This is a genomic window from Nonomuraea terrae, assembly GCF_004348995.1.
Classification (GTDB): domain Bacteria; phylum Actinomycetota; class Actinomycetes; order Streptosporangiales; family Streptosporangiaceae; genus Nonomuraea; species Nonomuraea terrae.
This window is the reverse complement of sequence record NZ_SMKQ01000001.1, coordinates 110646-164140: the sequence shown is the minus strand read 5'-3', so window position 1 is coordinate 164140 and position 53495 is coordinate 110646. Positions and strand designations below refer to the sequence as shown.

At 71.7% G+C, this 53495-nt stretch carries 62 protein-coding genes, 2 tRNA genes and 1 pseudogene (2 of these 65 cut by a window edge); 29 read left to right on the top strand and 36 right to left on the bottom strand.

Annotation, left to right across the window (positions count from 1 at the left end; genetic code table 11):
- Nucleotides 1-2581: the 3' portion of an ATP-binding protein gene (locus E1286_RS51095; RefSeq protein WP_281282599.1), read on the top strand. It extends 275 nt beyond the left edge of the window; only the last 2581 of its 2856 coding nucleotides appear in the window; the start codon falls outside the window, past its left edge; the stop codon is at nucleotides 2579-2581.
- On the opposite strand, the gene E1286_RS00880 is transcribed toward E1286_RS51095, so the two are convergent.
- The 6 genes from E1286_RS00880 to E1286_RS00855 all read right to left on the bottom strand — a co-directional run bounded on the left by E1286_RS00880 (nucleotide 2578) and on the right by E1286_RS00855 (nucleotide 7721).
- Nucleotides 2578-3147 (bottom strand): TMEM165/GDT1 family protein, encoded by a 570-nt coding sequence (locus E1286_RS00880; protein WP_132608127.1) that lies wholly within the window; start codon nucleotides 3145-3147, stop codon nucleotides 2578-2580. The two genes, E1286_RS51095 and E1286_RS00880, sit on opposite strands and share 4 nt — an antisense overlap.
- Nucleotides 3148-3370: 223 nt before the next feature.
- Nucleotides 3371-4408, bottom strand: a complete 1038-nt coding sequence (locus tag E1286_RS00875) for a UDP-N-acetylmuramate dehydrogenase (RefSeq protein WP_132608125.1) — start codon at nucleotides 4406-4408, stop codon at nucleotides 3371-3373.
- A gap of 11 nt (nucleotides 4409-4419) precedes the next feature.
- Nucleotides 4420-5427: a hypothetical protein gene (locus tag E1286_RS47435; RefSeq protein WP_165969505.1), complete on the bottom strand. Its 1008-nt coding sequence runs from the start codon at nucleotides 5425-5427 to the stop codon at nucleotides 4420-4422.
- A gap of 79 nt (nucleotides 5428-5506) precedes the next feature.
- On the bottom strand, nucleotides 5507-5935 hold the full coding sequence (locus E1286_RS00865; protein ID WP_132608123.1) for a MaoC family dehydratase: 429 nt from the start codon (nucleotides 5933-5935) through the stop codon (nucleotides 5507-5509).
- 1 nt (nucleotide 5936) lies between these two features.
- A complete protein-coding gene (locus E1286_RS00860; RefSeq protein WP_132608121.1) occupies nucleotides 5937-6386 on the bottom strand; it encodes a MaoC family dehydratase N-terminal domain-containing protein in 450 nt (149 codons plus the stop codon).
- A gap of 117 nt (nucleotides 6387-6503) precedes the next feature.
- Nucleotides 6504-7721: an MFS transporter gene (locus E1286_RS00855; protein ID WP_223189407.1), complete on the bottom strand. Its 1218-nt coding sequence runs from the start codon at nucleotides 7719-7721 to the stop codon at nucleotides 6504-6506.
- A 113-nt stretch (nucleotides 7722-7834) separates the two neighbouring features.
- On the opposite strand from E1286_RS00855, the gene E1286_RS00850 reads away from it, so the two are divergent.
- Nucleotides 7835-8731 (top strand): LysR family transcriptional regulator, encoded by an 897-nt coding sequence (locus E1286_RS00850; RefSeq protein WP_165969504.1) that lies wholly within the window; start codon nucleotides 7835-7837, stop codon nucleotides 8729-8731.
- A gap of 106 nt (nucleotides 8732-8837) precedes the next feature.
- On the opposite strand, the gene rpmG is transcribed toward E1286_RS00850, so the two are convergent.
- The 6 genes from rpmG to E1286_RS00820 form a co-directional block, all read right to left on the bottom strand.
- On the bottom strand, nucleotides 8838-9002 hold the full coding sequence (rpmG, locus tag E1286_RS00845; RefSeq protein WP_019632658.1) for a 50S ribosomal protein L33: 165 nt from the start codon (nucleotides 9000-9002) through the stop codon (nucleotides 8838-8840).
- Between the two features lie 71 nt (nucleotides 9003-9073).
- Nucleotides 9074-9147: transfer RNA gene (locus E1286_RS00840), tRNA-Met, on the bottom strand.
- 340 nt (nucleotides 9148-9487) lie between these two features.
- A tRNA-Thr gene (locus E1286_RS00835) sits at nucleotides 9488-9563 on the bottom strand.
- A gap of 39 nt (nucleotides 9564-9602) precedes the next feature.
- Nucleotides 9603-9833: a transposase gene (locus E1286_RS00830; protein ID WP_132608117.1), complete on the bottom strand. Its 231-nt coding sequence runs from the start codon at nucleotides 9831-9833 to the stop codon at nucleotides 9603-9605.
- Between the two features lie 67 nt (nucleotides 9834-9900).
- Entirely contained in the window at nucleotides 9901-10422 is a 522-nt protein-coding gene (locus E1286_RS00825) for a C40 family peptidase (RefSeq protein WP_132608115.1), read from the bottom strand.
- A 43-nt stretch (nucleotides 10423-10465) separates the two neighbouring features.
- Nucleotides 10466-11428 (bottom strand): GH25 family lysozyme, encoded by a 963-nt coding sequence (locus E1286_RS00820; protein ID WP_165969503.1) that lies wholly within the window; start codon nucleotides 11426-11428, stop codon nucleotides 10466-10468.
- A 525-nt stretch (nucleotides 11429-11953) separates the two neighbouring features.
- Here E1286_RS00820 and E1286_RS00815 point away from each other — a divergent pair.
- From E1286_RS00815 to E1286_RS00805, 3 genes are read left to right on the top strand one after another with little or no spacing between them, the layout of a single operon-like run.
- On the top strand, nucleotides 11954-12898 hold the full coding sequence (locus E1286_RS00815) for an ATP-binding cassette domain-containing protein (protein ID WP_132608111.1): 945 nt from the start codon (nucleotides 11954-11956) through the stop codon (nucleotides 12896-12898).
- Nucleotides 12879-13622 carry an ABC transporter permease gene (locus E1286_RS00810; protein WP_132608109.1) on the top strand — a complete coding sequence of 248 codons (744 nt, stop codon included), beginning with the start codon at nucleotides 12879-12881 and terminating at the stop codon, nucleotides 13620-13622. The genes E1286_RS00815 and E1286_RS00810 overlap by 20 nt, the downstream gene beginning before the upstream one ends.
- Before the next feature lie 16 nt (nucleotides 13623-13638).
- Entirely contained in the window at nucleotides 13639-14172 is a 534-nt protein-coding gene (locus E1286_RS00805; protein ID WP_132608107.1) for an NUDIX hydrolase, read from the top strand.
- Here the strand turns inward: E1286_RS00805 and E1286_RS00800 are convergent.
- From E1286_RS00800 to E1286_RS00790, 3 genes are all read right to left on the bottom strand, one after another.
- Nucleotides 14109-14810, bottom strand: coding sequence for a flavin reductase family protein (locus E1286_RS00800; RefSeq protein WP_132608105.1), 702 nt, complete (start codon nucleotides 14808-14810; stop codon nucleotides 14109-14111). The genes E1286_RS00805 and E1286_RS00800 overlap by 64 nt on opposite strands.
- 62 nt (nucleotides 14811-14872) lie before the next feature.
- Nucleotides 14873-15250, bottom strand: coding sequence for a DUF2255 family protein (locus E1286_RS00795; protein ID WP_132608103.1), 378 nt, complete (start codon nucleotides 15248-15250; stop codon nucleotides 14873-14875).
- A gap of 61 nt (nucleotides 15251-15311) precedes the next feature.
- A complete protein-coding gene (locus E1286_RS00790; RefSeq protein ID WP_132608101.1) occupies nucleotides 15312-15914 on the bottom strand; it encodes an NUDIX domain-containing protein in 603 nt (200 codons plus the stop codon).
- On the opposite strand from E1286_RS00790, the gene E1286_RS00785 reads away from it, so the two are divergent.
- Nucleotides 15913-16374 (top strand): GNAT family N-acetyltransferase, encoded by a 462-nt coding sequence (locus E1286_RS00785; protein WP_132608099.1) that lies wholly within the window; start codon nucleotides 15913-15915, stop codon nucleotides 16372-16374. The genes E1286_RS00790 and E1286_RS00785 overlap by 2 nt on opposite strands.
- A 7-nt stretch (nucleotides 16375-16381) precedes the next feature.
- On the opposite strand, the gene E1286_RS00780 is transcribed toward E1286_RS00785, so the two are convergent.
- From E1286_RS00780 to E1286_RS00770, 3 genes are read right to left on the bottom strand one after another with little or no spacing between them, the layout of a single operon-like run.
- Nucleotides 16382-16699, bottom strand: coding sequence for a hypothetical protein (locus tag E1286_RS00780; protein WP_246074281.1), 318 nt, complete (start codon nucleotides 16697-16699; stop codon nucleotides 16382-16384).
- 41 nt (nucleotides 16700-16740) lie between these two features.
- Nucleotides 16741-16965 carry a hypothetical protein gene (locus tag E1286_RS00775; RefSeq protein WP_132608095.1) on the bottom strand — a complete coding sequence of 75 codons (225 nt, stop codon included), beginning with the start codon at nucleotides 16963-16965 and terminating at the stop codon, nucleotides 16741-16743.
- Between the two features lie 35 nt (nucleotides 16966-17000).
- The gene (locus tag E1286_RS00770; RefSeq protein ID WP_223189405.1) at nucleotides 17001-18026 is read right to left on the bottom strand and encodes a methyltransferase; all 1026 of its coding nucleotides are present in this window, start codon (nucleotides 18024-18026) and stop codon (nucleotides 17001-17003) included.
- A 96-nt stretch (nucleotides 18027-18122) separates the two neighbouring features.
- Here E1286_RS00770 and E1286_RS00765 point away from each other — a divergent pair, with 96 nt between their 5' ends.
- The 3 genes from E1286_RS00765 to E1286_RS00755 all read left to right on the top strand — a co-directional run bounded on the left by E1286_RS00765 (nucleotide 18123) and on the right by E1286_RS00755 (nucleotide 20368).
- Complete coding sequence (locus tag E1286_RS00765; RefSeq protein ID WP_165969502.1) at nucleotides 18123-18824, top strand: TetR/AcrR family transcriptional regulator; 702 nt, start codon at nucleotides 18123-18125, stop codon at nucleotides 18822-18824.
- A 69-nt stretch (nucleotides 18825-18893) separates the two neighbouring features.
- On the top strand, nucleotides 18894-19619 hold the full coding sequence (locus E1286_RS00760) for an SDR family oxidoreductase (RefSeq protein ID WP_132608089.1): 726 nt from the start codon (nucleotides 18894-18896) through the stop codon (nucleotides 19617-19619).
- 107 nt (nucleotides 19620-19726) lie between these two features.
- Nucleotides 19727-20368: a class I SAM-dependent methyltransferase gene (locus E1286_RS00755; RefSeq protein WP_132608087.1), complete on the top strand. Its 642-nt coding sequence runs from the start codon at nucleotides 19727-19729 to the stop codon at nucleotides 20366-20368.
- 96 nt (nucleotides 20369-20464) lie between these two features.
- On the opposite strand, the gene E1286_RS00750 is transcribed toward E1286_RS00755, so the two are convergent.
- The gene (locus tag E1286_RS00750) at nucleotides 20465-20917 is read right to left on the bottom strand and encodes a hypothetical protein (RefSeq protein WP_132608085.1); all 453 of its coding nucleotides are present in this window, start codon (nucleotides 20915-20917) and stop codon (nucleotides 20465-20467) included.
- Between the two features lie 140 nt (nucleotides 20918-21057).
- Nucleotides 21058-21420: an ArsR/SmtB family transcription factor gene (locus tag E1286_RS00745; protein ID WP_132608083.1), complete on the bottom strand. Its 363-nt coding sequence runs from the start codon at nucleotides 21418-21420 to the stop codon at nucleotides 21058-21060.
- Nucleotides 21421-21766: 346 nt separating this feature from the next.
- On the opposite strand from E1286_RS00745, the gene E1286_RS00740 reads away from it, so the two are divergent.
- The 8 genes from E1286_RS00740 to E1286_RS00705 are packed head-to-tail and all read left to right on the top strand — an operon-like array spanning nucleotide 21767 to nucleotide 30618.
- Complete coding sequence (locus E1286_RS00740) at nucleotides 21767-23107, top strand: sugar transferase (RefSeq protein WP_132608081.1); 1341 nt, start codon at nucleotides 21767-21769, stop codon at nucleotides 23105-23107.
- 2 nt (nucleotides 23108-23109) lie between these two features.
- Nucleotides 23110-24432 carry an O-antigen ligase family protein gene (locus tag E1286_RS00735; RefSeq protein ID WP_132608079.1) on the top strand — a complete coding sequence of 441 codons (1323 nt, stop codon included), beginning with the start codon at nucleotides 23110-23112 and terminating at the stop codon, nucleotides 24430-24432.
- Nucleotides 24429-25931 carry a lipid II flippase MurJ gene (locus tag E1286_RS00730; RefSeq protein ID WP_132608077.1) on the top strand — a complete coding sequence of 501 codons (1503 nt, stop codon included), beginning with the start codon at nucleotides 24429-24431 and terminating at the stop codon, nucleotides 25929-25931. The genes E1286_RS00735 and E1286_RS00730 overlap by 4 nt, the downstream gene beginning before the upstream one ends.
- Nucleotides 25932-25936: 5 nt before the next feature.
- Nucleotides 25937-26629, top strand: coding sequence for a polysaccharide deacetylase family protein (locus E1286_RS00725; RefSeq protein ID WP_132608173.1), 693 nt, complete (start codon nucleotides 25937-25939; stop codon nucleotides 26627-26629).
- A complete protein-coding gene (locus E1286_RS00720; protein ID WP_132608075.1) occupies nucleotides 26626-27726 on the top strand; it encodes a glycosyltransferase in 1101 nt (366 codons plus the stop codon). The genes E1286_RS00725 and E1286_RS00720 overlap by 4 nt, the downstream gene beginning before the upstream one ends.
- Entirely contained in the window at nucleotides 27723-28277 is a 555-nt protein-coding gene (locus tag E1286_RS00715; protein WP_132608073.1) for a YveK family protein, read from the top strand. The genes E1286_RS00720 and E1286_RS00715 overlap by 4 nt, the downstream gene beginning before the upstream one ends.
- Entirely contained in the window at nucleotides 28274-29404 is a 1131-nt protein-coding gene (locus E1286_RS00710) for a GNAT family N-acetyltransferase (RefSeq protein WP_132608071.1), read from the top strand. Before E1286_RS00715 ends, E1286_RS00710 begins: the two co-directional genes overlap by 4 nt.
- Nucleotides 29395-30618 (top strand): glycosyltransferase, encoded by a 1224-nt coding sequence (locus E1286_RS00705; RefSeq protein WP_132608069.1) that lies wholly within the window; start codon nucleotides 29395-29397, stop codon nucleotides 30616-30618. Before E1286_RS00710 ends, E1286_RS00705 begins: the two co-directional genes overlap by 10 nt.
- Nucleotides 30619-30815: 197 nt before the next feature.
- On the opposite strand, the pseudogene E1286_RS51090 reads toward E1286_RS00705, so the two are convergent.
- A pseudogene (locus E1286_RS51090) lies at nucleotides 30816-31028 on the bottom strand (glycosyl hydrolase); the annotation flags it as partial.
- Between the two features lie 621 nt (nucleotides 31029-31649).
- On the opposite strand from E1286_RS51090, the gene E1286_RS00695 reads away from it, so the two are divergent.
- The 5 genes from E1286_RS00695 (at nucleotide 31650) to E1286_RS00675 (ending at nucleotide 36224) form a co-directional block, all read left to right on the top strand.
- On the top strand, nucleotides 31650-32810 hold the full coding sequence (locus E1286_RS00695) for a carboxylate--amine ligase (protein ID WP_132608067.1): 1161 nt from the start codon (nucleotides 31650-31652) through the stop codon (nucleotides 32808-32810).
- Between the two features lie 36 nt (nucleotides 32811-32846).
- A complete protein-coding gene (locus tag E1286_RS00690; RefSeq protein WP_342776145.1) occupies nucleotides 32847-34022 on the top strand; it encodes an NAD(P)-binding domain-containing protein in 1176 nt (391 codons plus the stop codon).
- 86 nt (nucleotides 34023-34108) lie between these two features.
- Nucleotides 34109-35260: a GEVED domain-containing protein gene (locus E1286_RS00685; RefSeq protein WP_132608063.1), complete on the top strand. Its 1152-nt coding sequence runs from the start codon at nucleotides 34109-34111 to the stop codon at nucleotides 35258-35260.
- A 96-nt stretch (nucleotides 35261-35356) separates the two neighbouring features.
- Nucleotides 35357-35803, top strand: a complete 447-nt coding sequence (locus E1286_RS00680; RefSeq protein WP_132608171.1) for a helix-turn-helix transcriptional regulator — start codon at nucleotides 35357-35359, stop codon at nucleotides 35801-35803.
- A 10-nt stretch (nucleotides 35804-35813) separates the two neighbouring features.
- Nucleotides 35814-36224 (top strand): VOC family protein, encoded by a 411-nt coding sequence (locus E1286_RS00675; protein WP_132608061.1) that lies wholly within the window; start codon nucleotides 35814-35816, stop codon nucleotides 36222-36224.
- Between the two features lie 4 nt (nucleotides 36225-36228).
- On the opposite strand, the gene E1286_RS00670 is transcribed toward E1286_RS00675, so the two are convergent.
- The 10 genes from E1286_RS00670 to E1286_RS00625 form a co-directional block, all read right to left on the bottom strand.
- Nucleotides 36229-37131 carry a TIGR03619 family F420-dependent LLM class oxidoreductase gene (locus tag E1286_RS00670; RefSeq protein WP_132608059.1) on the bottom strand — a complete coding sequence of 301 codons (903 nt, stop codon included), beginning with the start codon at nucleotides 37129-37131 and terminating at the stop codon, nucleotides 36229-36231.
- Nucleotides 37132-37165: 34 nt separating this feature from the next.
- Nucleotides 37166-38284, bottom strand: a complete 1119-nt coding sequence (locus E1286_RS00665; protein ID WP_132608057.1) for a VanZ family protein — start codon at nucleotides 38282-38284, stop codon at nucleotides 37166-37168.
- Between the two features lie 187 nt (nucleotides 38285-38471).
- Nucleotides 38472-39467, bottom strand: a complete 996-nt coding sequence (locus tag E1286_RS00660) for an acetamidase/formamidase family protein (RefSeq protein WP_132608055.1) — start codon at nucleotides 39465-39467, stop codon at nucleotides 38472-38474.
- Between the two features lie 254 nt (nucleotides 39468-39721).
- Nucleotides 39722-39922 carry a hypothetical protein gene (locus E1286_RS47430; protein ID WP_165969501.1) on the bottom strand — a complete coding sequence of 67 codons (201 nt, stop codon included), beginning with the start codon at nucleotides 39920-39922 and terminating at the stop codon, nucleotides 39722-39724.
- Between the two features lie 155 nt (nucleotides 39923-40077).
- Nucleotides 40078-40452, bottom strand: a complete 375-nt coding sequence (gene crcB / locus E1286_RS00650; protein ID WP_132608053.1) for a fluoride efflux transporter CrcB — start codon at nucleotides 40450-40452, stop codon at nucleotides 40078-40080.
- Complete coding sequence (locus E1286_RS00645; protein ID WP_132608051.1) at nucleotides 40449-40793, bottom strand: DUF190 domain-containing protein; 345 nt, start codon at nucleotides 40791-40793, stop codon at nucleotides 40449-40451. The genes crcB (E1286_RS00650) and E1286_RS00645 overlap by 4 nt, the downstream gene beginning before the upstream one ends.
- Nucleotides 40790-41254 carry a fluoride efflux transporter CrcB gene (gene crcB, locus E1286_RS00640; protein WP_132608049.1) on the bottom strand — a complete coding sequence of 155 codons (465 nt, stop codon included), beginning with the start codon at nucleotides 41252-41254 and terminating at the stop codon, nucleotides 40790-40792. Before crcB (E1286_RS00640) ends, E1286_RS00645 begins: the two co-directional genes overlap by 4 nt.
- Before the next feature lie 157 nt (nucleotides 41255-41411).
- Nucleotides 41412-42317 (bottom strand): cation diffusion facilitator family transporter, encoded by a 906-nt coding sequence (locus tag E1286_RS00635; protein WP_132608047.1) that lies wholly within the window; start codon nucleotides 42315-42317, stop codon nucleotides 41412-41414.
- A complete protein-coding gene (locus E1286_RS00630; RefSeq protein ID WP_132608045.1) occupies nucleotides 42317-42721 on the bottom strand; it encodes an ArsR/SmtB family transcription factor in 405 nt (134 codons plus the stop codon). The genes E1286_RS00635 and E1286_RS00630 overlap by 1 nt, the downstream gene beginning before the upstream one ends.
- Nucleotides 42722-42755: 34 nt before the next feature.
- Nucleotides 42756-43751, bottom strand: coding sequence for an ArsR/SmtB family transcription factor (locus E1286_RS00625; RefSeq protein ID WP_187368092.1), 996 nt, complete (start codon nucleotides 43749-43751; stop codon nucleotides 42756-42758).
- Between the two features lie 90 nt (nucleotides 43752-43841).
- Here E1286_RS00625 and E1286_RS00620 point away from each other — a divergent pair, with 90 nt between their 5' ends.
- Nucleotides 43842-45047 (top strand): MFS transporter, encoded by a 1206-nt coding sequence (locus E1286_RS00620; RefSeq protein WP_132608043.1) that lies wholly within the window; start codon nucleotides 43842-43844, stop codon nucleotides 45045-45047.
- A 293-nt stretch (nucleotides 45048-45340) separates the two neighbouring features.
- On the opposite strand, the gene E1286_RS00615 is transcribed toward E1286_RS00620, so the two are convergent.
- Nucleotides 45341-45757 (bottom strand): hypothetical protein, encoded by a 417-nt coding sequence (locus E1286_RS00615; RefSeq protein ID WP_132608041.1) that lies wholly within the window; start codon nucleotides 45755-45757, stop codon nucleotides 45341-45343.
- Nucleotides 45758-46297: 540 nt separating this feature from the next.
- Here E1286_RS00615 and E1286_RS00610 point away from each other — a divergent pair.
- Nucleotides 46298-47287: a glycoside hydrolase family 11 protein gene (locus E1286_RS00610; protein WP_132608039.1), complete on the top strand. Its 990-nt coding sequence runs from the start codon at nucleotides 46298-46300 to the stop codon at nucleotides 47285-47287.
- Between the two features lie 197 nt (nucleotides 47288-47484).
- Complete coding sequence (locus E1286_RS00605; RefSeq protein ID WP_132608037.1) at nucleotides 47485-47739, top strand: hypothetical protein; 255 nt, start codon at nucleotides 47485-47487, stop codon at nucleotides 47737-47739.
- A 264-nt stretch (nucleotides 47740-48003) separates the two neighbouring features.
- Here the strand turns inward: E1286_RS00605 and E1286_RS00595 are convergent, their stop codons facing one another.
- The 3 genes from E1286_RS00595 to E1286_RS00585 form a co-directional block, all read right to left on the bottom strand.
- The gene (locus E1286_RS00595; protein ID WP_223189403.1) at nucleotides 48004-49236 is read right to left on the bottom strand and encodes a M14 family zinc carboxypeptidase; all 1233 of its coding nucleotides are present in this window, start codon (nucleotides 49234-49236) and stop codon (nucleotides 48004-48006) included.
- Nucleotides 49237-49364: 128 nt separating this feature from the next.
- Nucleotides 49365-49916, bottom strand: a complete 552-nt coding sequence (locus E1286_RS00590) for a YceI family protein (protein WP_132608035.1) — start codon at nucleotides 49914-49916, stop codon at nucleotides 49365-49367.
- On the bottom strand, nucleotides 49913-50344 hold the full coding sequence (locus E1286_RS00585) for a nuclear transport factor 2 family protein (RefSeq protein WP_223189401.1): 432 nt from the start codon (nucleotides 50342-50344) through the stop codon (nucleotides 49913-49915). Before E1286_RS00585 ends, E1286_RS00590 begins: the two co-directional genes overlap by 4 nt.
- Before the next feature lie 99 nt (nucleotides 50345-50443).
- Here E1286_RS00585 and sigJ point away from each other — a divergent pair, with 99 nt between their 5' ends.
- The 3 genes from sigJ to E1286_RS00570 all read left to right on the top strand — a co-directional run bounded on the left by sigJ (nucleotide 50444) and on the right by E1286_RS00570 (nucleotide 52915).
- On the top strand, nucleotides 50444-51331 hold the full coding sequence (sigJ, locus tag E1286_RS00580; protein ID WP_132608031.1) for an RNA polymerase sigma factor SigJ: 888 nt from the start codon (nucleotides 50444-50446) through the stop codon (nucleotides 51329-51331).
- Nucleotides 51332-51433: 102 nt separating this feature from the next.
- Nucleotides 51434-52363 carry an NAD-dependent epimerase/dehydratase family protein gene (locus E1286_RS00575; protein ID WP_223189399.1) on the top strand — a complete coding sequence of 310 codons (930 nt, stop codon included), beginning with the start codon at nucleotides 51434-51436 and terminating at the stop codon, nucleotides 52361-52363.
- 51 nt (nucleotides 52364-52414) lie between these two features.
- A complete protein-coding gene (locus E1286_RS00570; protein WP_132608163.1) occupies nucleotides 52415-52915 on the top strand; it encodes a nucleotidyltransferase domain-containing protein in 501 nt (166 codons plus the stop codon).
- Between the two features lie 106 nt (nucleotides 52916-53021).
- On the opposite strand, the gene E1286_RS00565 is transcribed toward E1286_RS00570, so the two are convergent.
- A complete protein-coding gene (locus E1286_RS00565) occupies nucleotides 53022-53414 on the bottom strand; it encodes a RidA family protein (protein WP_132608029.1) in 393 nt (130 codons plus the stop codon).
- Between the two features lie 74 nt (nucleotides 53415-53488).
- Between E1286_RS00565 and E1286_RS00560 the strand changes: the two genes are divergently transcribed.
- A protein-coding gene (locus tag E1286_RS00560) for a LysR family transcriptional regulator (protein ID WP_132608027.1) crosses the window boundary here: on the top strand, nucleotides 53489-53495 show its start. 893 nt of this gene lie beyond the right edge of the window; the window shows 7 of its 900 coding nt (coding positions 1-7); its start codon is at nucleotides 53489-53491; the stop codon falls past the right edge of the window.

Here is a 53495-nt window from a genome sequence, read left to right as displayed (position 1 = left end):
GGGCCCGGCGGCGGTCACGAAGCTGCTGCCCGACGGCGCCGAGCGCGACCTCGCCCGGCTGCTGCCCGAGTTCGGCGAGCCCAGCGGCGACGGCGAGACCGACACCGGCCGCGCCCGCCTCTTCGAGCAGTTCCTCACCCTGCTCGAACGCCTCTCCGAGTGCCGCCCGACTGTCCTCGTCATCGAGGACATCCACTGGGCCGACCGCTCCAGCCGCGACCTCATCGCGTTCCTCAGCCGCAACCTGTACATCCCGCGGGCCCTGATCGTCATGACGTACCGCTCCGACGACCTGCACCGCCAGCACCCGCTGCGGCCGGTGCTGGCCGAGCTGGGCCGGGTCCAGGGCGTGCACCGGCTCGACCTGCCGCGCCTGTCGCGTGACGAGGTCGGCCAGCAGATGACCGCGATCCTCGGCAGCACCCCCGAGTACGCCAAGGTCCAGAAGGTCTACGAACGCAGCGAGGGCATCCCGCTGTTCGTGGAGGCCATGCTGGAGAGCGGCGACGAGTGCACGTTCCCCGACTCCATGAACGACCTCATCCTCGGCTCCGTCGAGCGCCTGCCGGAGGAGACCCAGCGTGTGCTGCGCGTCGCCGCCGCGGGCGGCATCCGGGTCGGCCACGCGCTGCTGGCGGCCGTGAGCGGCCTGTCCGACGTCGAGCTGGAGACCGCCCTGCGCCCGGCCATCGCCGGCAACGTCCTGCAGATCGCCGACGGCCGCGCGTACGTCTTCCGGCACGCCCTCATCCGCGAGGCCGTCCACGACGAGCTGCTGCCGGGCGAGCACCAGCGCCTGCACCGCAGGTTCGCCGAGGAGATCTCGAAGGACCGCGGGCTCGTCCCGCCGGGCCGCGCCGCCGTCGAGCTGGCCCACCACTGGTTCGGCGCCCGCGACGACCGCTGGGCCCTGATCTCGGCCTGGGATGCGGCGCTGGAGTCGTTCAAGTCGTTCGCCTACACCGAGGCCATCCCGCTGCTCGAACGCGTCCTCATGCTGTGGGACCGGGTGGACGACGCGGCCGGGCTCATCGGCGCCGACCACACCGCCGTCCTGGAACGCGCCGCCGAGGCCGGCGGCGCGGGCGGCGACGTGGACAAGGGCGCGAAGTTCGTGAAGGCCGCCCTGGCGGAGCTGGACGAGACCCGCGAGCCGGAGCGGGTGGCCCAGCTCATCGTGCGCCGCACGCCGTTCATCGACTCCAAGGGCAAGCCCGGCGTCATCGAGGACCTCCGCCACGCGCTGCGCCTCGTCTCCGGCTCCAGCCGCGACCGCGCCGAGGTCCTCACGCCGCTGAGCCGCCACCTGATGCTGCGCGGCGAGATCGACGAGGCGAACGAGCTCATCGACGAGGGCCTGCGCCTGGCCAGGAAGTACGGCGACGCCTGCCTGGAGGCCGACCTGCTGCTGAACATGGGGCTCGGCCACTCGCTCAACGGCGACATGGAGTCGACCATCCGGGTCAACGAGCAGGCGCTGCGCATCGGCCGGGAGGCCGACTCCGGCCGCGTGATCCTGCGGGCGATCGGCAACAGCATCGACGCCCTGCTCGACATGGGCCGCCACGACGAGGCCCTGCGCATGTCGGAGGACGGCTGGCGGATCGCCAAGAAGTACGGCCGGCTGCGCGCCAGCGGCCTGTTCATCAAGAACAACTGGGCCGAGTCGCTGGAGGCGCTCGGCCGCTGGGACGAGGCCGTCGAGATCGTCGAAGGCGCGCTCAGCCACGGCCCCGTGCTGCGCACCCGGCACTCGCTGCTGCGGGTGCGCGCCGACATCGCCCTGGCCAGGGGCGAGCTGACGCTCGTCGAGAGCATCCTGTCGGAGATCGGCGTCTTCAAGGGCCGCCGCGAGGAGTACATCCAGGACGTCATCAGCAACGCGCGGATGCGCATCGGCTGGTTCCTGAGCCGGGGAGAGCGCGGCGCCGCGCTGGAGGAGGCCGAGCGGGTGCTCGCGCATCCCCGGCAGTCGAGCAAGGCCGTGCTCAGCTGGCGGCTGCTCTCGCTGCTGCGCACCGTCTGCGACGCCGCCCACGAGATCGAGCCGCAGCGTACGGCGGCTCTGCGCGAACACGCCGCCGGGGTGGCCACCGAGCTGTCGGTCATCGGACCGGTCGTGGAGGCGTACCGGCTGTCGTACAGCGGGGACTTCGACGCCGCGGCGGCGGCCTGGGAGCGGCTCCAGCGCCCGCACAACGCGGCCATGGCCCTGCACCGGGCCGCCGGGGCCGCCGCGCACGGCGGCGACCGGGAGGGGGCGGCGGCCCGGCTGAAGAAGGCGCTGCCGCTGGCGCAGGCGCTGCGCGCGACCCCGCTGACCGAGCGGATCGAGACGCTCCTGCGGCGGGTGGGCGGCGGCCCGGCGGCGCCGGAGCAGTCCGAGCTGCTGACGCCGCGCGAACGCGAGGTGCTGCGCCTGGTGGCCCAGGGCCGCACCAACCGGGACATCGCCGCCGAGCTGTTCATCTCGGCGAAGACGGTGAGCGTGCACGTGTCCAACATCCTGGCCAAGCTCGGCGTCACCACCCGCGGCGAGGCCGCCGCGGCGGGCCACCGCCTGTCGCTGCTGTCCCGCTAACGAGCGAGCGCCTGCACCAGCAGGACGACGCCGAAGATCGCGAACGCGGCTGCGGCGCCGTACCGGACGGCCTTCTCCGGCAGGTGGCGGCCCATCAGCCGGCCGACCAGGATGGCGAGCGCGTCGGCCGCGACCATGCCCACCGTGGAGCCGATCCACGTGCCCACCCAGCCGTGCTGCGTGGCCAGCGTGACCGTGGCCAGCATGGTCTTGTCACCCAGCTCGCTGAGGAAGAACGCCACGGTGACCGCGATGAGCGCGTTCCTGGTGACCCGCTGGGCCTTGCGCGACTCCTCCTCGGTCAGCTCGTCGCCGCGCAACGTCCACAGCGCGAACCCGAGGAAGGCCACCCCCGCCACCACCTCGATGGCGGTGGTCGGCAGCGCGTCCCCGATCAGGCCGCCCACGGCGACGCTCAGCAGGTGCACGACGGTCGTGGCGATCGTGATGCCCAGGAGCACAGGGCCGATCTTGAAACGGGTGGCGAACGTCATCGCCATCAGCTGGCTCTTGTCCCCCAGCTCGGCCACGAAAATGGCGACGAGACTGATCCAGAACGCTTCCAACGGTCCCCTTCCGCGCGACCGGGCCGGAAGCGAAACCCGGGGAGTTGTCGGGCACGGCTTCGGCCCGGCAGCATCGTGTCGAATGGCTGCCAGGCCGAAGGTCTCGTCCGCCCGCATGAGGCCCGCGTGACCGGGCGCGCGAACGCGCCAGTGTGTCGATCACACGATTGGGACTACTCCCCTTCGGAAATTCTCAGACACCTTAACAGGAGCGGCGGCTCGCCTATTCCCCGAGGGAGCAGCAGACCAGCACCGGCTCGTTGACCAGCGTCACCCCGAACTTCTCGCGCACCCCGTCACGCACCTCCCTGGCCAGCGCCAGCAGGTCGTTCGTGGTGCCGCTCCCGTCGGGGTTGGTGAGCGCGAGCGTGTGCTTGGTGGAGATGCGTACGGGCCCGCGTTCGTAGCCCTTCGGGTAGCCGGCCTGCTCGATCAGCCACGCGGCAGGCACCTTGACCAGGTCGTCGGGCATCTCCCAGCGCGGATGCCCGGGAGCGCGCACCGCCAGCTCCGCGGCCTGCTCGGCCGGCAGCAGCGGATTGGTGAAGAACGAGCCCGCGCTGCGGCTGTCGGGATCGGCCGGGTCGAGCACCATGCCCTTGCCGCGGCGCAGCTCCAGCACCGTCTCACGCGCCGCCGCGAGCGGCACCCGGCCGCCGATCCCGGTCTGCAGCCTGGCGGCCAGCTCCGCGTAGGCCACCGGCCCGGACAGCTCGGAGACCTCCAGCGCGTACGTGACCGCCAGCACGACGTAACGCGCTGGGTCACGCTTGAAGACGCTGTCGCGGTAGGAGAAGCCGCACTGCCGCGCCTCCAGGTCGACGACGTGCCGCGTCAGCCGGTCGTAGGCGCGGACGCACCGGATGGTCTGGGAGACCTCCTGGCCGTACGCCCCGACGTTCTGGATGGGGGTCGAGCCGACCAGGCCGGGCACGCCGGACAGGCACTCGATGCCCGACCAGCCCTCGCCCGCCGCGCGGACCACGAGCGCGTCCCAGTCTTCGCCCGCCTCGGCGGTGACGACCACCTGCTCGCCGTCGCGCGAGACCGACACGCCCCGGGTGACCACCCTGATGACCAGCCCGTCGAAGCCCTCGTCGGCCACCACGACGTTGCTGCCGCCACCGAGCACCAGCGTCGGCACGCCGTTCCTGTCGGCCTCGGCGACCAGCGACACGAGCTCCTCCGCCGTCGTGGCCTCGGCGAACTCGCGGGCCGGCCCTCCCAGGCGCAGCGTGGTGTACGGCGCGATCATCTCCATGAGCACCTAGCTTAGGAGGCGCGCAGCATGCGCAACACCTCGCCGTAGTTGCGCCGGGCCTCCCGGTCACGGTAGTCGGGCGCGACGGCGTGCGGCTCCAGCGCGACCACCGGCAGCGGCTCTTCCGGCACCACCAGGTCGCCCGGCAGCGCCAGCGACAGCTCCAGGTCGGCGTTGCCGGCATAGCGGGCCTCCGCCGGCAGCGCGCGGAACGCCTGCGCCCTGCGCACCGCCATGAGCTCCCCGGTCAGCGCCCGCACCTTGCCCGGCCCGGCCGGCCGCGGCTCGCCGTCCCCCGGCTCCGCGCCCTTCCAGCCGGCCGCCACCGCGCCCTCCGCGACCGCCGCGATCAGCGGGGTCAGCGCGTCGCCGCGCAGCAGGACGTACGTCTCCATCAGCACGTGCACCTCGGACTCGTCCAGCTGCAGCAGCTTCATCCGGCTCTCGCCCCACGTCGCGGTGCCGCCGCGCCAGTGCGGCGTCTCGGCGACGTGCCAGGCGGTGATCCGTTCCGGATACCGCTCGGCCAGCTCGCGCAGCACGTCGCCGGCACCGTCCACGTTGCCGAGGTCGAGTGCGAGCACCCGGGCGCGCGTGTGGTCCATCACCGACAACACGCTCTTCATGACGTCGTCGGGCCAGCCGTCGACCAGCAGGCTCACCGTGGCGGTGACCTCCTGGATCTCCATGCGCTGCCGCTCGACGTTGACGCCGAGGGTGTCGAGGCGGTTGGTGGCCAGCGTGCCGTCCCAGGTGCGCTGGGCGTGCAGCATGCCGTCGCCGCGGTCGCCGTGCTGCTCGGGGTCGCCGGAGAAGCCGAGCTCGGCGGCCGGGTTCATCCGGGCGTGCTCTCCCGCCGGTCTGGCACCCGCCGTGCCCACGCCGGTCGCCGCGCCAGGCCGCCTCCCCCGGGCGGGGGCCGTCGCGCCGCCCGCCGTGTCACGCCCGGTGCTGACCGTCCCGGCGATCTGCTCGACCCGCGCGGGGCGCAGGTGTCCAGGACTCCGGGCGTCGGTCACAGCGGAGACGGGGATCGATCGAACCGTGGGCCAGACATCACTCATAGCTGAACCCGCTACCCGGCAGAGGGCCGCCCTATCAGGTGAGCTGCACCACGGCACGCGCCTTCGACAACACCCGCACGTCGCCCGACTTCGCGGTCAGCGCGATCACCACCCGCTTGTCCTCGAGCTTCTCCTCCACCACGCCGCTGACCGTGATCACGGCCCCCATGTCGTCGTCGGGCACCACCACCATCGAGGAGAACCGCACCCCGAAGTCGACCACCGCGCCCGGATCACCCGCCCAGTCCGTGACGAATCGTCCGGCCTGCGCCATCGTGTACATCCCGTGCGCGATCACGTCCGGCAACCCGACCATCCTGGCGAAACGCTCGTTCCAGTGGATCTGGTTGAAGTCGCCGGACGCGCCCGCGTACATCACGAGGTCCAGCCGGCGCACGTTGTAGTCGACGGGCGGCAGCTCCTGACCGACCTCGACCTCGTCGTACCTCACCGCGGCGGTCATCTCAGGCGGCCCCTCCGCGCTCGACGATCGTGTTGTACGTCACGCAGACCGGCTCGCCCTCGACCGTCGTCACGTCGCTCCTGATCGTCAGCAGCTCGTTCTGCCCGGCCGTGCGGATGTCGGTGATCGTGGAGGTCAGGACCAGTTGGTCGCCGGCGTGGATGGGGCGGACGTACTCGAAGCGCTGCTCGCCGTGGACGACCATGGCGACGTTCACCCCCAGGCCGGGGTCCACCAGCGCCTCGCCGCCGCTCTGCAGGCTGAACACGATGGGGAACGTGGGTGGCGCGACCACGTCGGGGTGACCTGCGGCCCGGGCGGCCTCCTGGTCGCGGTAGAGCGGGTTGCTGTCGCCGATCGCCGCCGCGAACTCCCTGATCTTCACCCGGCTGACCTCGTAGGGGGCAGTGGGCCCGTACGATTTGCCGACGAAGTCACGGTTCAAGGCCATCTGCTCCCTCGCATCTTTCCCGAGCACTACCGTCGGCGAACGCTAACGGAACAACGTTCGGCCGGCGGGGTTGATGGCCTTGATTTTGCCCACGGCCAGGGCTTTCACGCCCGGGAGTCAGCCGGTGACGGGGTTGCGGCGGAGCATCGCGGCGGCCGCCGCCACGACCACCAGGACGAACGCCGCCAGGCCGATCAGCGAGGCATCCAGGGACGCGCCGAGACCGGTCGCGACGCCCATGCCGAGGACGGGCAGCGCGAGGCCGACGTACCCGGCGAGGAAGATCCCGGCGATGGCCTCGCCGCGCGCGCCGGCGGGGGCGAGCATCGCGGCGGTGCCCAGGGCGCCCTTGAGCAGGATCCCCGAGCCGCTGCCGGCGACCAGGCCGCCGACGAGGAAGCCGGGCGTGCTGGCCGCCAGCACGCCGGCGGCCAGCACGAGGACGCCCACCGCGGTCATCCAGAAGCCGACGGCGAGCTGACGCTGCAACGTCAGCCGGCCGAGCCCCATCTGCGCCACGGCGGCGCCGCCGAACACCAGGAACGCGGCCACCCCGGCCACGACGGGCGACGGCTGCCCGATGGCGGCCAGGAAGCTCGGCGCCAGCGAGGTGAACAGGCCCAGGATGGCGAACAGCCCGAAACTCGCGCCCGCGACCGCGAAGTAGCGCAACCGGGCGTGGGACGGCACGACCACCCGCTGCGGGCGGTACGCCCGCGCCTGCCGCACCCTGACGGTCTCCGGCACCAGCCACAACCCCACGAGCGACAGGACGAGCAGCACCAGGAACACCACGAACGGCACGGTCAGCTTGGCGTCGGCGTACTGCACCAGCACACCCGCGAGCAGCGGGCCGAGGCCGATGCCGCCCAGGTTGGCCGCCGTGGCGACCAGCGTCGGGCGGTTGTGCGAGCTACCCGGCCGGATGACGGCGTTCAGCTCGGCGAGGTACGCCGTCGCCGTCGCGGTGGCCATGCCGACGCTCAGGCCGCTCACCACCCGGGCCACGATGAGACCGGGCAGGTCCGGCCAGGCCAAGAAGAGCACGGCCGAAACGGTCTGCAACAGGATGGCGGGCAGCAGGATGCGCCGCCGCCCTCGCCAGTCGGACACATGGCCGGCCAGGAAAATGCTGATCACGACGCCGATGGAGTAGGCCGCGAAGGCCACCGTCACCATCATCGTGGAGAAATGATCACGTTCCCGATAGAGGCTCCACATCGGCGTCGGCGCCGCGGAGAAGGCCATCTCGACGGCGAAGACGTAAGCGACGATCCAGAACCCGATGCCGTGGCGGGAGCTCGACGCCCGCACCGCGGCGCTGCGCGTGGCCACGCTAACTCCTTGAAATTATCAACTATGTACCTCGCAACTATGCGGGACGGTATGCCATCTCCGCCAACAATTGATTATGTTGACAACCATCTCCAACAGAGATGGGAGGGGTGATGGACCTACGCCATCTGGAGGTCTTCCTGGCGATCGCCGAGGAGGGCACTCTCACGGCGGCCGGCGAGCGGCTGCACCTGGTGCAGTCGGGAGTCTCCAGCACGCTGCGCGCCCTGGAGAGCGAGCTCGGCGCGCCGCTGTTCATCCGTACGGCGCGCAGGGCGGTGCTCACCGACGCGGGGCTCGCGCTGTTGCCGGAGGCCAGAGCCACCCTCGCCGCGGCCGACCGCGCCCGGCAGGCCGTCGCGGAGACGCTGGCCGAGGTGCGGGGGCCGCTCGTGGTCGGCACGATGACGCCGCTGCGGGTGCTCGACCTGCCCCGGCTGCTCGCCCGCTTCCAGGCCGCCTATCCGCAGGTCACGGTGAGCATTCGGGCGTTCCCCGACGGGTCGGCCGGCCTGATCCGGGCGCTGACGGACGGCCTGCTCGACGCGGCGTTCGTCTCGATCTCCACGCCGCCGCCGGCTGGGGTGGAGCTGCGCGACCTGACCCGCCTCCCGCTACGGCTGATCCTGCCGCCCGGTCATCCGTACGCCTCCGCGCCGGACGTCTCGCTGGCCGAGCTGAGCGGGGACCGGTGGATCGACTCGCCGCCCGGGTTCGGCAACCGGGCGATCGTGGACGAGGTGTTCGCCCGGGCGTCGCTCCAGCGCTCGATCACGCTGGAGACCGCCGACGTGGCGATGATGCCCGCGTACGTACGGGCCGGGCTCGGGGTGGCGCTGGTGCCGGGTTTCGTGCCCCTCGACGGGGTCCGCGTGCAGCGCCTGCGCGGCGAGGAGCTGTGCTGGACCATGTCGCTGGCCACGGCCCGCTCAGGAAGACGCGTGGTCCGAGCCTTCACCGAAGCCGTCGCGAACGAGATGCGCCTCGTCACCCAGGAGAACCGCCCCTGACGCAGGCCCCGATATCCGGGGGCAGACACGACAAACCGGCGCCCTGTCACAGGACGCCGGTTGGTGCGCTATGGAGGGTAAGGGGGAAGAGGCTCTGCCCGGGGACCTAGCGGGTCTCGCGGTGCGCGCGGTGGCAGCGGCAGTTGGGGCAGTACTTCTTCAGCTCAAGCCGATCCGGGTCGTTACGCCGGTTCTTCCGCGTGATGTAGTTGCGGTGCTTGCACTCCTGGCAGGCCAGCGTGATCTTCGGCCTAACGTCGGTGGCAGCCACTTGGGAGTGCCTTTCTACGTTTGGGACATGGACACGCCCGTACCCAGGTCGGTGGACCTGGGTTAGGGCAGTAGCGGAGGCCGGACTTGAACCGGCGACACAACGATTATGAGCCGTTTGCTCTGCCAGACTGAGCTACTCCGCCTTTGGGCCGGTAACGACCCGGCCTCGTAGAGGATACCCGAAGCGGTGAGCACATTAGTAACTCGCCCGATCGGGTGGGGTGCTCCCAGTATGCCTCAGGAACCCCCGTCACTCGAAATCAATAACCGGCGAACCCCCGCCCGCCACCGCATCGAGGGTGATCAGCGTAGCAGCGCCCGCCACACCCCGCGAACCCGGCCACAGTGGCCGGGAACCCGGGAAGCTGAAGCAAGCATCCTCTGGGTGGGCATAACGCCGGAAAAGGGGACATTGTTCCAGCTCACAACGACGAACGCCCGGCTCCGCGTTTCTCGCGGCCGGGCGTTGTGGCTGTTCAGAAGTGGAGCCCCCAAACGGAATCGAACCGTTGACCTTCTCCTTACCATGGAGACGCTCTGCCGACTGAGCTATAGGGGCCTGTCCGGCGCTGCGGACAGGTGTAACCATACACGGCACTCAGCGATGATGCGAACTCGTTCGGGCCTCCGCCGGCTCGTCGATCGCGCGCCGCACGGGAAAGTCGATGACCTCGCACAGATCCGCCAGGTCGACGTGCCTGGCCACCTCGGCCACGGACATGCAGTCGGCGACCACCCGGCCGTTTCTGCGCACCCGCAGCACCTGCCGACCCGCGAGCACGGCCGCCACCACCTCGTAACCGTCGAGGCCCATCCATCGTCTTTCCACAGCGGCACACCTTAGCCGCCGGGTCTCTCATTTTTCGCCACGCCACAGGCGTTACCGCCATACCGACTCAGTACCGGTAGAACCCGGCGAAGTCCTTCTTGGGCGCGATGTCGTCCACGCGCACCACGGCGCCGGTCTCGGGAGCGTTCATCATCTTCCCGTTGCCGAGGTAGAGGCCCACGTGGTGGGTCCTGACCGTCCGCTTCGTGACCTTTCCGAAGAACACCAGGTCACCGGGGCGGGCGGAGGCGACCCGGCGCAGTTTGCGCACCTGGTCGTCGGTGTTGCCGGGGCCCAGGACGTCCTCGCCGCGGGCCAGGGCGTAGACCCAGCGCACGAACCCCGAGCAGTCGAGCCCGGTCGTCCGGGCGGCCGGGCAGGGCTTGATGCTGCCCTGGTAGCCCACGCAGGTGCCCTTCGAGGGGCCGGGAGACGCCGCGTGGCCGCCGCCCCACGAGTAGACGATCCCGAGCTGTTCGAGCTCGTACGCGATCCGCACCGTCGGCGGCGGCACCGGCAGGCTCAGCGGGGCGGAGGCCGTGGCGGCCAGCACGAGCAGCGCCACCGCCACGGCTGGCGGCCTTTTCATCCCACACCCCCCGAAAAAACATGGGCTTGGGATTTATCCTGCCTTATCGAGACTTGAGAGTGAGTTTCACCGAACCGACTGTGACGTTCATCCCGACCGTGCCCTTGCTCTTGCTCGGTTTGGTGGTGAACTCGAACGTCACCTGCTTCCCGCGCGGCAGCTCCTCGACCCGGCACGACACCGCCGTGCCGCTGAACTTGCAGGCGGGCGCCTTGACCACGCGCTGACCGCCGAACGCCCGGCCCGAGACCTTGATGTCCTTGACGGGGTGCGGGCCGGTGTTGGCGACGGTGACCCGATAGCGCGTACGGCTCTTCGCCGCGCCGGACACCCGCACCTCGGCCGGCGGGTTGACCAGCGACTTGAGCGCGGACTCGGTGCCGTTGAAGGCGTTCTGCCCGCCGACGAGCGGGCCCTTCTCGGCCGACTGCCAGAACGTGTGCCGCTTCCAGCTCTTCGGCAGCTCCCCCGGCTCGCTGCCCCAGCGGGCCAGCCAGAGCGGGTTGGCCGCGAACGCCTTGGAGTCGCCCGTGCAGGTCCGCCACCAGCTCGTGGTGGTGTAGATGATCGCGTGCCGGCCGGTCACCTCGCGGTACCTGCCGGTGAAGTCCTTCAGCCAGGTGACCATGTCCTTGGCCGAGAGCCCGTAGCAGTTGTTCTTGCCGTTCTGGTCCTTGTACGGGTTGTCCTCGACGTCGAGCACGCCCGGCAGCGTCCGGCCGTCGCTGACCCAGGTGCCGCCGTTCTGGAGGAAGAAGTCGGCCTGGGCGGTGCCGTCGGATTCGTGCGGCTGCGCGAAGTGGTACGCGCCCCGGAAGAGCCCGGCCGCCGCGGCGCCGCCGTACTGGGCCTCGAAACGCGGATTGCGGTAGTCGGTCCCCTCGGTGGCGTGCACGAACGCGAACTTGGCGCCTCCGGCGGCGGCGGTGGCCCAGTCGATGTCGCCGGTCCAGTTGCTCACATCCACGCCGGGGACTCCGTCGGCCGCCTGGGCGACGCCGGTCATCCCGACCGTGGCAATTACCGCAATGAATAACAGACGTTTCACGCCGGAGATCATTGCGGAGCCACGCACAATTCCGCAAGTCGCGAAATATCAACTGCTTTTGTCGTATCGACGCAATAGACCAGCCCCAACGGGAGCGGCCGGGGCGGGCGACCCACTCCCGCCACCGCTCGCCGCGCCCTCAGCGTCACGGTGATCGTCCTTGCTGACGACGGGAAGGCCAGCGCGGGCCCGAGGGCCCGCGCCAGCGTGGTCAAGGCCGTTCACGGGCACGATCGTCCGGCGCGTGATCGCATGATGGCAGGGCTTGCGCAGAAATCTTGCGCACATGCAAGAAGCCGCACCTCAGAGGCGTGAAAAAGCTTCCCGGACGCCGCCGCCGCGAACGGCGTTTTCGCAGGTCAGGGCGCTTCGTAAACGTGACATTCACGTTTGCCAAACCGGTTTCCCTTGCTCACACTGGTGCTGATCCTCGATTGCGCCCCCGACCAGGGGTTTCTTCGCCATGCCCGGAGGAGTTCAACCATGATCCACACCCGGGGCCTCACCCGAGTCTTCACGATGAAACGAAAGGAGAAAGTGGAAGCCGTACGCGGCATCGACCTCGACGTCGAGGCCGGTCAGCTCGTCGCCTTCCTCGGCCCGAACGGCGCCGGCAAGTCCACCACGCTCCGCATGCTCACCACCCTTCTGCCCCCCACCTCCGGCACCGCCACCGTGGCCGGCCACGACGTCGCCGAGAACCCCGCCGGCGTGCGCTCCCGCATCGGGTACGTCGGCCAGCACAACAGCGTCGGCGAGGAGTACCGCATCCGCGACGAGCTCGTCACCCAGGGCCGCTGCTACGGCCTGCGCCCCAGCGAGGCCGCCGCCCGCGCCGACGAGCTGCTCGACCTGCTCGACCTGACCCCGCTGGCCAAGCGGCTGCCCGGCACCCTGTCGGGCGGGCAGCGCCGCCGCGTCGACATCGCGCTCGGCCTCATCCACCGCCCCGACCTGCTGTTCCTGGACGAGCCGTCCACCGGACTCGACCCGAAGAGCCGCGCGGAGATCTGGCAACACATCCTGCGGCTGCGGGAGGCGTACGGGACCACGTTGTTCCTCACCACCCACTACCTGGAGGAGGCCGACAACATGGCCGAACGGGTGGTGATCATCGACGGCGGGCGCATCATCGCCGACGGCACGGCAGAGCAGCTCAAGAACGACCTGGCCGGCGACCGCATCGTCATCACCGCCGGCACCGAGCAGGACGCCGAGAAGGCCGCCCGCATCGGCGGCGGGACGGCCGAGGGCACCACCGTGACGCTCCGGGTGGACCGGGCGACCGCCGCGCTGCCCGACCACCTGCGCACCCTCGACGCGGCCGGCGTCAAGGTCCTCGCCGCCGAGACCATCCGGCCCACCCTCGACGACGTGTTCCTCAGCCTGACCGGGAGAAGCCTCACCGATGACGACATTCCTGCGTGACACCACCATCGTCTTCTCCCGCGAGATCAGGCCGAGCCTGCGCAATCCCGTCGGGCTGCTGTTCGAGATGGGACAGCCGCTGCTGTTCCTGTTCCTGTTCGGGGCGCTGCTGGGCGGGGCGGTCGGGTCGTCGTGGCAGTGGTTCGTGCCCGGCATCCTCGTGATGATGTGCCTGACCGGGCCCCTGAGCGCCGGGTACTCGCTGCTGGTCGAGCTGCTCGGCGGCGCGATGGAGCGCATGCTGGTGACGCCGCTGAACCGTACGGCGATGCTGGTGGGCAAGAGCATGAAGGCCACGATCACGCTGCTCGTGGAGGCGGTGCTGATCATCGTCGTGGCCGTGCCGCTCGGCTTCGAGCTGCACGTCGCAGGGGTGCTGGCCGGGCTGGCCCAGCTCGCGGTGTTCGCGGTGGGCCTGGGCTCGCTGTCGTTCGTGCTGGCCATCAAGTCGGCGCCCAACGGCACCCTGTTCTACATGGTCAGCCAGTCGGTGCTCTTCCCGCTGCTGCTGCTGTCGGGGGTGCTGCTGCCGCTGGAGACCGCCCCCGGGTGGCTGCGCATCCTGGGACAGCTCAACCCGGTGACGTACATCGTGGACGCGCAGCGGGCGCTGTTCGCCGGCGACCTCGCCGACCCCTCGGTCCTGTACGGCACCATCTCGGTCTGCGCCATCGCCGCGATCGGCCTCCACCTGGGCAACCGCGCGATGCGGAAGGGCGTCTGACCGGCAGGATGGGGCCATGACGAAGCTCGTCGCGACCCACACCGTGCCGTGGATCCCCGTGGCCCACCGCCTGGACCTCGTCCTCTCCGAGACCCTCCCGCCCGTGGACCGGACGACGTCCGCGTTCGCGTTCGTGGCCGACGAGCCGGGCAGGACGCTCATGACCTGCGTGGACCGCGAGGGCCGCGGCTGGGACATCCCCGGCGGCCACCTGGAGCCCGGCGAGAACGCCGCCGACGCGGCGGCCCGGGAGCTGTACGAGGAGACGGGGCTGCGCGTGCCCGTCTCCTCGCTGTCGGTCTTCGCCTGGCAGCGGATCGAGCTGCTGGAGCCGGCGCCCGATGGATACCGGTATCCGGAGCTGGCGTACATGGTGATGTTCCGCGGGAGCGTGCCGGGGCCGGGGGCGCCGACGCGGCCGCCGGCCGGGTCGGAGAGCACCCGGGCCGACTGGCTGTCCACGGCCGAGATCGGGCGCGTCTGCGCTCAGAGCACCTGGCTGCCCCTGGTGGAGATCGCGCGGGCGCGGTCCATGTCGTCGCTGCGGTAGAGGCGCTCGGGGATCGTGGCCAGGGTCGACGGGCGCACCCGGGGGCCGAGGCCGTACAACTGCTGGAAGCTCATGATCAGCGGGCGCCAGGCGTCGGGGTCGATGCGGTCGTCCGTATCGGACATGCGGATCTCCTCGTGCACCCAGACGCGCTGCACCCGCACCTCGAACGCCACCACCCCGCCGTCGTCCACGGGGTGGTGGCGTTCGAGCACGGCCTCCATGGCCACCGGGCACTCGGCCACCCGCGGCGGCGCCACCGTCTCCGACGCGACGGCGGTCAGCCCCGCGCGGCCGAACTTGTCCCGGACGAACCGGTAGCCGCGCTCGTGCTTGCGCTCGGGAACGGGGTCCGCCCCCGTGGTGAGCGCCAGCCGATCCACGGCGCCGGCGAGGGCGTCGGACGGCAGGTTCAGGACGCACTCGCGGGTCCTGAGCAGGTTCTGGGCCGTCTTCGACCGGACCCCCAGCCCCAGCACGGCCCGCCATCCCAGCCAGAAGGCCGACGACATGGGGGCCAGGTTGGGCGTCCCGTCCTCGTCGCAGGAGGAGATCAGGACGACGGGGGTGCCGAAGTAGAGGATGTTCGGTTCAAGAGAGGTGTGCGCGCGGGCAACCGGACGCGTGTCAATGCTCATGACCGTCCACTCTCACCGCAGGCCGGGCCGCGTGCTGGCGGCCTTCGGACCTCTCTTCGAGCTCAGCGCGGCAGCAGCTTGAGCGTCGTCGTGCGCGCGTCGGACGACACGATGGTCTCGACGTAGTCCTGGCCGTAGCGGTGGTACTTGCTGCGGTACGCGGCGTCGATCTGCTCGTTGAGGCCGGGGTCGCCCTCCGCCACGAAGGTGACGTCCCGGTCGACGCCGCCCGCCTGGATGCGTCCCTGGCCGCTGGCCTTGGCCGCGCGGTACCACCGGCCGTCGTCGCCCTTGTAGGAGCGGACGTAGAGGTCGTCGTCGTGGCGGACGACCCAGATCGGGACCGGCCGCAGCCGCGTACCGTCGCCGCCCAGCGGCGCGACCTCCAGCTCGTCCGCCGTCGCGATCCGGTGGATCTCGTCACTCGTCCAGGTCGTCATCGGTCCGTCCCCCTCGTGGTCAATGGCCTGGTCCCTTGATCTTGACCGCCGGGGGACGCGCTCAGGCGGCAGGCTCGCCGCTCAGCGCGGCCATCACTTTCCGCGCGAACCTGTGCATATGCGGATCGAGGCCCTCGATCGGCTCGTCGAGGACCTCCGGCAACGCCACCCACCTGACCGCGGAGAACTCGTCCCGGTCGAAGGAGGTGACCGCCTCGACGTCCACGACGTACCAGAGGGACACGTCCGTGTGCGAGCGCGGGCCGCGGGTCGGCGTCACGGTGATGAAGTACGGACGGTCTCCCGCCACGGCGGACGGCACGGCGGGGACGTGCAGCTCCTCCTGGCATTCGCGGACGACGGTCTGCCACGGGGACTCCCCCGGCTCGACGTGGCCGCCGCTCGGCAGCCAGAGGCCGGCCTTGCGGTGCGCGACGAGCAGCACCTCCTCGCGCGGGCTGAGGGCGACGAAGTAGCTCACCAGGTGAGGGTCGGGGGTGTCGGGCTCCCGCGTGCGGTAGAGGGGCGCGCCGCCGGCCGCCCACGCCGACGCCCGTGCGGCGTGGGCGGCCTCCTGCTCGTCCCAGGGGACGATCTCGTCGATCCGCCGTACGAGATCGTCCCTTTCGATGTCCGGAACGTCAGCCCCTATGGTGTGCTCCATGACCTCAAGTCTGAGGCTCGCCCCCATCTCCCGAGCCAACATCGACCGCGCCATCGCCGTACGGGTCCGGCCCGACCAGGAGCGATTCGTCTCGCCGGTGGTGAAGTCGCTCGCCGAGGCGTACGTGCACCCCGAGGCGTGGCCCCGCCTCGTCCTCGACGGCGACACCCCCGTGGGCTTCCTCATGGCGTTCATCGACATCGACTGGGACGACAAGGGCGTCGACTTCCGTTCCGGCCTGTGGCGGCTGAACGTGACCCCCGAGGCCCAGGGGCGCGGTGTCGGCCGTTTCGCCGTCGAGTCCGTCGCCGCCGAGCTGCGCAGGCGCGGCGCGACCCGGATGTACGTCACCTGGGAGCCCGGCGACGACGGCCCCGAGGGCTTCTACCGCAAGCTCGGCTTCCACCTCACGGGTGAGATCAGCGGCGGCCAGACGGTCGGGGTGCTCGACCTGGTGTGAGGGCCGGTCAGCGGTCGAAGGAGAGGGCGGCCGGGGACGACAGGACGCCTTCGTCCATGAGGCCGCCGTCCCACGTGGTGGTCAGGCGGGTGATCTCGCCGGCCTTGCCGAGCTCCAGGGCCACGACCCCGCGCGGGACGGTGTGGCCGTCGGCCTTCCACTCGTAGCCGCCTCCCTGTTCGCCGCCCACGACGTGGCGCACGGATGCGCCGGTGCCGTACGGCAGTTCGCGCAGGGCGCGGCCGAGGTAGCGGCCGATCGCGGCCCGCCCCTGGATCGTGGTGCGCAGCGTGAGGTCCTCGAACACGGCGCCGGCCGAGAACAGCCGGGCGGCGGCCTCGGCGTTCCCGGCGGCGAACGCGGCGTTCAGGTTCCGGGAGACGGCCGTGATCCGGTCGGAGGCGCGTGGGCCATGGTGGCGCGGACGTCGTGCCTGCTCTTCGCCGTGAAGTACGAGCGGAAGAAGGAGGCGGCCTGCTTGGTGGCGTGGGAGGCGTCGGCGACGTCCTGGTACGCCTGCGAGGCGGCGTGCGCCGTCCCCACCGGGCTCAGCACCACGAGCGCCGCCACGAAGGCCAGCGCTGCCCTCATGCTCTTGTCCATGATCATCTTTTGTCTCGACCGTTTTATGCGACGGTCTCGATGAGGACCATGTCGCCCGCCTCCGCCACCCGCGTGCGGCGCAGCCCCGCGCGTGCGAAGAGGGCGTCGTACTCGGCGAGGTCGCGCTCCCGGCCGCCCGCCATGACGAGCATGTTGACGTCCATCACGGGGGCGAGGCCCGGGGTGCCGATGGGGCCGACCAGGAGCTCCACGATCGCGACCCGCCCGCCCGGGTTGAGCGACCTGCGGCAGTTGGACAGGATGCGGACGCAGTCGTCGTCGTTCCAGTCGTGCAGGATGTGGCGCAGCAGGTAGAGATCGCCGGCGGGGACCTCCTCGAAGAAGTCGCCGCCCACGACGCCGAAGCGGTCCGCCAGGCCGTCCGCCGCGGCCGCCTCCATCGCGGACGGCACGATGTCCGGCCGGTCGAGCACGATGCCGTTGACGTTCGGGTTCTCGCGCATGAAGGCGCGGAGCAGCGAGCCGTTCGCCCCGCCCACGTCGACGGCCACACCCACTCCCCGCGCGTCGATCTGGCGGGCCACCTCGTCATTGGCCATCGCGGTGAGGTTCACCATCGCCAGGGTGAAGTCGTGGGCCTCCTTCGGGTGGGTCGCCATGTAGTCCCACACCTCGCTGCCGTACACGGCCGGGCCCTGCGGCTTCCCGGTGCGCACGGCATCGGGAAGCCTGCCCCAGGGCAGCCAGTGGCCGGGGGCCGTCAGGGACAGCGTGAGGTGGTGCAGGGAGTGGGGGCTGTCCGGGTGGAGCGTGGCCAGCAAACTCGTGGCGGCGAAGTGCACACCGTCCTCAGAGGTCAACAGGCCCAATGACGCACACGTGCGCAGCAGCCGCCGGGTGGCGTCGGAGTCGGCGGACTCCGCCGCGGCGACGGCCTCGGCGGTCGTACGCCCCGCCGCCACGTGCTCGGCCAGGTTCAACTCCGCGGCGGCGTGCACCACCTGGCTCACCCAGTAACCGGTGACCATGCCCATCATGCGCTCGTACTCCGCCTGCATGGGAACCGCCGGCGACCGACCTGCCGTCATGACATCTCTCCTCATCGTCATCAAAAAAACGGAACTCTTAGTTCCGTTTCGACGGTAGCATGGCTTTGGACGACTGAACCGGGAAAAATACGCAAAGTGAACAAGGGCGATCGCATCTCCCAGGGCAACGTCCAGGCGGGGGCGCCGAAGCTCCGCAAGGACGCCGAGCGCAACCGGCGGCGCATCATCGAGGCGACCCGCGAGGTCATCGCCGAGCTGGGCGTGCACGCCCCCGTCGACGAGATCGCCAAGCGCGCGGGCGTCGGCGTCGGCACCCTCTACCGGCGCTTTCCCGACCGTACCGAGCTGATCGAGACCGTCTTCCTCGAACGCGCCCAGCGCTACCTCGACACCGCACGCGAGGCCCTCCGGCACGAGGACGCCTGGGAGGGGTTCCGCACCTACCTCGAACGGCTCTGCGCCATGCAGGCCGAGGACCGGGTGGTGACCGACGTCCTGACCCTCAACCTGCCCGACTCGCCGCGCCTGGTCGAGCTGCGCTACCGGATCCACTCGACCCAGAACCGGCTGATCCGCGCCGCCAAGCAGCAGGGCGCGCTCCGGGCCGACTTCACCCCCGAGGACGTGGTCCTGCTGCTCGTCGCGCACGCCGCCATCGTGCAGTCGCTCGGCGACGAGGCGCCGGAGAGCTCCCCGCGCTTCCTGGCCCTGGCTCTCGACGCGCTGCGCCCCGACGGCGCCGCCCCGCTGCCCTCCGCGCCCCGGCCGGACCGGCTCGTCAAGGCCATGCAGCGGCCCCCTGTGGTCGTCCGCCGCCGTCCGGGCGGAACGCCGTAGGCGGCTCGTGTGTTGCAAGGGTTCATGACGGCCAGTACGTGACCTGACCGCGAAGTGAGAGGAACACCAGTGAGCAGTGTGATCATCATCGGGGGCACTTCGGGCATCGGATTGGAGCTGGCGAAGGAGTACGCCGCCAGAGGCCGGTCCGTCGTGGTGACCGGCCGCGACCGATCGCGGGCCGAGAAGGCCGCGGCCGAGGTGGATGCCGTCGCGCGCGGGGGCGCCGACGGGAACGTTCCACGGGCCCGCGGTCTCGCCGTCGACCTGAGCCGCCCGCAGGAGGTCGCCGCCGCCCTGGAGGGCGTCGGCCCGGTCGACCGGCTCGCCCTCGCCGCCATCGAGCGTGACCTCAACTCCATCAAGGACTACGACGTGGACCGGGCGATCCGGCTCACCACGCTCAAGCTGGTGGGTTACCACGCGGTGGTGAGCGCGCTGCTGCCGCGGTTCACGCCCGAGAGCTCGGTGCTGGTGTTCGGCGGGGTGGCGAAGGACCTCCCGTACCCGGGGTCCACGACGGTGTCGACGATCAACGCCGGTGTCCTGGGCATGACCAGGACACTCTCCGTCGAGCTGGCCCCGGTCCGGGTCAACTCCCTGCACCCGGGCATCGTCGGCGACTCGCCGTTCTGGCGGGACAAGACCGACCAACTGGCGCAGGTGCGCAGCCGCTCGCTGACCGACCGGCTGCCCACCACGGCGGAGGTCGTGGACGCGTCCGTCTTCCTGCTGGAGAACCGGGCGGTGAACGGCGTCGACCTCCGGCTCGACGGCGGCACGCGCGAGAAGTGAGCCACCGGCCCGTCACCGAGCCCCGGTGACGGGCCCTCCATCGGGGTACGGTGACGAAATACGCACATTGTGCGACCGTGGTTCCGACCAGTGATCTGGTGATAGCGATGCCCACGACCACCACCCGCGTCAACCACCCGTTCTTCGCGAGCGTGTGGCCCCTGCTCAGCCGTGTCATGGGACGCGGCGGCATGGACGAGCACCGCAAGGCGCTGCTGGCCGGCCTGAGCGGGAACGTCGTCGAGATCGGAGCGGGTCACGGCGTCATGTTCGCCCACTACCCGCCCGCGGTCACCCGGGTGCTGGCGGTCGAGCCCGAGCCCCACCTGCGCCGGCGCGCCGCCGAGGCCGCGGCGCGGGCGCCGGTGCCGGTCGAGGTCGTCGACGCCGTGGCCGACCATCTGCCGGCCACCGACCAGAGCATGGACGCGGCGGTGTTCGCGCTGGTGCTGTGCTCGGTGCCGGATCCCGCCGCGGCGCTGGCCGAGGCGCGGCGCGTGCTCAAGCCGGGCGGCGAGCTGCGCTTCCTGGAGCACGGCCGCGCCGACACCCCGGGGCTGGTACACGTCCAGCAGATGATGGACGCCACCTTCTGGCCGCGCCTGGCGGGCGGCTGCCACACCGGCCGCGACATCGTGGCCGAGGTGGAGCGGGCCGGCTTCGCCATCCGTACGCTGGAGCGCTACCAGTTCCCGTTCGGCGGCACGCCGTTCTCCTTCCACATGCGCGGCACCGCCACCCGCCCCTGAGCCGCGCACACAAGCGGAGCGGGCGCCCCCGTCGAAGAGGCGCCCGCCCGGTTCTCCCCCGCTTCCCGCCTCCCTCACTGAGGCGGGAAGGTGTGATCAGTTGTAGGAGCGGTAGCCGCCCCAGCCGTAGTGGTTGCTCCAGCCGTAGCCGCCCTTGAACCGGATGTCCTGGACGTCCTGCGGGAAGATGATCGGGCTGCCCTTGTCGAAGAAGCCCTTCGTGGAGTAGCGGTTGAAGTGGTACCACTTGCCGTGCCGCTTGTAGTAGACGTCGAAGTACGTGAACCCGCGGTCACGGCGGTCACGGTCCCACAGCTTGAAGTCCAGCCAGTAGTGGCCGCCCTTACGGCCCCACTGATAGGCGATGCGGCCGTCGTGGCCGCCGGTGTTGAAGTACTTCCAGCCGGCCGAGAAGGACTGGGCCGAGGCGGCGACAGGGGCGCTCGCCGTGGTGGCCGTCGCGGCGGAGGCAGCCGGAGCCGCGAATATCCCCGTGGCCAGGGCACCGGCGAGGGCGGTGCCGACGAGCAGCTTGCGAACGTTTCGCACAGTTTCCTCCAGTGAGAGGGCGTCCTCGGGACGAGAACGCCGGTTTCCCCGTACCGGACACGTGTTCCGGACAACGCTCACGTTAGGGAGGACAGGCGATCAGTTCTGTGGCCAAATACGCATAACCCGCCGAACGTGCATTACTCCACAGAACGGGCCGTGGAGGGGCAGAGCGTCACAGCGTGGCCCGTGGCGCTGAGCAGGTTTTCGGCGGAGGAGAGCAGGTCCATCAGCTCGGGCCGGGTGAGCGAGTAGAACGACTGGCGCCCCTCGGCGCGGTAATCGACCAGGCCGCAGTCACGCAGGCAGGCCAGGTGCTTGGAGACCGTCGACTGGGCCAGCCCGAGCTCGCCGGTCAGGTCCACGACCCTGGCCTCGCCCCGGGCCAGCCGTTGCACGATGCGCAGCCGGGTCTCGTCGGCCAGCGAGTGGAACAGCGCCGCCGCCGGCGACAGACCGGCCGCGATGCCGGCGGTGACGCAACGCTCTGAATCAATCGCCATATGGCGATGGTATCCCGTCGCGGGGCGCAGGAGCTTTGGGGGCAGCGACGGACTCTCCGTGGCAATTCGTCGGCCAAACCTCACTCCGGCATTCACATCACCAACGGCCAATCAATGAAATCTTGCGTGACCTTCCGGGCAACCGGGCCTTCATGTTCTCGATTTCGCCCGAGAGCGCTACTACGATCAAGGTTTCGCTAGCCATTGTTCGCGTATTACCTAGGAAAACCCTGCTCAATGCCTATATAACGGCAAGTTGCCTAAAAGGTGACTATTGGCTTTTTCGGTGGATTAGGCCAGCCGATCATCCGCTGATCTGGTCCGACTAGATATTTCCGGAGAAGTAGTGGCTGTTCGTGTTGGGGGTGACCGCCAGGTCAGGCGGCAGGTGGTGCACCGCAGGCCCCGGATGGCTGTCCAGCCGCTCGGCCTGGCCGGCATCGACCTGATCTGCATGGCGTTCACCGCGGCCGTCGCCGGGCAGGAAGCGCTGCGCATCGGGCTCGCGGCCGTCCTCGTCGTGGCCTTCGGCTGCGTCGGCCACGTCTACGCTGCGCGGATCCTGCCCTCAACCCTGGATCGCGGTTTCTGGCTCACCGGAGCCGGGGCGGCCGCCGCGCTCGCCGCGTTCTGGCCGGCGACGCTCACCGTGGTGGGGCTGAGCGCGGCGCTCTTCACCGTCTGCGCCCTCTGCCTGCGCAGCGTCCTGTACTTCCTGGTACGCAGGGCCCGCATGAACGGCAGGTCGGCCCCCGCCGTGGTGATCGGCGCCGGCCCGCACGCGCACAAACTGGCCGCCACCCTGCTCGCCCACCCCGAGTACGGCCTCCTCCCCCTGGGCTTCCTCGACGAGGCCGCCGGAGACAGGCCGCTCCTGCCCGTCCTCGGCGGTCCCGCCGACACGGGCGCCGTCATCCGGGCCCACGACGTACGGGCGGTGGTCGTCACCGGGCAGGGGCACCCGTCGGTCGCGAGGACGGCGCGGGCCCTCGGCTGCCAGGTGTTCCTCGCCCCCGAGCCGGGCGAGCCGGTCGCCGACTTCGTCAGCCTGCGCGAGCACGTACGCGGTTTCCCGCTGGTCCGCATGCGCGCCGAGGCGCAGCACAGCCTGGCCTGGCCACTCAAGCGGGCGATCGACGTCGCGCTGGCCCTGACCGGGCTGATCGTCAGCGCGCCGATCCTGGCGGTCTGCGCGTTGCTGGTCCGCTGGGAGACCGGCCCCGGCCTGCTGTTCAAGCAGCGGCGGGTGGGCTACCTCGGCGAGCCGATCGAGCTGGTCAAGCTCCGCACGCTGAAGCCCGTGGACGCGCACGAGTCGGAGACCCTGTGGAGCATCGCCCACGACGCCCGGGTGGGGCCGGTCGGCAGGATGCTCCGCCGGACGTCGTTCGACGAGCTTCCCCAGCTGTGGAACGTTCTCAAGGGCGACATGAGCGTCATCGGGCCACGGCCGGAGCGCCCGTACTTCGTGGAGGAGTTCTCCAGGACCGTCCCCGGCTACGAGCTGCGGCACCGGATGCCGGTGGGGATCACCGGATGGGCCCAGATCCACGGGCTGCGCGGGGACACCTCGATCGAGGACCGTGCCCGCTTCGACAACCACTACATCGACGGGTGGAGCCTCCGTACCGACCTCAAGATCATCTTGCTGACGGTGTGGTCGATGCTCCGGCCGGGCGGGAGCTAGCCATGGGGGCTCTGCGTGGGCGGCCCAGTCTGGCGGCCGCCGTCACGGTGCTGCTCGCCTGCCTCCCGGCGGGCGGGGCGGACGCGCCCGCCGGCGTGGACGTCACGGCGTCGGACGTGGCCTCGGTGCTGCTGGTCGCGATCGCGGCCGTCGTCCTGTTCACGACCAGCCGGGCCCTCTCGCCCGGCCTCGGGCGCGGGACGGGCGGCTGGGCGGGCCGGGGGGTGCTGCCGGTGCGGGCCGTCGTGCTCGCTCCCGTCGCGGGGGCGGCCGCGCTCGCGCTGCTGGCCTCACCCGACACGCTGGTGAGCCTGCCGGGGTTCGTACGCTTCCTCCAGGTGTTCGTGCTGGTCCCGCTGGCCGTCCTGGTGACCGTACGGGACCGGGCGGACGTCATGATCGTCGGCGGGGCGCTCGTCGGGGCGGCGACGTTGCAGGGAGTGATCGGCTGCGTCCAGGTCCTCACCGGCACCGGCGCAGCCTACGGAGGCGAGCGGGTACGCGCCGTCGGCACCTTCGGCGCCCCCGACGTCATGGCGATGGCGACCATGGTCAGCTACGGGATCGTCATCCTGCTGGGCGCCGGCCTGACCCAGCGCGGCAGGGCGCGTGTTCTCACGCTGGCGGGCGCGGGCCTGCTCTGCGTGCCGCTCGCGCTCTCGCTCAGCCGCGGCTGCTGGATCGCCGTGCTGGGCGCGGCCCTGGTGGTGGTCTTCCTGCGCAGCCGGGTGCTCGCCGCCCGGGTCGTCCTCGTCGTGGCGGCGGCCGCGGTGCTCGCCTTCGCGACCGGCACCGGGTCCGACCTGATGGACCGGCGGCTGGCCTCGATCGCCTCCGCCGTCAGCGACCCCGACCAGTCGGTGAGCGACCGCTACAGCCTCTGGCTCGCCGCCACCCGCATGTGGGCGGAACATCCGGCGACCGGGGTCGGCCCGCGCAGGTTCGGTGAGCTGCGCGACACCTACGCCCCGATCGAGCTGTCCTCCGGCAGCGACACCGACGACCCGGTGCACGGATACCAGCGCCGGCCGCTGCTGTCGCCGCACAACATGTACCTGCTGACCCTCAGCGAGCAGGGGCTGTTCGGGCTGGGCGCGTTCGTGGCGTTCCTGGGCTCCCTGACCTGGTGGGCCCTGCGCGGCGGCGTGCTGGTCGCGGCCGGGCTGCTGACCTGCCAGACCATCAGCTTCGCGTACGGCGACATCGGCGGCCCCTCGACGACGGTCATGTCCGTCGCGCTCGGACTGGCCCTGGCGCTCGTCGCCGGCCGCCGCGAGACGACCGCCCCGGTCGAGGCGGCCACGCCGGTGGGGGCGGCGCGATGACGGCAGCCACGTCGGCCACGGTGAAGGCGGTCAGCATCACCGCCGTGCTGACCGGGATCGGCTCGCTGCTCGGGTTCGTCCGCGACCTGCTGCTCGGCATGCTGTTCGGGGCGGACGCCGGCACCGACGCCTTCCTCGTCGCCTGGACGATCCCGGAGACGGCCGCGCCCCTGCTCATCGAGGGCGCGATGGCGTTCGTGCTGGTGCCGCTGTTCAGCCGGTGGATCGAGCTGGGTCACGACGTGCGGGAGCTGGTCTCCGCGACGCTGCCGTACCTGTGTCTGGGGCTCGTGGCGCTGAGCGCGCTGACCGCCGCCGCGGCGCCGTGGCTGGTGGGCGTGCTGGCCCCCGGCATCCCGCGGCCCGAGCTGGCCGTCGACTGCATGCGGGTGGCCTCGGTGACGATCCTGACGTTCGGGCTGGCCGGCTATCTCAGCGCCGCGTTGCGGTCCCACCAGTCGTTCACCGCGCCGGCCGCGATCTACGTGGCGTACAACGTGGGGATCGTCGCCTGCGTGGTCGCCCTGCGGGAGCAGGGCGCGTACGCCGCCGCGGTCGGGGTGGCCGCGGGCGGCCTCGGCATGGTGCTCGTCCAGGCGCCGGCCTTCCTGCGGCGCTTCGGGGCCCCGCGCGGGACCGCGCGGCGGGTGCCGCTGCCGGTGCTGGCGTTCCTGCCGGTCGCGGTCTTCACGCTGGCCCGCCAGTGCCAGGTCTTCGTCGAACGCTTCGTCGGATCGTCGCTGCCCGAAGGCTCGATCTCGCACCTCAACTACGCCCAGAAGATCGCCCAGGTGCCGATGGTGCTGTCGCTGATCGTGGCGACCGTGAGCTTCCCGCAGCTGGCCCGGGCCATCAGCGCCGGGGACGACGGGCGGGCGCGCCGCCGGATGACGCGGGACCTGGTCGCCGCCTCGGCGATCGTGCTCCCGGCCGCCGCGGTCCTGATCGTCTGCGCTCCCGACCTCGTCGCCGTCCTGCTGCAGTACGGCGCCTTCACCGCGGCCGACACCGAGGCCACCGCGCAGATCATGCGCGTGTATTCGCTGGGCCTGCTCGGTCAGGCCGTCGTCGGGGCCGTGAGCCGGGCGTACTTCTGCCGGGCCGGCTCGTACTGGTACCCGACGGCCGCGATGGCCGCGGGCCTGGCCGTGACGGTCGTGCTGGCCCGCCCCTCCTGGGGCACCACGGGGATCGCCGCGGCCAACGCGGCCGGGATCACGCTCACCGCCCTGCTGCTGGTCGCCGGGCTGCGGCGGCGGGTCATCACCCTGCCGCCGCGCGCGGTCGCCCGGCCGATCGGTGGCCTGCTCCTGGCCGCCACGGCCGCCGCCGGAGCCGGCTGGGCGGTGCGGGCGCCGGCCGCGGACCTGCCCGAGCTGGTCCGCCTCACCGTGACCGGCGCCGCCATCGCCGCCGTCTTCTGCGCCGTCGTGGTGGCGACGCGGGCCGTGACGGCGCTCACCGACGACACCCCGACCAGGATGCGAGGCCGCGCGTGACCGCCATGCCGTACGTGCTCATGTACCACTCCGTGGAGAAGTGCGACAGCGACCCGCTGCACATCACGGTCTCCCCCGCCCGCTTCGCCCAGCAGCTGCGCTGGCTGGCCGACCGGAGGCTGACCGGCGTGTCGATGCGCGAGCTGCTGCGCGCCCGGGCGGCGGGGAACGCGGGCGGCCTGGTCGGGCTCACCTTCGACGACGGGTACGCCGACTTCATCGGCGAGGTCGTGCCCGTCCTGCTCCGGCTGCGGTTCACGGCGACGGTCTTCGTGGTCTCCGGCCTGCTCGGCGAGCTCAACGTCTGGGACGCCGGCGCCCCGCGCAAGGCGCTCATGGACGCCGAGGGCATGCGCTGGGCGGCCATGCAGGGCATGGAGGTCGGCTCCCACTCGGCCGGCCACCGGTCGCTGACCGGGCTGAGCGACGCCGACCTGCGGCACGAGGTGGCCGACAGCAAGAAGGCGCTGGAGGACGTCCTCGGCCTGGAGGTCAGCGGGTTCTGCTACCCGTACGGGCACGTCGCCGAGCGCGAGGCGGAGGCCGTGCGCCGGGCGGGCTACTCCTACGCCTGCGCGATCTGGAGGTCGCCGGTCACCGGCACGCACGCACTGCCGCGTACGTACGTCGGCGAGCGGGACGGCGCGCTGCGGCTGTGGGCGAAGCGGGCGCGGCACCGGGTGCGGTGGGCACGGTGAAGGTCCTGCACGTCATCACCGGGCTGGCGGCCGGCGGCGCGGAGCAGCAGCTGCGCTCGCTCCTGCCGCACCTGCGGGCGAGCTGCGAGGTCGCGGTGCTCACCGGGCACGGCGCGCTGGCGGAGGCCATCGAACGCGCCGGCGTGCCCGTGCACCACGTCGGCATGCGCGGCAACCGCGACGTGCGCGCCGTCGGCCGGCTGGCCCGGCTGATGCGCGGGCGCCGCTACGACGTGGTGCACACCCATCTCTACCGCGCCTGCGTGTACGGCAGGCTGGCCGCGCGGCTGGCGAACGTCCCGGCGATCGTGGCCACCGAGCACTCCATCGGCCACCGGCACATCGAGGGCCGCCGCCTCACCCGCCCCGTCAGGGCGCTCTACCTGGCCAGCGAGCGGCTCGGGCACCGCACGGTGGCCGTCTCGCCGTCGGTGGTGGAGCGGCTGGCGGCGTGGGGCGTCCCGCGCCGGCGCATGGTCGTCATCCCGAACGGCCTCGACGGCGCCGCGTACCGTTTCGACGCCGGGCTGCGCCGGAGCGCCCGGGAGCGGCTGGGCCTGGCGGAGGACGCGTTCGTGGTGGGCGGGGTCGGCCGCCTGGAGCCGGTCAAGCGCTTCGACCGGCTGGTCGCGGCGATGCCGTCGCTCGGCCGCGCGACCCTGCTCCTGGTCGGCTCCGGCACGTGCGAGGCACGGCTGCGGGACCAGGCCCGCGCGCTGGGGGTCGACCGGCGGGTGGTCTTCGCGGGCGAGTCGCTCGACGTGCGGGCCCTGTTGTCGGCGATGGACGTGCTGGTCGCGCCCTCGGCGGAGGAGACGTTCGGCCTCGCCGTGGTGGAGGCGCTCGCCAGCGGCCTGCCGGTCCTGTACGACTCCTGCCCGGCCGTCGACGACCTGCCGCCGGGCTCGGCCCCGGGTGCGCGGCGCGTCCCGCCACACCTGCTGGCCGCGGAGCTGTCCGCGCTCGCCGCAAGCCCGCCCGCCAGGCTGGCCCCGCCCGACGCCGTCCGCTTCTACGACGTCCGCCGCCAGGCGGAGCAACTGGAGTCGCTCTATCTGCGCCTGCTGGGCGCCTCACCCACGGAGAAGGAACGATGACGTTGACCCGGATCACCGGCCGGCTCTCGCGATGGTGGCTCGTGCTGTCCCTGACGGTGGGGGCGCTGGGCGGCCTGGCGTACGCCATGGCGAGGGACGCCGTCTACGCCGCGGACGCCTACGTCGTGGTGTCGGGGGTCGACCCGGTGCAGGCGGCCCACTTCGCCACCGCGTACGCCAGGATCGCCGGCCACCCCGGCCTGCTCACCACCGACCAGGCCGAGCAGGACGCGCTCAGCGTGGCGGCCTCGCCCGACGCCCCGCTGGTGCGGCTGACGTCCGAGGCGCCCACCGGGTCGGAGGCGGCCGAGCGCGCCAACAGCGCCGCCGCCGCGCTGATCAGGTACGCCAACACCCACGCCACTGACACCCGCGTCCGGCTCGCGTCCTTCGCCGAGGCGCTGGCCCCGTCCCGCCCCTCTTCCCCGATCCCGCTGGTGAGCATGGCCGCGGGAGGCTGCGCGGCCGCGCTGGTGACCGGTCTCGTCCGGCTGGCCGGGCCGTTCGCCCGCCGTGAGCCGGCGGCCGTGCTGAGGGGAGCGCACGCGTGACCGGCACCACCTCGCGGACCTCAAGAGCCCGGCTGGCGGTGCAGGTCATCACCAAGGGCGAGGACCTGGCCGCGCTGTCGGCGGAGTGGGCCGACCTGTACGCCCGCAGCTCGGCCGCCACGCCGTTCCAGTCGTACGGCTGGCTGTGCTCCTGGTGGCGGGTCTACGGCGTTTCGGGGCGGCTGCGCGTGTTCCTGGCCCGCCGGGACGGCCGCCTGGTGGCGGCGGCGCCGTTCCGGCTGGAGCACCGGATGGGCTGCCGGGTGCTCACCCCCGTCGGCGGGGAGCAGTCGGACTTCACCGACATCGTGGTGGACGACGCCGAGGACGACGCCGGCCTGCTCGAACTGCGCGCCGGCCTGCTGGCCCAGCCCGGCTGGGACGTCATCGACGTGCCCGAGGCGCGGCCCGGCGCGGCGATCCGCCGCCTGGCCGAGCTCTGGGACGGCCGGTCCTGGACGCTGCCCGCCTCCACCTGCCTGCAGTTGCCCGGACGCCCGGTCGACCAGGTGCTCGCCGGGCTGAAGGCGAGCCGGGCGCGCCGGCTGCGCTCGGCGCTGCGCAAGCTCGACACCCTCGACCTGTCGGTGACGCCCGTCGGGGCCGACCGGGCCGAGCACACGATGGCCGAGTTGGTGCGCCTGCACGCCCTGCAGTGGGAGAGCCGGCCCATCAACACCCACCACACGCACCCGCGTTTCCGCGAGCACCTCACCCGGGCCGCGCAGTCGATGGTGGCGGACGGCCACGCCGCCCTGGCCGAGTTCCGGATCGGCGGGCGGCTGCTGGCCTGCGACTTCACGGTGATCGGCAAGGATTTCGTGGGCGGCTACCTGTACGGCGCCCACCCCGACCTGCGGGCCGAGGCCGATGTCCTGATGATGCTGCTGCGGCAGAACCTGACGATGGCCCACCGGCTCGGCAAGCCGGTGCTCAGCCTGCTGCGCGGCGACGAGCCGTACAAGGCGAAGTGGGAGTGCGAGGCCGTCGCCAACCAGCGGGTGCTGCTCGGCCGCGGCGTGCGCGCCGCCGCCTACGCGGCCACCGCCCGGATGCGCGCGGCCGGCCGCGACCTGGTGAAGCGGCGCTGCCCGCGCCTCGTGCAGAAGGTCGCGTCATGGCGGTGACACCGAGAGTTCTGCACGTCACGCAGCCGGTGGACGGGGGGGTGGGCGCGTACGTCGCCACGGCCGTCGCCGACCAGGCCCGGCGCGGCTGGCCGGTGGCGGTCGCCTGCCCGCGCACCGGCCCGCTGGCCCGCGAGCTGGACGCGCTCGGCGTGCCGCACCTGGACTGGACGGCCCGGCGCGCGCCCGGGATCGGCGACGCCGCCCAGGCCGCGCGGTTGTGGCAGATCGTCCGCCTCTTCCGCCCGGACGTCGTGCACCTGCACTCGTCCAAGGCCGGGCTGACCGGCAGGCTGGCGGTCAGGGGCCGGGTGCCGACGCTGTTCCAGCCGCACGGCTGGTCGTGGCTGGCCGTACGCGGCGCCGCCGCCCGCGCGGCCCTCGGCTGGGAACGGCTGGCGGCCCGCTGGACGGACAAGATCGTCTGCGTCGGCGCGGACGAGGCCGCCCTGGCCCGGCGCCACGGCCTGCGTGGCGACCTCGTCGTGGTCCGCAACGGCGTGGACCTGCGCCGCTTCCGCCCCGCCGGCGAGCGGGAGCGGGCGGCGGCCCGCGCCCGCCACGGCATCGCCGGCGAGACGCCGCTCGCCGTCTGCGTCGGCCGGGTCACCCGCCAGAAGGGCCAGGACCTGCTGCTGTCGGCATGGGAGCGGGTCGCCGCCCGCAACGGGCTGGCCCGGCTGGCGGTCGTCGGCGACGGCCCGCTGCTCGGCGCGCTGCGTTCACGCGCCGTGCCCCGGGTTCACTTCGCCGGCCCCTCCTCCGACGTCGCCTCCTGGTACGCCGCGGCCGACGTGGTGGTGCTGCCGTCGCGCTGGGAGGGGCTGCCGCTCACCGCGCTGGAGGCACTCGCCTCGGGCAGGTCGCTGGTCGCCTCCGCGGTGCCCGGGCTGGCCGAGCTGGTGACCTCCGGCGTCGGCGCGGCCGTCTCCCCAGGGGACGGCGCGGCGCTGGCCGAGGCGCTGCTGATGCGGCTGGAGCAGCCCGCGCTGGCCGCCGCCGAGGGCGTGGCCGCCGCGTCGCTGGCCTCCGGGTTCGACGTGTCGGAGGCGCTGGACTCGCTCTCGGGGCACACGCTGGGCGTCGCCACCGGATCGGGATCGGGCGCGGGCGCCGCGGTCTGCTCGGGTGACGGCTCGACCCACAGCCGCCGGCGGAACTCCTCCGCCGAACGCGGGTTCGACGGGCACTGCCAGACGCCATGGGGACAGTAGTCGGTGATCGAGTGATACGCCACGTTGTGACGCTCGATCCAGTCGAGCATGTCGCGGACGAACTCGGGACGGTCGCCGTAGCGGAACAAGCCCCACTCCGGGAAGGAGATGGGCTTGCCCCGCTCGGCGGCGAACTCGGCCTGCGCCCGCAGCCCGTACGGCTGGTTGACGTAGTCGGAGAAGTCGTCGCCCGGGCCCTGGTCGTAGGTGTCCATGCCGATGATGTCGACGACGTCGTCGCCCGGGTAGCACTCCGTCCACGGGATCGCGTCGTGCCCGCGGCTGGGCGCGAAGTCGAAGCGGAACTGCTGGCCGGGTGTGGCGCGCATGGTCGCCACGATGCGCCGCCAGTACTCCTTCCACGCCGGCGGGTTCGGCGCGCACCTGCTGGAGTACGTGGTGCCGTTCATCTCCCAGCCGAGCACGATGATCGTGTCGGCCCCGCCGCCGGCGACGAGCCTGTGGGCCAGCTCGGCGAAGAGACGGTCGCGCACGCCACTCGCTCCCGCCGCGAGCTCCCGCGACACCGCGTAGTCGGGCATCCCCACCTCGTTGGGGGCGACCATCGGCACGTTCAGCGCCAGGACCCGGCCTGGAGCCGCGGCCTTCCAGCGCAGCCAGGGATCGAGGACGAACGCGGGGCCCTGGACCGACTCCCAGCGCTCGCCCGGCAGATACGTGCGCCCCACCGTCACCTCGCGGCTCAGCCACGACTCGAACCCGGGCAGATCGCGCGTCCCGCGCTCGTCGGAGGCGAGGAAGACGCCCACCGCCGGCCCGGATCCGGCGTCCCGCGCGCGGCCCTCCTGCTCGTCGAAGCCGAGCCATTCACCGAAACCGAGCCATGCCGCTGCCACCGCCGCCGTGACGGCAGCAATGGCAATGTGCAGGACAATCCTCGCTCTCGCCACCGCACACCCCCCATCGCTGCGTTTTCCTCATTGCCTACACCGGGTGCGACGGCTGCCGGGATATCCGACTCGCGAATTGCCCGATCCATAGAATTCCGCGAAGGAGCAGAACGTAAAACCATGCTCGATTGCACCGTCCCGGCGCTCGTACTGCGGCTGGACTCCAATATGTTTCACCACGGGACGCTCGGCGCCATTCGCTCGCTCGGCAGGGCGGGAGTGGAGGTGCACGGGCTGGTCCCCCACGGCGGCGAACCGGCCGCCCGGTCCCGATATCTGGCCCGCGTGCACACCTGGCCGCGCGACCTGGACGTCGTCGGCGCGCTGCGGGAGGTGGCCGGCCGCATCGGGCGCCGGGCGGTGCTGCTGGCGCTGGACGACGCGGGCGCCATCGCCGTCGCCGAGCACGCGGCCGAGCTGCGGCCGTACTACCTGCTGCCCGAGCAGGAGCCGGGGCTGCCGCGGACGCTGGCGGACAAGCGGCTGCTGGCCGAGCTCTGTGCCGGGCTGGGGATCGCCCAGCCGGAGACCCGGCTGATCACCGGCGAACGCGACGCCACGGCCGCCGTCGCCGACTTCGGGCTGCCGCTGGTCGCCAAGTGGGCCCAGCCGTGGCTGCTGCCGCCCGGTCTCGGGCTGCGCAACACCACGCTCGTCGGGCACCCACGCCAGGTGGTGCGCCTGCTGCGCCACGTACGCGGCCGTGACCTGCTCTTCCAGCGGTACGTGCGGGGCGGTCCCGACTGCGACTGGTTCTTCCACGGCTACTTCGACGAGCACGCGCAGAGCCTGTACGACGGCGCCGGGCGCAAGGAGCGCGCCTACCCGAAGGGCGCGGGGCTCACGACGTACGGGCGCTGGCTGCGCAACCCGGAGGTCGAGCGCACGGCCCACGAGCTGGCCGCCAAGGTCGGCTACCGGGGCGTCCTCGACATCGACTTCCGCTACGACGCGGCCGAGGACGTCTACTACCTGCTCGACTGCAACCCCAGGCTCGGCGCCCAGTTCCGGCTGTTCACCGACGGCGGCGGCCTGGACCTGGTCCGGGCCGCGCACCTGCACCTGACCGGCCGCTGGACGCCGCGCGGACCTGCGGCGCACGGCCGGACGTACGCGGTGGAGAACTACGACCTGTTCACCGGGGGCCCGAAGGCCCTGCGGGCGCTGGCCACGGCCGACGAGCTGGCCTGGCTGGCGGCCGACGATCCCCACCCGTTCGCGGCCATGGCCGGGCAGACGACAAAGCGCGTTCTCGCCCGGCTCACCCGCTCCCGGAAATAGCACTGTGGAGGAGAATTGCGTACTCCGATCATCGACGTGGCGATTGTGGGCGCGGGCCCGTACGGGCTCTCCGTGGCCGCACACGCATTGCATGCAGGGCTGGACGCACGGGTATTCGGCACGCCCATGCGGGCGTGGGAAAAAAACATGCCCAGGGGAATGCTGCTGAAATCCGAGCCGGACGCGTCGCATCTCGCCGACCCGGAACGCCGGCACGGGCTCGACGCCTTCCACCCCTGCTCCTACGGCGAGCCGGTGCCGGTGGAGCGGTTCGTCGGCTACGGCCGGTGGTTCCAGGAGCGGGCGGTCGGATCGGCCCTGCGGGAATCGGACGTGACGGCCGTCGGCGTCGAGGGCGGGTCGTTCGCGCTCACCCTGTCGCAGGGCGAGCAGGTGCTGGCCAGGACGGTCGTCATGGCCGTGGGCTTCCTGCCGTTCGCGCACCGCCCGGACCCACTCGTGGGGCTGCCGCCCGAGGCGGTCTCACACAGCTCCGACCACCACGACCTCGGCCGGTTCGCGGGCCGGGACGTGACCGTGCTGGGCGCGGGACAGTCCGCGCTGGAGACGGCGACGCTGCTGGCGGAGGCCGGGGCGAGCGTCCGGGTCGTCACCCGGAGGGGCGCGCTGGCGTGGAACGACGTGCCCGTCGCGCGGCCCTCCACGGTGTCCCGCCTGCTCGCGCCGCGGTCCGGGCTCGGGCGCGGCTGGCGTTCGCTGGCCTGGGCGCGGGTGCCGGGCGCGTTCCGGTACCTGCCGGAGCGGGCGCGGGGGCACGTCGTACGCACCGCGCTCGGGCCGGCGGGATCCTGGTGGTTGCGCGGGCGGTTCGACGGCGCCGTACCGGTGATCCTGGGCGCGCGGCTGGCGGCCGCCGAGCACGGCGACGGGGTCCGGCTGCACCTTCACGACTGGTCGGGGACGGCCACCACGCTGGACACCGAGCACGTCATCGCGGCGACCGGCTACCGGGTGGACCTGGCCAGGCTGCGTGTGCTCGACGACGGCCTGCGGCGCGCGGTGGCGGCGACGAGCCCGGCGCCGCGACTCAGCCCCGTCTTCGAGACGCCCGTCGCGGGGCTCCACCTGGTCGGGCTGGCGGCGGCGGCCACGTTCGGACCGGCCATGCGGTTCGTCTACGGGTGTGACTTCGCCGCCCGCCGGGTGACGAGGGGGCTCGTGAACCGCCTGCGCGTACCACGGTCACCTTGACCCATCCCCTCCAGCTTCGTATCGCAACACATCATCAATCGGGGGCAGCACGCATGATTCTTCGTGGAACATTCGCCTTTACGGCGATGGCGGTCGCTCTGGGAGGTGTGGCCGTCGCGGACACGTCATCCACCGACACGTCGTCCACCTTCACCAACTCGGCGAAGACCGCCTCGGGCCTGACCCCGTCCGGGGTGAAGGTGACCGTGAGCAAGACGATGATCGGGCAGACGCGGGTGGCCTCGGCCGAGGCCACCGCCGCCAACGCCGCGGCGCCCGCCGACGAGTACCTCATCCCCGCCAACGCCAAGGCGACCGCCGGGTTCGTCGATCTCTACGAGGGCTTCACGGTCAAGCGCGGCGGCTGGAGCGACGTGGCCACGCTCACGTTCACCTTCTCCAGGCCGGTACGCGACCCGCACCTGCACGTGTTCGGCACCGGCGGCTCGTCGGGCACCTCTGTGCGCGCCCGCGACGACTACTGGCCCGCCGTCGATCTTGTCAGCGGCGCGCCGGCCAAGCCCACCTTCAGCAAGGCGGCGGGCTTCCCCGGGTTCCACGTCACGTCCGCCTCGATCACCCCGGAGCGGGTGTACACGGTGTCGTCCACGACGTGCGGGATCGTCTACACCTGCGGCACGGTCAAGCTGAACGGCACGCTGACCTCGTTCACGATCAAGCTGCGGGCGCGGGACGTGCGCTACGGCACCGGCGGGACGACCCCGCAGCTGTGGGCGGCGTTCAAGCTGTCACTGGCCGAGGACGCCTCCGACGCGCCCACCTCGTACGGCGCCGCCTCCCACGCGATCGGCGATTCCTTCCTGGGACGTACGGCGACCGCCGACCACCCCGACACGGTGAGCCTGACGCCGCGCGGCCTGACCGCCGACACGGACGCCGACGACGCGGTGACCGGCTCGCCGGCCAGGATCGGCGGCCACGGGGGCAGCTACACGCTGGCGATCCCGGTGACGCCGGGATCCCCGTCGAACGTCGCCGGCTGGATCGACTTCGACCGCGACGGCCGTTTCGACCCCAACGAGCGCGCCACGGTCCAGGTCGCCGCGCGAGCGACGACCGCCACGCTGCGCTGGGCCACGCCGCGGCCGATCGGCAGCGGCCCCACCTGGATGCGCCTGCGCCTGTCCGCCGCGACGACAAGCACGGCGACGGGCACGGCGACCGGCTGGGCGGACAGCGGTGAGGTCGAGGACCACCGCATCAGCCTCGACCACTGACCCGTCACCTCGCACGCCCGGGCCTCTCTCTTGGGGCCCGGGCATCACCTACCTCCTGTGACACCGCGTGGACAGCGAGGCCGTCCACAGGGCAGGCTGTCATCTGTGACCAGCAGCCAAGACGCCCGCCTGCGCGAGCTCGTCCTGCTGCGCCGCGTCCGCGACCGGATCGACCGCGAGTACGCGCAACCGCTGGACGTGCAGGCGCTGGCACGCGGCGTCCATCTCTCGGCCGGACACCTGAGCCGGCAGTTCCGCGCCGTCTACGGCGAGTCGCCCTACAGCTATCTCATGACCCGGCGCATCGAGCGGGCCATGACCCTGCTGCGGCGCGGTGACATGTCGGTCACCGAGGTGTGCTTCGCGGTGGGGTGTTCGTCGCTCGGCACCTTCAGCACGCGGTTCTCCGAGGTGGTCGGCATGTCGCCGAGCACCTACCGCCGGCTGGCCGCCGGAGACGCCGAGGGCATCCCCAGCTGCGTCGCCAAGCAGGTCATGCGACCGATCAGGAATCGAGAAGCGGCGGCCTCCCGCGCGACCTAACCTCGTCAGCATGAACCTCATCATCCACCAGACGTTCCTGCCGGCCGACGACCCCGACAAGTCGCTCGCCTTCTACCGTGACGCGCTGGGATTCGAGGTGCGTAACGACGTGGGCTACGAGAACATGCGCTGGATCACCGTCGGGCCGGTGGGCCAGCCGGAGACGTCGATCATCCTCGAGCCCCCGGCCATCGACCCGGGGTTGTCCGACGACGAGCGGCGCACGATCACCGAGTTGATGGCGAAGGGCAGCTACGCGACCATCGTGCTCGCCACCCCCGACCTCGACGGCACCTTCGAGCGGGTGCGGGCGAGCGGCGCGGACGTCGTCCAGGAGCCGGCAGACCAGCCCTACGGCGTCCGCGACTGCGCGTTCCGCGACCCGGCGGGCAACATGGTGCGCATCAACCAGACCCCCTGAGGCCTCAGCCGCGTTCGATGTGGGGCATCAGGTCGTGCACCACGTCGAGGGCGGCTTCGGCGGTGTCGGCCAGGTACGTCAGCTCGATCAGGAAGTGGTCGACGCCGGTCTGCTCGCCGATCGACTTGACCGCGTCCGCGATCTGGCCCGCCGGGACGCCTCGGTCGACGTTGACGCGCAGGATCGTGTCGATCGCCGCCGGGTCGCGGCCCGCCTCGCGCGCGGCCTCGTCGATGACCGCGCGCTGCGCCCGCATCATCTCGACGCTCACGAAGGTGGGGACGATGCACAGGGGCAGCCAGCCGTCACCGCGCCGGCCGATGCGCCGCAGCGCGGTCTCCGCCGAGCCGCCGAGGTAGATCGGCGGCCGGGGACGCTGGGCGGGCTTCAGCGGCGAGTGGTGCAGCGGCAGGTCGATCAGCCGGCCGTGGTACTCCGCGGGGTCCTGCGTCCAGAGGATCTCCAAGGCGTCCAGGAGCTCGTTCAGGCGGGCGCCGCGCGTCGCGAAGTCCAGCCCCGTCGCCTCGTACTCCTCTGGCGACCAGCCGATGCCGAAACCCGGGATCAAACGTCCGCCGCTGACCAGGTCGATCGACGTCAGCGACCGGGCCAGCTGAACGGGCGGGTACAAGGGCGCAATGAGCACGTGGGTGCCGAGCTTGACCCGCTCCGTCACAGCCGCCGCCACGCCGAGCACCACGAACGGGTCCGCCGGGGTGTTGTACTCGACCGGGATCGTGTTGCCGAACCCGCCGGCCCCCACCTTCGGATTGACCGCGGCGAAGTTGCGGTCGCCCACCCACAGACTGTCGGCGCCCGCGTTCTCCGCCTCCCGGGCGAAGTAGGCGGCCTTGTCGATCTGGTGCGCCTGCGTGTGCAGGTGCGGAAGCGTGAAACCGATTTTCATCAGAACTCCTAGCCCAGAGGAAACGCGACGGAACCTACGCCACCTCCCCGCGCTCGCCCCCGCCGGGCCGGGAATCCGTGACGGTCAGCCCCGCCACCAGACCGGACAGGCCGCGGTGGGGGCGGGGCAGGGCGAGGATCAGGGTGGCGAGGAGGAGCAGGTTGGCCAGGCCGCCGGCCGCCGGGGCGAAGGGGGCGAGGCCGATGAGCAGGCAGTAGCCGAAGCCGCCGGACAGCAGCGCGGGGACGATGCGGGCGCCGGGCCGCGCGCCGTCGGGGCGGGTGCGGCGCAGCCGTACGGCGTGCTGACCGAGGGTGGCGCGGGACCGGCCCAGCGAAGGGAGGGCGAGCAGGAGCAACGCGGGCAGCCCCGGGTCGAGCGCCGAGTGCGCCACGGCGGTCCACGGCAGCTCGGCGGGACGGACGTCGAAGCCGTACCGGAGGACGAGGTCGAGTGCGGCGGTGAGGACGCCGCCGAGCAGGAAGACGGCGGCCAGGTCCACCAGCATCCCGAGCAGCCGCCGCCTCGCGGTGACCGGGCGGGCGGCCTCCGGGGAGAGCGCGGCGTGCCGTCCATAGAGGAGGTGCAGCAGCGGCGCGAACAGGACGCCCACCCCCGCGCCGAGGCCGTTGGCCAGCAGGTCGTCCACGTCGAACAGCCGGTACGGGCACGGGAACAGGAACCAGTCCCCCGTGACCTGGGTGACCTCGATCAGCAACGACACCGCGGCCCCGGCGAGCACCGCGGTCACCACGCCCCGCCGGAAGTAGTGCCGGATGTACGCGCCCAGCGGCACGAACAGTGCCACGTTGAACACCACCTGCTGCACCGCCGGGTTCGCCGGCAGCCCGCGCAGCCCCGGCGTCCGCTGCTCCCGCGCGATGTCGTCGAGGAAACGCAGCGGGTCGAGCTGCGGGTGGCTCATCGCCGTGTTCGCGGCGCACCACGCACCGTCGACCCGCGGCACCGGGAACAGCGTGTACGCGACCAGGGCGAACCCGTACACCAGGAAGCCGAAGGCGAGCAGCGCCGGCCCGAACCCCACCTCACCGCGCCGCCGGTAGCTGTGGAAGACGAACGGCACGAACAGGATGACGGCCAGCAGCGCCCCGCCGAGCAACGCCGGCAAGGCCGGCAACAACCGGTCGGCCAACGATCAGCTCCCCCGTACGTGATCGTCTGTGGGTACTTTCGAGCGCCGAATCTAGTTCATCCCTTTTTGCGACTTTTGCCCAACCCCTGTCACGGTGGCCAACCTCCTGTCCGGGGCCCTTGGCGTGCCGCTGGCCTGGCCGGAGGAGATCCGCCGCCACTCCCCCGAGTGACCGCCGCCCCGGCGCTCAGCGCCGGGGCAGCAGGGGCTTGGCGATGTAGGCGACGATGACCTTGTTGCCGTCGACCGCCTCGGCGACGACGAAGTCGACCGCGATGCTGCACAGCGCGTACGCGTCGGCGGTCGTGAGCGCGCCGCCGGAGTGCTCGACCAGGTAGCCGACCGCCTCCTCGACCGCGATCCGCAGCGCCACGTCGAGGTCGGCGTCGATGCCCATGCACCAGACGTACGTGTCGCTCTCCGCGCGGGGCCACTCCAGGTGCAGGTCCTTGCGCACGGTGAACCGGGCGGTGAACGCCATCGAGTGCTCGACGGCCGTCTGGTTCACCTCGCCGTGTCCCTGCGCGCCGTGGGTGTCGCCGACGTAGAACATGCCGCCGGGCTGGAAGACCGGCAGGTAGAGCGTGGTGCCGGCGACCAGGTCGCGGAAGTCCATGTTGCCGCCCCACCGGTCCGGCGGGTTGGCGGAGACGAAGCCGGCCGACGTGGGCGGCGCGACCGCCATGATCCCCGCGAACGGCCGGAACGGCACCTCGATGCCGTGCCCGAAGGCGTAGTGGCCGCCGTCGCCGTCCAGCCGGAGCAGGCGGGTGGAGGCCGTGTCGAGCAGGTCGCCGCAGACGCCGCTGCCGGGGCCGGAGATGTTCACGCCGTACGGGACGCGCGGGGACACGTCGAGGATGCTGATCTCCAGGACGTCGCCGGGCTCGGCGCCCCGCACCGCGACGGGGCCGGTGAGGACGTGGCCGCTGGAGCCCGCCGGGCGCGGGTTCCGCGCGATCTCGGCCAGCTCGGGCAGCACCTCATCGGCCGGTACGCCCAGCGCCTCGAAGTACGCGACCGGCCCGTCCGCCGCGGACACCCCGGTCTGGTTCACGGCGTCGATCCTGACGATCGTGCCGGAGTCCACGGTCAACACTGGCGCCCGGTCGGTGGGGAAATATCCCCAGATCGCGGTCTCCTTCGTGGTGGGCAGCACGACGGCGGTACGGGGGGAAATCACGGAGGTCGACCTCCAGGCAGGTTTCATCACGGTATCGCCCGTTTATACCGCGCCGCGATCTCTCGCCCCGAGTCCTGCAGTTCTGGGGCATGGAGTTCGACGCCCCGGCGCTGTTTCCTCAAGGCCGCCCGCGGCATGCGGCAGAAGCCGCTGGTGATCGCGCACCACGCCTCCCGCTCGGCGACCGGCCTGGGCGTGCGGGGCCAGGACACCCCACGCGAGTTCCGCAACGGCAACAACGTCGCGCCCGACGTCTACGTCGGCTTCGAGGGCGCCCCCGGCCACCAGGCGGGCTCGCTGAACGGCGGCTCTCCGGAGGTGCGCCGCGTCGACCTGATCGTCGGCCAGGTCACCGGCGTGAGCGCCGACCTCGACGCCGACACCGACCCCACCACCGAGGTCGTGGCCCGCTTCGGCCCGGACGACCGGCGGCGGCAGGGCCAGGACTGCGTCATCCGGTACGCCCTGCGCCACGTGGGCCAGGGCAGCTACCTGCGGGTGCGCGGCACCGGCACCGACGAGATGAAGCCGGAGGCGGACGGCAAGGAGAGCCTGTGGGAGGACCTCTGGTTCTCCTCCGGCCCGATCTTCATCCGCGTCCGCCAGGACGTCATCCGGTCAGGGCGCGGGCGAGTGCGAACCCGCACACGCCCGCGCCCAGCCCGCCCGCCACACTGGCGGCGACGTTGGCGACCGCGGCGAACCGGGCGCCCTCCTGGGCCAGCCGCAGCGTCTCGTAGCCGAACGTGGAGTAGGTGGTCAGCGCCCCGCAGAACCCGACCCCGGCGGCGGTCATCAGCGCCGGGTCGGCGGGCAGCGCGGCCAGGAAGCCCAGCAGCGCCGACCCGGCCAGGTTGACGGTGAAAGTGCCCCACGGGAACACCGTGTCGTGGCGGGCCTGCACGAAGCGGTCGGCCAGGTAGCGCAGCGGCGCGCCGATCGCCGCGCCGGCCGCCACGAGCACGACGGCGAGCGGGCCGTTCATCCGGACGTCCCGTCGGCGACGTAGCGGATCGCCTCGACCTCGTCCACGACGACCAAACCCTCGGACATCAGCTCGTCCAGCTCGGGGAGGAAGGCGCGGATGCGTTCGGCCTCGTCGACGATGACGATCGCCATCGGCAGGTCCTCCGACAGCGACAGGATGCGCGTGGTGTGGATGCGGCTGGCGGCGCCGTAGCCCTCCACGCCGCGGAACACGCTCGCGCCGGCCAGCCCGGCCGCGTGCGCCCGGTGCACGATCTCGTGGTGGAGCGGTTGGTGATGCCAGGTGTCGGTGTCACCGACGAAGATGGTCAGCCGCAGGGCGGCTCCGGCCAGTTTCATGCCCGCCTCCGGCGGTTCAGGGCCCGCGTCGCCGCGCTGCCCGCCCAGACCGCGGCCAGCGCCAGCACCGGGGTGATCACCAGGTACGCCAGCGCCGCGCGCGCCGCCCCGCCGTCCAGCAGCCGGCGGGCTTCCAGGACGTACGTGGAGAACGTCGTGTATCCGCCCAGCACGCCGACGCCGAGCAGCGGGCGTACCCATCCGGGCGCGGACCAGATCTCGGTGATGGCCACCATGAGCACCCCGATCAGCAGGCATCCGGAGACGTTGACGGCCAGCGTCGTCCACGGGAACGCCCCGGCCTGGTGCGGGAAGGCGACGCCGAGGCCGTAGCGGGCCAGCGCGCCCGACGCGCCGCCGAGCGCGATCACCCCCAGCGTCGGCCAGGGAACCCGGCGCGGCGCCGGGCGCTGAGCCGGTGTGCGGACATCGGCGGGACGTTCCACTTCGGGACGGGACATTCTCGGGTTCCTCCTACCAGCAGCACGACATCACCTCTGGTAGGGACCGTTGGCGGCCTCGCGCCGCGGTTGCCCGTCGGTCTGATCGACGGGGCGGTGGGCCCCACCACCGCGACCTCGAAAAGGGAGGTTCATCAGCAACTATACCTATCTGGGGTCACCAGCCGAGTTCGTCGCATCCGCGGTGGTCGGCGGGCTCGACCTGAAGGGTGGCGTGCGCGATGTCGTGGCGGCGGCGCAGCACGTCCCTGGCCTGGTCGAGGACGGCGTGATTGTCGCTGAGCTCGGCGGTGACGAGGTGGGCGGTGGCGACGTTCATGCCGGAGGTGAGCGTCCACAGGTGCAGGTCGTGCACGTCGCGTACGCCGTCGATGGCGGCCAGGTCTGCCGCGACGGCGGAGGCGTCGACGCCTTCGGGGACGTGCTGGCCGAGGACGGCGAAGACCTGGCGGCCGAGCGCGACGGCGCGTACGGCGACGAAGACGCCGATGGCCAGGGCGATGACGGTGTCCCACACGCTCTGGCCGGTGACGGCGATCAGCCAGCCGGCCGCGATGACGCCGACGGAGCCGGCCGTGTCGGCGACGACCTCGAGGTAGGCGCCCTTGACGTTGAGGCTCTCGCCTGCGCCGGCGCGCAGCAGGACCAGGGCGGCGACGTTGACCGCCAGGCCGGCGAGGCCGACGACGAGCATCGGGCCCGAGGAGACCTCGGCGGCGCGGCCGATGCGCCCGACTGCCTCGGTGACCACGTACAGCGCGACCACCAGCATCAGCACGACGGCCAGCAGCGATGCGAACACCTCGGCCCGGTAGGAGCCGTAGCTGCGCCGGCCGGTGGTGTCGGGGCGGGTCGCGATCCGGGTCGCGACCAGCGCCGCGCCCAGGGTGACCACGTCGGCGGCCATGTGACCGGCGTCCGACAGCAGCGCCAGCGAGCCGGAGATCAGGCCGTAAATGAGCTCGACCACGAAGAACGCGCCGATCAGCACGAACGAGACGGCCAGCCGCCAGCGGTGCCTGCCGCCAGCGTGCCCGTGACCGTGCCCGTGACCGGCTCCCATCACGGGGCTCCTTCGCGTTCGGGGTGGATGGCCTCGGTGTGCTCGGTGTGGGCGAGCGCCAGGTCGAGCAGCATCCGTACGTGCGGGTCCTCCAGCCGGTAGTAGGCCATCCGGCCCGAACGGCGCGCGGCCACGATGCGGTGGGCGCGCAGCAGCCGCAGCGCGTGGGAGACGGCCGACTCGCTCTGGCCGGTCACGGCGGCCAGGTCGCACACGCACAGCTCGCCGTCCAGCAGGGCGACCAGCAGGCGCAGCCGGTTGGGGTCGGACAGCAGGCCGAAGACGTCGGCGGTGTCGGCCAGGTCGTCGGCGGGCGGCATGCGCTCACAGACGGCGGCGACCCGGTCGGCGTCGACGACCTTGACCGTGCACCCGTCCACGCGCACGTCTGAAGAACTCTTCATATGAGCAAGAGTAGGGCGTGGCGGCGACGGCGTGTCAAGACGTACCCGTCGGATCGCACAGGGACTCGCCGAGAGGGGTCGTCCGGTACAGGACGCTCCGCCCGGACCGTTCCCGCGCGACGAGCCCGCTGTCGCGCAGCACGCCGAGGTGCTGCGACACCGCGCTCGGGGTGACGCCGAACCTACGCGCCAGCTCGGTCGTCGTCGCCGGGGAACGCAGCGCCTCCAGCAGCTCGGCCCTGGCCCGGCCGAGCAGCCGGACCGCGCCGGCCGACGGCGCCCGCGTGCCCGCGGTCCACAACGTGCCGACGCCCCGCGCCGGGTAGCGCACCGTGGTCTGCGTGGACGTCCTCTTCTTGATCAGCACGTGCGGCGATCCGAGCGCGACCGGCATGAGGACCAGCCCGCCCGGGCCTCGGTCCACTGTGATCGCGGAGCGCCAGCGCGCTCCTCCCAGCAGCAGGCGTCCGTCGCGCCAGCGCAGGTCGGGGTGGAGGTCCGCGAACAACCGCGCCGCCCCGCCGGCGGCCAGCCGCCTGGCGCGGTAGCCGACGTCGGCGTCGAGTACGGCCCGGATCCGCGACCAGTGCGGCGCGACGAGCCGGTCGTGCGCCACGCGGAGTTCCGCGGCGATCTTCCGCAGGCCCTCCTCCGGGTCCGCGGCGAGCGCGGCGACCGCCGCGGGCGGCTCCGCGCCGAACACCCGCCGCAGGCTGGTCCTCACCTGGTCGGCACTCGTCCGGCACAGGGCCGCCAGGTCCTGATCGATGGAGGTGCTCGCGCCGCGCGGGGCGGGAACGAGGAACTCCGGCCAGTTCAGCCGTTCGCTCACCAGCAGCGGCCAGGTGTGCGGGAGGTCGAGCGGCTCTCTGGCGAGGCCGTCCAGCGCCCACCGCAACCACGGCCGGTGGACCGCGTGCCTGTCGCGGTCGCCCAGCTGCCGCAGACAGGACACCGTCTCCGACAACGGCGACACCGCGAACCGGGTCGCCGCCAGCTCCTCCACACCGAGATGGATCGTCAGGGCCATGCACGGATTATGGATCCCCACCCTGACGCGAAGGTGTAGCGGTGGGCTGAAAGGTGTCGTCGGCCGGAGATGGCGCGTGAAGCTCCTGGCATGACGCTTACCGATGCCGGGTCACGGCTGTCCGGGCACTATTGGCGGTTCAGGTGGGCGACGGGGGTGGCGGCCGTCGGGGACGGGGTGTTCGCGGCGGCCGTACCCCTGCTGGCCGTCGCGGTCACGCGGGACCCCAGGCTCGTGTCGATCGTGTCCGCGGCGACGTACGTCCCGTGGTTGCTGCTGTCGTTGCCGATCGGCGCGCTCGTCGACCGGTACGACCGCGTCGGCCTGCTGTGGCGGGCGCAGATCGTGCAGGCCGCGGTGGCCGGCGTGGTCGCGGTCCTCGTCGCGCTCGGCCAGGTCGGCGTCGCGGCGCTCGCGATCGTCGCGTTCGCGCTGGGGACGTGCGCCGTCGTCGTCGGCAACGCGGCCCAGGCGCACCTGCCGGACCTCGTCGCCAAACCCCTGCTGCCTCGGGCGAACGGCCACCAGCAGGCGATCACCACGATCGGCCTGCAGTTCGCGGGACCGCCGATCGGCAGCCTGCTCTTCGCGGTCGCCGCGGCGCTCCCGTACGGACTGGCGGCGGGCTCGTTCGCGCTGGCCGCCGCGCTGCTGGCGACGCTCCCGAGAGGCGGCCCCCGGCAGCGTCCGCCCATGGGCAAGGCGATCGCGGACGGCCTGCGCCGGCTGGCCCGGCACCGGCTGCTGCGCACCCTCGCGATCCTGGTCGGGGTCAACAACTTCTGCGGTCAGCTGGCCAACGCGACCCTCGTCCTGCTGGCGACCCAGACGCTGGCCCTCAGCCCGCGCGTCTTCGGCCTGCTGCTCGCCGCCGCCGCGATCGGCAGCCTGCTCGGCGCCCTGGTCAACGCCCGCCTCGTCGAACGGACAGGCGCCCTCCCCGCGCTGCTCGCCGCCCTGGTCACGAACGTGGCGGTCTTCGCGGGGATCGGCCTCAGCCCGAACGCGTTCGTGCTCGGCGCCCTGCTCGCCGTCAACGGCTTCGTCACCACACTGTGGAACATCGTGACCGTCGGCCTGCGGCAGGAGAGCGTGCCGTCGGAGATGCTCGGCCGGGTGAACAGCGTCTACCGGATGCTCGGCTGGGGCCTGATGCCGCTCGGCGCGCTGGCCGGCGGCCTGGTGGCGCACGCGCTGGGGCTGCGCGCGCCTTACCTCGTCTCGGCCGCCCTCCGAGCGCTCGCCCTGCTCGCCGCCGCTCCCATCCTGATCCGGGCGATCCGGCAGAGCCGTTGACAGGCGTCAGTCCTGCCTCGGTGCCGTAGCCCTTGTCCCAGCAGTCCTTCTCGCCGATGTGGATGTCGAGCTCGGCGCCGCTCAGCGTTTCACAGCAAGGAAATGTCCGTTTCAGCATGACGGAGCTGCCGCGGATCGTGGATCCACGACAGCTCCGTTGCGAGGGTGGTGCGTTCCGGCGACGCGCGCCGTATTCGTCACTGTTATCGGTAAGGGTGCCGGCGATTTTTCGCTGGCGCCGACCTTGATATCAGCAGTCGGCGCCAATTGCGCCATTTGCCCTTATTGCTCGGTTAGTTGAGGCCGTCGTTCATCTCGACGTCGCCCTCGGGCTCGAGCTCGTCCTCGATCTCTTCCGCGGGCATGGTGTCGAAGTGGTGACGGTGGAAGTCGTGCCTGTCGCGCCTGTCGTGGCGGTGGTGCCTGTGATGACCCTTGTTGAAGTTGTCGTTCTCGATGAAGGCCTCGATGTTGCGGTGGTGCCTGTGGTGGCGGTGCCGCGGAGGCATGACGATGACGGGCTTCTCCTTACGGACGCGCGTCACGATCCTCGGCTTGGCGCGCGGCGCCGGGCGAGGAGCGGCCTTGGCCGGCTGCGGCGGCGGCCCGCCGGCCTCGACGGCCGGGAAGCCCGTGGAGGCTCCGGCCACCGCCTGGCCGAGCGGAAGGAACATGACACCGGCGACCGCGCCGGTGAGAGCTAGTGCCACGAAACGCCCATGGCGCGGCATTCGTGGCCGCCGACTTTCAGTATTCACGTTCTTTTTTCCGTTCATGGATAGATCGGCATGAAATCTGGCATCCGCCATTTCAGCGAAAGACTCAGACGCGAGCAGACATACCCATACGGATCTTCTCAGTTACCTCTTCAAGCCCAAACAACCCGTCAAAACCGAAAGGGTATTATTCAACCACGATTTTGATGTTTAAGGACCTTGCTCCCGAACCCCGGCGTGTCGCCCATCCCGCAACGCTCGGAGAACCGAACATTTCGGGTGATCACTGAAAGTTTCATGGTTCGGGTTCGGGTTCGACGCCGGGACAGCACCGCTGAGCAGTCTCTACGCCTTCGCAACAATTCGTGATCACAGCGGCGGCGGCGTGATCATTGACAGTCGGACGAAGCCGGACGAACACTGTCGCCGTAGATCCGGTCCACCCACCGCGACCAGGCCCTCCCCGCCCCGCCGCGTGGCACGACGTGTCACGCTGCCCGGCCCCGCCACGTTCACGAGGAGGAAAGCACGCAGATGAACGACGCCCCCGCCCACCCCAAGAGCCGCAGACGCGGCCGCATCAGGCGGCTCGTCAGCCGTGTCGGCGTCATAGCGCTGGTCGCGGCCACCACGATGATGCCGGGCGCCGCCAACGCGGCCCCCGTGACCTCGAACCAGACCGGGAACCACAACGGCTACTTCTACTCGTTCTGGACCGACAGCCCCGGGACCGTCTCCATGGAGCTGGGATCCGGCGGCAATTACAGCACCTCATGGAGGAACACCGGGAACTTCGTGGCCGGCAAGGGCTGGAACCCCGGCGGCCGGAGAACCGTCACGTATTCCGGCAGTTTCAACCCGTCCGGCAACGCCTATCTGACGCTCTACGGCTGGACGAGGAACCCGCTCGTGGAGTATTACGTCGTCGACAACTGGGGCACCTACCGGCCCACCGGAACGTACATGGGCACCGTGACCAGCGACGGCGGCACGTACGACATCTACCGGACGACGCGCTACAACGCCCCCTCCATCGAGGGCACCAGAACGTTCGACCAATACTGGAGCGTCCGGCAGTCGAAGCGGACGGGCGGCTCCATCACCGCCGGCAACCACTTCGACGCGTGGGCCAGGAACGGGATGAACCTCGGCACCCACGACTACATGATCCTCGCGACCGAGGGCTACCAGAGCAGCGGCAGCTCGAACATCACCGTGGGCGCGAGCGGCAATCCGGGCAACCCCGGCAACCCCGGCGGGGGCTGCACGGCGACCCTGTCGGCCGGTCAGCAGTGGAGTGACCGCTACAACCTCAACGTCTCGGTCAGCGGCTCCAGCGAGTGGACCGTGACGATGAACGTTCCGTCTCCGGCGAGGGTCATGTCGACCTGGAACGTCAGCGCGAGCTACCCCAGCTCGCAGGTGCTGGTCGCCCGACCCAACGGCAACGGGAACAACTGGGGAGTGACGATCCAGCACAACGGCAACCGGACCTGGCCGACGGTCTCCTGCAGCGCCGGCTGACCCACACCTTCGCATCCACCGGCCGCATGCCTGGAGCCCGCGCTCCAGGCATGCGATCATCGTGCGCATGATCTCGGCCGGAAAGGGCCATGCCACGTAGGCCCCCTTCCAAGGTCCGTACGCCTGGATCGGCGTGCGGGGCCCACAGAGCGTTGATCCATCACGTCCCCGGGCTCGGCCGCCGCCCCATGAGCGCGGTGATCACACTCGAACACACCCGGATGTGGCCGGGCGCCGTCGCGGACGCCCTGGTGGCCTGGCAGGAGGCGGCCCTCGTCGGCACCGCCGAGCGCCTCCTGCGCAGATGCGCGTGCGACGAATGCACGGGCGCCGCCCCCCGTCACCGCCTCCAACAGGCCCTCACCGCCCTGCCACCCTGGGCGAGACCCCACCTGTACGCCCTGGTCCTCCCCCTCGACACGTACTACGCCCGCCGATCGGGCCTCAGCTGAGCGTTTCGCCGCCGTCGACGGTGATGATCTGGCCGGGGACGCCCGGGTCCGCGCCGCCCAGGACCTGCTGTTCACCCTCATGGGGCTGATCGCCTGGAACTTCGCGGTGCCCGGGATGTGCCGCGCCGTCCTGGACGAGGAGACCGACGAGGCGGCCAGGCGCGGCGCCGCGAGACGGTGATCGAGACCGCTCGCAGACTCGCCACCACCCCGGCGTAAGGAACAGCCGCGGAGCGCGGGCTCCGCGGCTGTTACCGGGTTCGGTCAGTCGGCGGCGGTGTCCCAGCCGTAGTCGGGCAGGTCGAAGAAGTCGTCACCGTCCAGGGTGTCGGCGCTGCCGGTCGCCAGCCCGTCCATCAGGGACTCGATGCCCGTGCGCACCGACTGGACGAACATGCCCTTCTGCTTCTGGCCCAGGTCGTCCTGCTGGCCGCGGACCTCGAAGAGCACGGTGCCGGTGCCGTTCAGGGCGAACGCCGAGCGGCCCTGGCCCGCGTACTCGCGCGTGTCCGGGTGGAAGTAGCGGCCGACGGCCACGTGCGGCGACTGGGCGCCGTACTTCTCGATCAGGCCCTTGTAGACGGACAGCGCGTAACGGCGGGACTTGTCCTGGTCGAGCGCCGGCCATTCGTCCTGGTACGCGGCGCCGTCCTGGACGCCGAGCGGCGGGTAGTCCAGCGAGAAGGTGATGAGATCGCCGTCCTGGGGGCCGCCGGTGAGGATGTCGCACGGCCCCATGTGGTGCAGGTCGACGTACGCGTCCACGGCGCCCTTCTCCTCCCGCATGGCCACGTACACGTCGCGGATCGCGCGGGACTCGGAAGACAGGAAGAAGCCCGCGTCCGTTTCCTCGCCGGGAAGGTCCGCGGCCTGCGGCACGTAGTCGAGGTCCGGGTTGAAGTCGCGGTTCAGGTCGTAGCCGGGCAGGTCGATGCCGTCTCCGCTGAGGCGGTGGTACCAGGCGCGGGGAGCGCCTTCGAGCTGCGGGAACGCGGCGACCGTGTCCTCCCACGGCACCACGTTGACGCGTCGGTTGAGCTCGCCGCCGTCGGGGTTGACCATCGGCATCGCGACGAGGGTGATCTCGGCGAGGAGTCGCTCCGTGCGCGCGTCACCGCCCCTGGCGACATCCTTGAGGATGCCCAGCAGGGCCTCGGTGCCGGTGCGTTCGTTGCCGTGGATGGCGGACGTCACCAACAACACCCGGTCGCCGGTGCCGGCGCGGGCCACCCACAGCTCCCTGCCCTGGGCGGATCGGCCGGCGACCTCGACGTCGACGCGCCCGCCGCTGCTCGCCTCGATCTGCGCCAGGGCCGCACCGACCTCCGCGTGGTCGGACCAGCCGGACCAGGACGGGTCGTCCTGGGTCTTGCAGCTGCCTGGGTCGGCCGCCTTCGCCGCCTGCGCGGGCGGAACGGTGAGGACTGACGCGGTCAGGGCCGCCGCGACGGCGACCGTCGCCAGCCTCTTACTGACAAATGCCCGGTGTAAGTGCACCTACTGCTCCTCGCACAGGTCCAAGTACGCCCGCCGAACGGGCTTACGCACCCGCTGACGGAAGGTCACAAGCGACCTTTACACGAGCCCCCAACTAACACAAGGTTGGACATATCGCGCTTTATATGTCAGGTGTCACCCCGCCGCCGAACCACCGAGACCTCCAGCTGCAGCGTCACCTTCCCGCTGATCAGGACTCCCGTGACGGCGTTCCAGTTCACCCCCCAGTCGTCGCGGTCGATCGTGACGCCGCCTGCGAAGCCGACCCGGAAGCCGCCCTCCGGGTCGTTCCCGGCGCCGGTCAGCCGGAAGTCCACGGTGACGGGCCTGGTCACGCCGCGGATGGTCAGGTCGCCGGTGACCCTGAAGACCTCGCCGGCCCGCACCACCCCGGTCGAGGCGAAGGTGATGGCCGGGTGGCCGTCCGCGTCGAGGAACCTGCCGCGCAGGTGCGCGTCGCGCCGCCGGTCACCGGTCCTGACGCTCCCGGCCTGGATCGTGAGCTCGGCGTCGGACTTCGACGGGTCGTCACCGTCCAGGTGCGCGCCGCCCTCGAACGCGTCGAACCACCCGCGCACCCTGGTGGCCATCGTGTGCCGGCCGACGAAGCCGATCCGCGTTCGGGTGGCGTCGATGACGTAGTCGCCGGTCAGCTCGCCGAGACTGGTCGTGGTGGTCATCCGTGCCGCTCCTCCACCGCCGAGCCGGCCAGCGGCGTGCTGTCGGCGTATCTGACCTGGTAGACGCGCTCGGCGAATCTCCAGCCGTCGGGGGTGCGCCGGTAGCGGTCGTGGTAGACGGCGTGGTTCAGATGCGAACGCCCGTCGCGCAGGCGCCCGAACTCCGCGACGTACGCCCGGCCCAGCGCGGTGTCGCCGTCGAGCTGGATGGTGCCCGGGTGCACGTTCTGCACGAAGTACTCCCAAAGGCCCTGCAAGCGCTCGATCCCGGCGCGGATCTCCTCCCGGCCGCCGAACTCGACGCCGATGTGCGGCATCCGCCACGCGCCGTCCTGGGTGAACAGCGCCGCGAAGCGGTCATAGTCCCGCATCGTCCCCGCGTCGGTGAACTCGCCGCGCAGCGCCTCGATCTCGAAGCGATCGACCATGGCCTGAACGTTCCGTACCTGCATGATTTGCCGCCTTGTCACATCAAGCGGATTCGAGGTGTCACCTCTATGACCCCTAGCGGCGGAGGAATGTGACCGATGACCGAGTCAGACTGGCTGACGGAGGGCTTCGAGGAGAACAGGACCCGTCTGAGGGCGGTGGCGTACCGGATGCTCGGCTCGATCACCGAGGCCGACGACGCCGTACAGGAGGCGTGGCTGCGCGCCAGCCGGGCGGACGCCGGCCGGGTCGACAGCCTCGGCGCCTGGCTGACCACCATCGTCGCCCGGGTGTGCCTGAACGTGCTCCGCTCGCGCGCGACCCGGCGCGAGGAGCTCATGGGCGTGCACGTGCCGGACCCGGTCATCAGCCGGACGGACGGAACGACCCCCGAGGAGGAGGCGCTGCTGGCCGACTCCGTCGGGCTCGCACTGCTGGTGGTGCTCGAAACCCTCACCCCCGCCGAACGGCTGGCGTTCGTGCTGCACGACATGTTCGACCTGCCCTTCGACGAGATCGCCCCCATGGTCGGGCGTTCCCCGGCCACGGCCCGGCAGCTCGCCAGCCGGGCCCGGCGCCGGGTGCGCGGAGCCGACGTCCAGACTCCCGACGCCGACCTCGGCCGCCAGCGGGAGATCGTCGACGCCTTCTACGCCGCGGCGCGCCGGGGCGACTTCGACGCGCTCGTCGCAGCCCTCGACCCGGACGCCGTGCTGCGGGCCGACGGGGGGACGGGACGTCCGGAGGCGTCCGTGGTGGTCCGCGGCGCGGCGGCCGTCGCCGGTCAGGTGCTCACGTTCCACCAGCACGCCGCGCTGGCTCACCCGGCGCTGGTGAACGGATCCGCGGGTGCCGTCGTGACGCTGGGCGGGCGGGCGGTCGCGGTGCTCGGGTTCACCATCGCGAACGACAAGATCGTCCGCATCGACGCGATCGCCGACCCCGACCGCCTCTCCCGCCTCGACCTGTCCGTCCTCGACGACTGACGGGAGGCGTCGCGGGAAGGCGCCTTTGCCGGATCGGCAACATGGCTTGGCTCCGGAGGGGAGGCAGGACGAGGATCTCCTGGTCCGAACACGCGAACCGGCATGGGGGTCCCGTTGCACGTCTTCGTCACCGGAGCGAGCGGTCTCATCGGCGGCACCGTCGCCGCGCGGCTGATCGAATCCGGCCACACCGTCACCGGGCTGATTCGCGACGAGTCCAAGGCCGCGGCCCTCACCCGCCTGGGGATCGAGCCTGTGGTGGGCACCCTGGACGACTCGGAGGTGCTCACTCAGCTCGCCCGCCGCGCCGACGGCGTCGTCAACGCCGCCGACAGCGATCATCGCGGCGCCGTCGAAACCTTCATCGCCGCCCTGGCCGGCTCCGGTAAGCCGCTGCTTCACACCAGCGGCTCCGGCTTCGTGGCCACCGGCACGACCGGCGAACGATCGGAGGAGGTCTTCGGCGAGGACGTCCTCGGCGGCTGGGAGCCTGATCACCCCATCCGCGCGGCACGCCTGGCCATCGACCGGCTGGTGCTGGCCGCCGCCGAGCAGGACGTGCGCTCGGCCGTCCTGTGCAACAGCCTCGTCTACGGGCAGGGCAGGGTCCCGGGCCGCCAGAGCGTGCTGATCGACGCGCTGATCCGGCAGGCGCGCTCGGACGGCGTCGTCCGCCACGTCGGCGCGGGCCGCAACATCTGGTCCAACGTCCATGTCGACGACATGGCCGACCTGTACGCCCTCGCCCTGGAGAAGTCCCCTCCCGGCGCGTTCTACTTCGTCGAGAACGGCGAGGAGTCCTTCGCCGCGATGGCGGCGGCCCTCGCCCGCGCCCTCGGCATGACCGCTCCGCAGCCCTGGGATCCCGACTCGCCCGGCAACGTCTGGGATCCCCAGTTCGCCCTGCACGCCCTGGGCTCCAACAGCCGCGTACGCGCCACCCGCGCCCGCGACCTCCTCGGCTGGCACCCCCGGCACCACTCCGTCATCGAGTGGATCACCGGCGCCGACCTGCGCGGCACCGCGTCCTAGGCGGCACGAGCCGCCCGCCCGGCGCGCGCAGCGGGCAGAATGCCTCGCGTGATGGATACGAGTGCGGTGCTGCGGGTGCTGGCCCTGCTGCGTGAGGCAGGGTGCGAGGTCTGGGTCGCCGGCGGATGGGGCATCGACGCCCTGGTCGGCGAGGTCACGCGGGAACACGGCGACCTCGACCTGCTGCACCGCGTCGAGCAGGAGCCGTTGCTGATCACGGCGCTGGAGAACGCGGGGTTCGCCGAGCAGCCCGGCGCCGAGCCCGGCCGGCCCGCCCGGTTCGTCATGAAGGATCGCCAGGGCCACGAGCTGGACCTGCATCCGCTGCGGTTCCACCCGGACGGGTCCGCCGTCCAGCAGGCCGACGATCACGGCGGCTTCTTCCACTACCCGGCGGACGCCTTCGCCACGGGCGTGATCGAGGGCGTGCCGGTGAACTGCCTGTCGGTGGCCCAGCAGATCGCCTTCCACCAGGGGTACGAGCCACGCGACCGCGACCGTCACGACATGGCACGACTGCGCGCCGCCTTCGGTGTCGCGACCGATTCGTAGTCATCGCCGGCTCCGTCCCGGCAGGAGACGGCCGGTGACCGGGCTTCACCGTGTCAGGGGCAGCCGGAGCGTGAAGGTCGGCCCCTGCCGAGGACGCCGGTCGCGCTCAACGCGCAGGCGGCCTGCGGGCGTACGCCTCGATCTCGATCTTCATGCGGGGGTCGGAGAGGCCACACACGAGCATCGTGGCGGCCGGCCGTACCTCGCCGAAGGCGCGGCGCAGCACCGGCCAGCAGGGCTCGAAGTCGTCCCGGTCGGGCAGCAGGTAGCGCACCCGCACCACGTCGGCGAGGGTGCACCCGGCCTCCGTCAGCGCGGCCACGATGTTGCCCAGGCACTGCTCGGCCTGCTCCACCACGTCGTCGGAGATCGTCATGGTGGTGTAGTCGAACCCGGTCGTCCCGGACACGTGCACCCAGTCGCCGTCCACCACGGCCCGGGCATAACCGATCTGCTCCTCGAACGTCGAGCCGCTGAGGATCGCACGTCGCTCTGTCATGCGTCAGGACACTAGGACGACCAGCGTGGATACGTCTAATACAGTCACGGCCATCGACTGATATCTCTACACGTATGGACC

What these genes read in the sequence shown, in the direction of transcription:
- E1286_RS00875 (WP_132608125.1), bottom strand. Translation starts at nt 4,408, where the DNA reads ATGGAGATGATCGCGCCGTACACCACGCTGCGCCTGGGAGGGCCGGCC.
- E1286_RS00865 (WP_132608123.1), bottom strand. Translation starts at nt 5,935, where the DNA reads ATGACCGCCGCGGTGAGGTACGACGAGGTCGAGGTCGGTCAGGAGCTG.
- E1286_RS00860 (WP_132608121.1), bottom strand. Translation starts at nt 6,386, where the DNA reads ATGGCCTTGAACCGTGACTTCGTCGGCAAATCGTACGGGCCCACTGCC.
- E1286_RS00850 (WP_165969504.1), top strand. Translation starts at nt 7,835, where the DNA reads ATGGACCTACGCCATCTGGAGGTCTTCCTGGCGATCGCCGAGGAGGGC.
- E1286_RS00825 (WP_132608115.1), bottom strand. Translation starts at nt 10,422, where the DNA reads ATGAAAAGGCCGCCAGCCGTGGCGGTGGCGCTGCTCGTGCTGGCCGCC.
- E1286_RS00820 (WP_165969503.1), bottom strand. Translation starts at nt 11,428, where the DNA reads ATGACCGGCGTCGCCCAGGCGGCCGACGGAGTCCCCGGCGTGGATGTG.
- E1286_RS00815 (WP_132608111.1), top strand. Translation starts at nt 11,954, where the DNA reads ATGATCCACACCCGGGGCCTCACCCGAGTCTTCACGATGAAACGAAAG.
- E1286_RS00810 (WP_132608109.1), top strand. Translation starts at nt 12,879, where the DNA reads ATGACGACATTCCTGCGTGACACCACCATCGTCTTCTCCCGCGAGATC.
- E1286_RS00805 (WP_132608107.1), top strand. Translation starts at nt 13,639, where the DNA reads ATGACGAAGCTCGTCGCGACCCACACCGTGCCGTGGATCCCCGTGGCC.
- E1286_RS00800 (WP_132608105.1), bottom strand. Translation starts at nt 14,810, where the DNA reads ATGAGCATTGACACGCGTCCGGTTGCCCGCGCGCACACCTCTCTTGAA.
- E1286_RS00795 (WP_132608103.1), bottom strand. Translation starts at nt 15,250, where the DNA reads ATGACGACCTGGACGAGTGACGAGATCCACCGGATCGCGACGGCGGAC.
- E1286_RS00785 (WP_132608099.1), top strand. Translation starts at nt 15,913, where the DNA reads ATGACCTCAAGTCTGAGGCTCGCCCCCATCTCCCGAGCCAACATCGAC.
- E1286_RS00790 (WP_132608101.1), bottom strand. Translation starts at nt 15,914, where the DNA reads ATGGAGCACACCATAGGGGCTGACGTTCCGGACATCGAAAGGGACGAT.
- E1286_RS00775 (WP_132608095.1), bottom strand. Translation starts at nt 16,965, where the DNA reads ATGAGGGCAGCGCTGGCCTTCGTGGCGGCGCTCGTGGTGCTGAGCCCG.
- E1286_RS00770 (WP_223189405.1), bottom strand. Translation starts at nt 18,026, where the DNA reads ATGACGGCAGGTCGGTCGCCGGCGGTTCCCATGCAGGCGGAGTACGAG.
- E1286_RS00755 (WP_132608087.1), top strand. Translation starts at nt 19,727, where the DNA reads ATGCCCACGACCACCACCCGCGTCAACCACCCGTTCTTCGCGAGCGTG.
- E1286_RS00745 (WP_132608083.1), bottom strand. Translation starts at nt 21,420, where the DNA reads ATGGCGATTGATTCAGAGCGTTGCGTCACCGCCGGCATCGCGGCCGGT.
- E1286_RS00735 (WP_132608079.1), top strand. Translation starts at nt 23,110, where the DNA reads ATGGGGGCTCTGCGTGGGCGGCCCAGTCTGGCGGCCGCCGTCACGGTG.
- E1286_RS00730 (WP_132608077.1), top strand. Translation starts at nt 24,429, where the DNA reads ATGACGGCAGCCACGTCGGCCACGGTGAAGGCGGTCAGCATCACCGCC.
- E1286_RS00725 (WP_132608173.1), top strand. Translation starts at nt 25,937, where the DNA reads ATGCCGTACGTGCTCATGTACCACTCCGTGGAGAAGTGCGACAGCGAC.
- E1286_RS00715 (WP_132608073.1), top strand. Translation starts at nt 27,723, where the DNA reads ATGACGTTGACCCGGATCACCGGCCGGCTCTCGCGATGGTGGCTCGTG.
- E1286_RS00705 (WP_132608069.1), top strand. Translation starts at nt 29,395, where the DNA reads ATGGCGGTGACACCGAGAGTTCTGCACGTCACGCAGCCGGTGGACGGG.
- E1286_RS00695 (WP_132608067.1), top strand. Translation starts at nt 31,650, where the DNA reads ATGCTCGATTGCACCGTCCCGGCGCTCGTACTGCGGCTGGACTCCAAT.
- E1286_RS00685 (WP_132608063.1), top strand. Translation starts at nt 34,109, where the DNA reads ATGGCGGTCGCTCTGGGAGGTGTGGCCGTCGCGGACACGTCATCCACC.
- E1286_RS00675 (WP_132608061.1), top strand. Translation starts at nt 35,814, where the DNA reads ATGAACCTCATCATCCACCAGACGTTCCTGCCGGCCGACGACCCCGAC.
- E1286_RS00670 (WP_132608059.1), bottom strand. Translation starts at nt 37,131, where the DNA reads ATGAAAATCGGTTTCACGCTTCCGCACCTGCACACGCAGGCGCACCAG.
- E1286_RS47430 (WP_165969501.1), bottom strand. Translation starts at nt 39,922, where the DNA reads ATGACGCAGTCCTGGCCCTGCCGCCGCCGGTCGTCCGGGCCGAAGCGG.
- crcB (WP_132608053.1), bottom strand. Translation starts at nt 40,452, where the DNA reads ATGAACGGCCCGCTCGCCGTCGTGCTCGTGGCGGCCGGCGCGGCGATC.
- E1286_RS00645 (WP_132608051.1), bottom strand. Translation starts at nt 40,793, where the DNA reads ATGAAACTGGCCGGAGCCGCCCTGCGGCTGACCATCTTCGTCGGTGAC.
- crcB (WP_132608049.1), bottom strand. Translation starts at nt 41,254, where the DNA reads ATGTCCCGTCCCGAAGTGGAACGTCCCGCCGATGTCCGCACACCGGCT.
- E1286_RS00635 (WP_132608047.1), bottom strand. Translation starts at nt 42,317, where the DNA reads ATGGGAGCCGGTCACGGGCACGGTCACGGGCACGCTGGCGGCAGGCAC.
- E1286_RS00630 (WP_132608045.1), bottom strand. Translation starts at nt 42,721, where the DNA reads ATGAAGAGTTCTTCAGACGTGCGCGTGGACGGGTGCACGGTCAAGGTC.
- E1286_RS00625 (WP_187368092.1), bottom strand. Translation starts at nt 43,751, where the DNA reads ATGGCCCTGACGATCCATCTCGGTGTGGAGGAGCTGGCGGCGACCCGG.
- E1286_RS00620 (WP_132608043.1), top strand. Translation starts at nt 43,842, where the DNA reads ATGACGCTTACCGATGCCGGGTCACGGCTGTCCGGGCACTATTGGCGG.
- E1286_RS00610 (WP_132608039.1), top strand. Translation starts at nt 46,298, where the DNA reads ATGAACGACGCCCCCGCCCACCCCAAGAGCCGCAGACGCGGCCGCATC.
- E1286_RS00590 (WP_132608035.1), bottom strand. Translation starts at nt 49,916, where the DNA reads ATGACCACCACGACCAGTCTCGGCGAGCTGACCGGCGACTACGTCATC.
- E1286_RS00585 (WP_223189401.1), bottom strand. Translation starts at nt 50,344, where the DNA reads ATGGTCGATCGCTTCGAGATCGAGGCGCTGCGCGGCGAGTTCACCGAC.
- sigJ (WP_132608031.1), top strand. Translation starts at nt 50,444, where the DNA reads ATGACCGAGTCAGACTGGCTGACGGAGGGCTTCGAGGAGAACAGGACC.
- E1286_RS00575 (WP_223189399.1), top strand. Translation starts at nt 51,434, where the DNA reads ATGGGGGTCCCGTTGCACGTCTTCGTCACCGGAGCGAGCGGTCTCATC.
- E1286_RS00570 (WP_132608163.1), top strand. Translation starts at nt 52,415, where the DNA reads ATGGATACGAGTGCGGTGCTGCGGGTGCTGGCCCTGCTGCGTGAGGCA.
- E1286_RS00565 (WP_132608029.1), bottom strand. Translation starts at nt 53,414, where the DNA reads ATGACAGAGCGACGTGCGATCCTCAGCGGCTCGACGTTCGAGGAGCAG.